Genomic DNA, 56,599 nt, shown 5'->3' on the forward strand with positions numbered 1-56,599 from the left:
CGGCGGCTTCCCAGGAGAGCGGCTTCTTTGCCGAAGAAATCGTGCCGGTGCGAATCGTCCACAAGAAAGGCGAGACGATCGTCGATAAGGACGAGCATCCACGCCCTGATACCACGCTGGAGATGCTGGCCAAGCTCAAGCCCGTCAATGGGCCCGACAAGACCGTCACGGCGGGTAATGCCTCGGGTGTGAATGACGGCGCTGCGGCCATGATCATCGCCTCGGCCGAGGCCGTGCAGAAGTATGGCCTCAAGCCTCGCGCCCGCATTCTCGGCATGGCAAGTGGCGGCGTTGCGCCACGTGTCATGGGAATCGGCCCAGTGCCAGCGGTGCAAAAGCTGCTGACTCGTCTGGGGAAAACCATTGAAGACTTCGATGTGGTTGAGCTGAACGAGGCCTTTGCCAGCCAGGCCCTGGCGGTAGTGCGCGGCTTGGGATTACCGGACGACAGTGAAAAAGTAAATCCGCAGGGCGGCGCCATTGCACTGGGTCATCCGCTGGGGATGAGTGGTGCACGCCTGGTCATGACTACCGTGCATTGGCTGGAAAAGACCAACAAGCAGCTGGGGCTCGCGACCATGTGTGTTGGGGTTGGACAAGGTCTGGCGCTGGCAGTCGAGCGCATTTGAGATCGACGTCTTGGGCGCCTCGTACAACGGGGCGTTGATGAGGAATAAGGGTGATCTGCGCCAGCGCGAAGGATTTGCGGCTTTGCAAAGGAGAGAATTGTAAAAGGACATGTCTCACCAAGGCCTGCGAATCCGTCACGCGTAGGCGGCACACCCTGCGACAGGGCAAAGGCTGCCCTCTGTAGGGTCATTCACCGGCACGTCAGGATCGATTGCGTGCCGGATTATTCCTATTTCAATGACAAGAGCGGATCGAATGACTACCAGTTCCTATACGTTGGAAGAGCGTCGTAAAAGAATCTTCGCCATTGTTGGCGCCTCGTCTGGCAACCTCGTCGAGTGGTTCGACTTTTACGTTTACTCCTTTTGCTCCATCTATTTTGCTCACGCGTTTTTCCCCTCAGACGACCCCACCGTTCAACTGCTTAACACTGCCGGTGTATTTGCCGCAGGCTTTCTGATGCGACCCATCGGTGGCTGGATCTTCGGTGGGGTGGCCGACCGTTATGGGCGGCGTACATCAATGATGATCTCCGTGCTCATGATGTGCGCCGGCTCACTGGTGATTGCCTGCCTGCCCACCTACGACAGCATTGGCTTCTGGGCGCCGCTTCTTCTGCTCATGGCGCGACTTTTCCAAGGCTTGTCGGTCGGCGGTGAATACGGCACTACTGCAACCTATATGAGTGAGGTGGCGCTGAAGGGTAAGCGCGGATTTTATGCCTCGTTCCAGTACGTGACGCTGATTGGCGGGCAGTTGCTGGCGGTGCTGGTGGTGGTCATCCTTCAGCAGGTCCTGTCCGAAGAGGAGCTGCGTGCCTGGGGCTGGCGTATTCCTTTTGTGGTGGGTGCGGTTGCTGCCGTGATTTCGCTGTTGCTGCGTCGCTCGCTTGAGGAAACCACGACGGCAGAAAGCCGTGCTGCCAAAGAGGCGGGTTCGCTGTCGGCTCTGTTCAAACATCACAAGGCGGCGTTTTTCACTGTGCTGGGATATACCGCCGGTGGCTCGCTGATTTTCTATACCTTTACAACTTACATGCAGAAGTACCTGGTCAACACCGTAGGCATGCATGCCAAGACGGCCAGCGGCATCATGACCGGTGCGCTGTTCCTGTACATGCTGATGCAGCCGCTATTCGGTGCCTTGTCTGACCGTATTGGCCGCCGCGCTTCCATGTTGTGGTTCGGTGCGCTCGGCGCACTGTGTACCTATCCCATCCTGCTAACTCTGAAAACCACGACCAGCCCAGTCATTGCCTTTGGCTTGATCATCCTCGCGCTGGCTATTGTAAGTTTCTACACCTCGATCAGTGGCCTGGTAAAAGCCGAGATGTTTCCGCCACAGGTGCGTGCGCTAGGGGTAGGGCTCTCCTATGCCGTAGCCAATGCCTTGTTTGGCGGTTCGGCCGAATTCGTTGCGCTGAACTTCAAAGCCATGGGGCATGAGAATCTCTTCTACATCTATGTGTCCTGCATGCTGGTAGTAGCCTTCCTGGTAAGCCTGCGCCTGCCGCGCAGAGCCAGCTATCTGCATGACGATCACTAACAAGGATAAATGCATATGAGTCAGCGTCCGACCCATCAGCTCTTCGATGCCTACTTTACCCAGGCTGCGATGCGTGATGTCTTCAGTGATAGCGGGCGCCTGCAGGGCATGCTGGATTTCGAAGCCGCCCTGGCGCGAGCCGAAGCCGCGGTCGGCCTGATTCCCAAGGATGCCGTCGCACCGATCGAGGCGGCTTGCCGCACCGAGGCCTATGACCTTGCCGAGTTGCAACAGGCCATCGTGAGCAGCGGCAACTCGGCCATTCCGCTGGTCAAGGCACTGGGACGTGAAATCAAGCGTACAAGCCCCGAGGCCGAGCGCTATGTGCACATGGGCGCCACCAGTCAGGACGTCATGGATACCGGGCTTGTGCTGCAGATCCGCTCAGCCCTCGCGCTGCTGGAAGACGGTCTGACTGCCTTGGCTGATACTTTGGCCAAACAGGCTCGGCGCTATGTGGATACGCCTCTGGCCGGACGAACATGGCTGCAGCATGCAACGCCCGTCACGCTGGGTATGAAGATTGCCGGCTGGCTAGGCGCAATTACCCGTCATCGCCAACGGCTGGCTGAGCTCAAGCCGCGTGTTCTGGTGCTGCAGTTCGGTGGGGCGTCGGGCACACTGGCGGCGCTCGGTGACAAGGCCATGCCGGTCGCCGAGGCGTTGGCTAAAGAACTTGACCTGACACTGCCTGATCAACCCTGGCATACCCAGCGGGACCGCTTGGTAGAGGCCGCCAGTGTGTGCGGCATGATTGCCGGAAGCCTGGGCAAGCTGGGACGTGACCTTTCCCTGTTGATGCAGACAGAAGCGGCGGAGGTTTTCGAGCCGGCCGGGCAGGGGCGGGGTGGTTCCTCGACCATGCCCCACAAGCGCAATCCGGTCAGCGCGGCAGTCCTGATCAGCGCTGCGACCCGCATTCCCAACCTTGTCGCCACCATGTTCGCGGCCATGCCTCAGGAACACGAGCGCAGCCTGGGGCTCTGGCATGCCGAATGGGACACCCTGCCTGATATCTTCTGCCTGACTTCGGGTGCGCTGGAACAGGCGTTGCTGGTAGCCGAAGGGCTGGAAGTTGATGCCGAACGCATGCGCACGAACCTGGAGCTGACCCACGGACTGGTACTGGCCGAGGCTGTCAGCATTACCCTTAGCCAACGTGTCGGCCGTGAGCAGGCGCATCAGCTGGTCGAGCAGTGCTGCCGCAGTGCAGTCGAGCAGAAATGCCACCTGCGTGAGGCGCTCGGGCAGAACGAGACCGTGACCGCCGAGCTGTCTGCCGATGAGCTGGATCATCTGCTCGATCCTGCGCACTACTTGGGACAGGCCCGCACCTGGGTAGAACGCGCCTGTGCCGAACACCATTCACTGACGTCTGCTCGCTAGGAGGATTCCTGTGCCAACTGTGCAACTCGCCGAGGGCGAACTGAATTACCGTTTCGATGGCCGCGAAGACGCGCCGGTTCTGGTGCTGTCCAACTCGCTGGGCACTGACCTGCATATGTGGGATGATCAGATTCCCGCCTTTACCGAACATTTTCGCGTACTGCGCTATGACACACGCGGCCATGGCGGCTCCACCGTCACGCCCGGTCCGTACACCATTGAGCAATTGGGCCATGACGTTCTGGCGCTGCTGGATGCGCTCAAGGTTCAGAAAGCCTTTTTCTGTGGACTGTCCATGGGTGGACTGACCGGGCAGTGGCTGGCAGTAAACGCCAGTGACCGTATCCAGCGTGTCGTTATCTGTAATACCGCCGCCAAGATCGGAACGGCAGACGGTTGGAACGACCGTATCGATACGGTACTCAAGGGCGGTCAGGCGGCCATGGTCAACCTGCGCGATGCCTCCATTAGCCGCTGGTTTACACCTGAGTTCTCTCAGGCAGAGCCAGCCAAAGTCAAGCGCATTACCGACATGCTCGCAGCTACCTCGCCAGAAGGGTATGCCGCCAATTGTGCTGCCGTGCGTGACGGTGATTTTCGTGAGCATCTCAAGGCCGTTACCGTTCCGGTGCTTATCGTGGCGGGTATGCACGATGCCGTCACCACACCGGCCGACGGTCACTACATGCAGGCTCAAATTCCGAATGCCGAGTATGCGGAATTCGATGCTGCGCATCTTTCCAATGTACAGGCCGGCGAAGCATTCAGTCGCCGTGTCCTGGCTTTCCTGACGGCTTAGGAGATCTCGAGATGGACGAACGCGAACGTTATGAAAAGGGCATGGAGGTCCGTCGCGCGGTATTGGGCGATGCCCATGTGAATCGCAGCCTGGAAAAGCTCACGCCATTCAACGAGGAGTTTCAGGAGATGATCACCCGGCATGCCTGGGGTGATATCTGGACCCGTCCGGGCCTGCCGCGGCATACCCGTAGCCTGATTACCATTTCCATGCTGATTGGGATGAACCGAAGCGAAGAACTCAAGCTGCATCTGCGCGCCGCTGCCAACAACGGTGTAACGCGCGATGAGATCAAGGAAGTGATCATGCAGAGCGCCATTTATTGCGGTATCCCGGCGGCCAACGCGACCTTCCATTTGGCCGAGTCAGTATGGGATGAGCTGGGCGTGGAGTCACGCCAAACTCAATATGAAGGGCAGTAGGCAAGGCGTTATAAAAAAGCCCGTCGAAAGACGGGCTTTTTGTATTGACCTGGCGCTTACAGAATCGAGATCGGGTAGCTGAAGATCAGGCGGTTCTCGTCGACATCGTTGTTGCTGCCATAGTCGCGGCGGACCATAGAGTTTCTCCAACGCATGTTCAGGTCCTTGAGCGGGCCGCTCTGGAAGGTATAGGCCACATCGAAGTTACGTTCCCATTCCGAGCCGTCATCATTGGCAGCGTTGACGTAGATGTTGTCACCATGGCCGTAACGCGCCATGAAGGCCAGACCCGGAATACCCATAGCAGCAAAGTTGTAGTCGTAACGCAGCTGCCACGAGCGTTCCTTGGCATTGTCAAAGCTCTGGGTAAACATGTCGTTTACGATACTGCCGCCGCTGGAACCGTTAACGCTCAGCCAGCCGTTATCACCGCTGACGCGCTGATAACCTACGGTAAACTTGTGGCCACCAATACCGGCGGACAACTGTCCAGTGAAGAGTTTGTTGTCCAGGTTGCCCGCGCGCGCTTGGCCTTCCTCTTCACCGGTGAAGTAACCCAGATTCGCGCCCAGGCTCCAGTCCCCGAACTTCTGGGTATGGGTCAGGTTGAAGAAGTTCTGCTTGTAGACATCTTCGAATTGCGCGTGCCATACGCCAACCATGGTGCGCTTCTCGTTGAAGGTGTATTCACCCCCTACATAATTGAAGCGATCCGAAGAGGCTGCACGAATCTGACGGGCACCGCCGGTCGTGATGGACAGATCCTCCATGTTAGAGGAGTTACGCAGGCTCACCTGGCGAATCTGCGCAGCATAGAACGTGAAGCCGTCCAGTTCCTTGGAGGTCAGTGTCGCACCGCGGAATGTCTGAGGAAGCAGGCGACCATCGTTGAAGCGAAGCACGGGTACGTTAGGCATCAATTCGCCTAACAACAGATCAGTCTTGGAAATGCGAGCCTTGAAGGTAGCGCCCAAACGACCGAAATCATCGGCGGCACGCCCGTCATCATGTACCGGCAGCAACTGTGTACCAGCACGACCCCGACCGCTGTCCAGCTTGATTCCGTAGAGCCCGGTCAGGTCCAGACCAAAACCTATGACGCCCGGTGTGTAACCCGAGGTTGCCGTCATAATGAAACCTTGGCCCCATTCTTCGACCTTGCTCTGTTGAGCGCTGGTACCGTTGCGGAAATCCCGGTTGAAGTAATAGTTGCGGGTCATCACGTTGACTTTGGCGTCTTCCAGAAAACCTTCAGCATGAGCAGCCATCGGTAATGCCAAGGCCAGCGCAAGCGGTGTGAGTCCAATAAACGCAGGAACAGAGAGATAGCGAAGGGTCATTATTGTTGTACTCCCATGAGTAATGGTGCCGCACCTGAGCGCAATCTCTTACGGATTGATTTATCAGAGGCGGAGAGGCCCTGATCCTCAGGGCATTTCATGTCCGGCCTGAATAGGCAGCCGAACCTAAGCGGACGCGCAAACGCCTCCGCGAAATCTGGAAGAGGAGGGAATATCGGGCGGGAAAATTAAGGCCGTACAGGGTGCAATCTTCAACATTCAGGTTATTCCATTATTGAATTTATTGTGGAATTCACCCTTGTGCCTTATGGCCAGGGTTGTACGATGACGTGCCGCGATAATGCTATCGATTCGCTACCTAAAGCAATAGCCATTTGTTCGTTTATCGCACTTGAAAGACCGTATGAGACAAATGGCTTAACTGTATGCCTGATAACACTTTTAAGTAGCACATAAGCGGCCGAGCCCTGAAACAGCGTGGCTCAGGGAAGAAGATCTGTCTTGTTCGAGACCCTGGAAAAGGCGTCTATTAGACCAAAGAATAATCTTTGCAGCCTACGCCGCCGTGGTGGGGCGGTACCGTCAGAGGAGCGATACCGCGGGAATGATCAAGCCTGTCCTGTCGCTTTGGGGGTATCTGAGCGCGAGCCCCATTCTGTCCAGGAGCCGTCGTACAGGGCCCCTTCCGGTAGGCCTGCCACTGCCAGTCCCAGGAGAAGAACGGCAGCTGTCACGCCGCTGCCGCAACTGGTAACCACTGATCGTGAGCCATCCGCACCCGCATGTGCAAAGCGCGCGCGGAGCGTCTCGACATCCTTGAACGTGCCGTCAGCATTGAGAAGATCGGTATAGGGCAGGCTGGCGCTACCTGGAATATGCCCGGAGGCCAGGCCTGCACGCGGCTCGGGCACCGACCCCTCGAAGCGATTGGCCGCGCGTGCATCCAGTACCTGCTCGAGGCGGCTGTCGAGGTTGGCCTGGATATCGCCCAGGCCCCGTAGCATTCTGGCGTGGAACGTGGCTTCGAACGTCTGGGCCGGTACGACAGGTGCCGGACCTTGTTCTACAGGTCGATGTTCGCTCTGCCACTTGGGAAGGCCTCCATCGAGCACTGCGACCTGATCATGGCCGAAGAGGCGAAACATCCACCAGGCACGCGCTGCTGAAAACAACCCTTTCTGGTCATAAACCACAACGCGGGACTGGTTTTTGACCCCCAGCTCACCTACCAGCCGGGCGAAACGACCTTGGGAGGGCACCATGTGCGGCAGCGTTGTGTCCTGATCTGAAATCTCTTCGATATCGAAGAAGCGAGCACCGGGTAAGTGAGCAGCCTCATACTCGGCGCGTGCATGTTTCGACTCATTGGGCAGGTAGACACTGGCATCGAATATCACCAGGTCTTTGTTGCCCAATGCGTTGGCAAGCCACTCGGTACTGACCAGAGGGCCAAACGTCATAAGAGTTCTCCTGTATGAATGTTTCACTCGTGGTTGCCTTGACGCCAGGCGGTGCGGCGTTGGCAGGTCTGTCCCCATCCTATCCGATCGGGCAGGCGATGCGGTAAGGTACGAGCAGGCGTTGGGGCGCGCTCGATCAGCCGCAACGTTTTATTGTCGAACCCAGGACCGGCCCGCGCCGGTTCTTTTTCCAGGAACGTGGTAATGAGCGATTCAAATGCGGTGCGGGGTAAAGCCCCGGGGATCAACTGGCAACTGGAACGAATCGTAGATGAGCTGCATGACGCTCGTAACGAATGGCGTAGCCAGCATGGCCGAACGCGAGAACTGAGCAGCCGTGAACTGCCGTCGCGAGCGGTAATGAGCGAGATCCTTGAGTCGCTCTGTAGCGCCTTGTTTCCGCTCCGTCTGGGACCAAATGACCTACGTGCGGAAAGCGAAGACTTTTTCGTAGGGCATGTGCTGGACCGTGCACTCAATGCTCTGTTAGGGCAGGTACGGCTGGAGCTATGTTATACCGCTCGGCAGCGGGGAACCTCTGAGTGCTCGGTCGAAGATCCGGCGCAGCGCATTGTGCAGGACTTTGCCTTGGCATTGCCTGATCTGCGGCGTCTTTTGGATACCGATGTGCTGGCAGCCTACCGGGGCGATCCGGCCGCGCGCAGTGTGGATGAAGTGCTGCTGTGCTATCCCGGTATCCTGGCTGTTATCTACCATCGTCTGGCGCATCAGCTCTATCGTTCGGACCTGCCGCTACTGGCGCGCATGATTGCAGAGCTGGCTCATTCAGCCACGGGTATCGATATCCATCCAGGGGCGCAGATCGGCCCCAGCTTCTTTATCGATCATGGTACCGGCGTGGTTATCGGCGAGACAGCTATCATTGGCGAGCGGGTCCGGATCTATCAGGCTGTGACTTTAGGCGCCAAGCGCTTTCCGGCCGATGAGTCCGGCAATCTGCAAAAAGGGCATCCACGCCATCCGATCGTCGAGGACGATGTGGTCATCTATGCCGGCGCGACCATTCTGGGACGCATTACCATCGGTAAAGGCTCCACCATTGGCGGTAATGTCTGGCTGACGCGCAGTGTTCCGGCGTTCAGCAACGTGACCCAGGCCAACTTGCAAGGATGCTCCAACAGCGATCAGTAAAGGTGTCGCTCGGCAGGCTAACGCTTCAATACGCAACATGCCCTGACTGCCACAGGCATGAGGGGCACAATTGCTATCCAGGAATGATTGCGCCGGATGTCGAAGGCGGCAGCCAGGCTTTCAACGCTGCTGCGTTCGGTGATCCTGATCCGCCCCTGACGGCCTACCCATTGGCGCACCCGTGATGGACAGGCGTTGGGAAACATCAGGCAAAAAAAGGGTTGAAGCTATAGATATAGTCTTCAACCCCAAGACCGAGTAGAAGAAATCCGATCGACTGATCAGATCATGGTGAAATCGGGTCGCTGGCAGGGAAAGTTTCCTCTACGGCCTGGTCTAGCTGGTCGTCATCGACGTCACGATTATCGAGGTCTTCGTTTTCAGCGTTCTGGTTTTCGGGGTGCTTGATGTCGCTCATGTTCGTCTCCCGTTCGGGCCTTGTGCAGGCGTTATAAGTTAGGCCGCAGGAGATACTGAAGGTTCTGACCACCCATCTATGAAGCCTTTGGTCTCACTTGGGAAGTGTTAAAGGGCTAGCATTTTCAATCTTTCGATTGATACCCGTCGCTGCGCTAAACGGCGAATATAGCCTCCCGATTCACAATGCCTGATCGCTAGGGTGCCCTTGCAGGTTCTTGCGCAATGGTAATGCGGTAAAGGTCTCCCAGACCTTGCTGTACCTCTGGTGGAATAAACATTCATGGAGAGAGCTATGTTTATCTTCAAACCGCTCGCCGCTGCCGTTCTCGCGGTGTTAGCCACGCAAGCCTTTGCTGAAAATAATACGGCCCGACAGGACCAGCACGGTGTGCTCAATACGGCTACGATCGAGCAGTCCGGCTCCGGTAATGCCGCCAAGCAGTCGCATAGCGGCTACGCCAATGAGGCTCGCCTGACTCAGGTCAATAGCCAGGCCGGTACTGCACAGCAGGCACAGGCGGGCAATTACAACGTCGCGACTGTCGAGCAGGCCGACTCGACCACTGCCTACTCCAACCAATACCAGTATGGCTGGAACAATCAGGCGTCGGTCTCCCAGCAAGCTTCCGAGTCGGCTTCAGTCAACCAGAGCCAGACAGGCACTGCCAACGAAGCTGAAACCGAGCAACTAAACACGACCCAGGCAACCTCCCGGATTACGCAAAACGGCAACACTCACTGGGCCCATACGCTGCAGGAAGGGGCCGTGGCCAGTGAAGTATCCGTTAATCAACAGGGCGACAATCACACCGCTCTGCTGTGGCAGCGGGACGGCTCCAATAACGTTGCGACGGTCATTCAGACAGGGAACGATACCTCCGCCAATATCTACCAGCTGGACAGCCAGGGTTCCGTGGCCACGCTTGAGGTCAGTGGTGTGAATACCTCGGCCTATGTCACCCAGCGCGGTACGCAGCAGCAAGCCGCTGTCCGTATCGACGGTCAGAATGGCGGCGCCCTGGTCACTCAGGAAGGCAGCAATAACGACGCAGACACTACCCAGAGTGGTGTCTCGAACAGTATCGATGCTTTCCAGGCAGGTGACTGGCAGGCCGCTCAGCTCAGCCAAGTGGGTGACTACAACATTGCGACCGCCAACCAGACCGGGACTGGTAACGAGTTCTATGCCGATCAGACCGGCAACAGTAACGTCCTGTACGGCACGCAAGAGGGTAGCGATAACATCCTGAGCGCTTCGACCGAAGGCTCGCTCAATGAAATCACCATCGGGCAGCAGGGCGATCGTAACGTGGCGTATCTCAGCCAGCTGAGCGGGTCGGATAACCACATCACGCTACAGCAGACCGGTGCTGATCTACGGGTCAACCTGAGCCAATCCGGCACAGGCAACCGCGTCAATCTTATTCAGCAGTAAAACTGATCCTCTTTCGCGCACCGCCTTCGCACAGGCGGTGCGCGCCTGAAGCCGCTTGGCAAACGGCTGCCTTCCGTGTCTTTTTCGCAACCGGCACTGGATTCCTGGCGTACTGTCCACATCTTTATCGAAGGGTGTTTGTGTCGTGCACTGACCTGTATCAGCGCCATACCGGGCTGATAGGGCTATGGTTATAGACAGGCACGATCACCGGGCAGCGGCAGGCCTGTCATGGCTGTCTGCTTTTGACTGTTGTCGATTGACGAGACGGTGAAGTTCGATGGAATTCAAAGATTATTATGCGCTGCTGGGCGTCGACCCGGGCGCAGACGAAAAAGCGATCAAGACCGCATACCGCAAGCTGGCGCGCAAATACCATCCAGACGTCAGCAAAGAGCCGAATGCGGAAAGCAAATTCAAGGAAGTCTCCGAGGCCTATGAAGTTCTCAGAGATCCGGAAAAACGAGCCGAATACGATCAATTACGCCAGTATGGCCGGGCCGGGCAGCAGTTCGAGCCGCCGCCAGGCTGGGAGTTCAACGGCAATTTTGGCGGAGGAGGAGACGGGCAGTACGAGCGGCATTTTTCCGATTTCTTCGAATCTGTTTTTGGTGCCCGACCCGGTAGTGGGCGCGGCCAGGAGCGTAGTGCCGGACGAAGAGGGCAGGATGTGGAAATGGAACTGCCGTTGTTTCTCGAAGACACGCTGTCAGACGAGCCGCGGACCATCAACTATCGGGTGCCTAGCTATAGTGCGAACGGGCTGCGTCACGAGAGCGTACCCAAGAGCCTGAACGTACGCATTCCGGCAGGCGTGACCGATGGCGAGCGAATCCGGTTGAAAGGGCGGGGCGCCCCAGGGCTCAATGGCGGACCCGACGGCGATCTTTATCTGGTTGTCCGGCTGGTTCCTCATCCACTCTTCGATGTCGACGGGCATGACCTGCTTCTGACCGTTCCGCTTGCACCCTGGGAAGCTGCACTGGGCGCCAAGGTAACTGTCCCCACCTTGAGCGGGAAACTGCAATTGACCGTTCCGGCCAACAGCCAGGCGGGGCAGCGTTTACGTCTCAAGGGCAAGGGGTTGCGAACACGGAAGGGCGGCGCAGGGGACCTGTACGCCGTGATCAAAATTGTCATGCCCAAGACTCATGATGAGGCTACTCGGAAACTATGGGAGCAATTGGCGAGCAAGGCCAGCTTCAACCCCAGAAGTGAGTGGAGGGACTGAGATGACCACCGTAATCGTGGAATTTGACATCGAAGAGATCAGCCAGCTGGTCGATACGCCAGTGACTCACATCGTTGAGCTTGTCGAGCATGGCATCGTCGAGCCACACGGGCCGCGGCCAGAGGTATGGGTATTCGATTTGCCAGCGTTGCATACGGTACGCCGTGCCGTACGGCTGCAACGAGAGCTTGAGCTGGACTGGGCGGGCATCGCACTGGCGCTCGACCTGCTGACCCAGGTAGAAACCCTGCGTATGGAAAACCGCATGCTCAGGCAGCGGCTTGCCCGCTTTGTGCTTGATGAATAAGAGGAGGGCTCCAGGCACACATGCTGTGCCGGAGCCTGCCCTTTAGAACCAGCGATCGTTGCGCTTTCTGCGACCCGCAAATGACGGCAGGATCAGACCTGCCAACAGGCCGGCTCCGGCAATGCTGCCTCCGTAAACGAGATAGCGCATCATGACATCTTTGTTCTCATCACCCAGGCGCGCCTTGACGCTGCGAAGTTCGGACTGTGCGTCGGTCAGCTCGGCATCCAGCTGGCGCCGGGTCTGCTCAAGTTCATCTATGCGTGCTTTGCGGGCGTCCATGGTTTCCTGCATGCCCTGAACGCGGGATTTCCAGCTGTCATCGATCGTCTTGAGCTTGCTGCTCAGCTCGTTTACCTGCTGTTCCAGTTGCGGTACACGCTCTACCGGGCCTGGTTGTTCCTGTAGTTCGCTGGAACGAATCCATACCAGATCACCGCTTTCGCCTCGGATCTGGCTGTAATCACCTTGGGTGTTGACCAGCTCGACTTTCTGGCCGGACTTGAGTGATCCAACGATACGATAGCCATCGGTCGGGCCGCTGCGAACATACGTAGACAGCGTATCGCTGACCCAACGGTCAGCCGCCTTGTTTTCCTGGGCCTGTACCTGACCCAGACCTGCTGTAAGGGCTGCTCCGAGCAAACAGGCGCTCCAGGTAGAGCCTTTGGAAAAAATGCGTGTGCCCTTGGCTAACGGGGTACGAGAAAAAAGGGCTGCGAGAAAAGTGGGCATAGGCATTAAATGGTCATGTAATAAAAGTATGAGAGCCTGGACAAAAGGCCATCTTTTGGAAAGGGCCGTACCGTAACAAGCCTGGCCTATGATCAGCAATCACCTCATGCAGAGTTTGTGCATGGAGCACGCCGCGCGGGGGCCGTCAAACAGGGTATATGCCAAATTCTGGCTAGAACCTGAACGATCCACACCTTTTCAGGCCAGTAAGCCGGAATATTATTTCCTGATGCGTCTATCCGGTGCTTGCATATCACGAGCTTGCCAGCATATTGGCTGGCCACTGATTCAACTGATAAGAGGTGTGCGACCTCTTGCAAACGCAGAGGTTTCTGCCTTTGCAAGAGAGGGGGCTAAAAGTGTGAAACGGCTTGAAAATCTGGTTAAAGCACGTCCTGGCCATGTTCAACGAAGAGCATGGTCGTAGGCCGCAAGGTCTGCAGCAGGATATTCGCTTTGAGAGGCGGATTAGCCATGTGTACGATGTCTAGCGCTTAGGGAACAAGTAGAGCGCTGCATAGTGCACCAGCATGATGGTCTTGGCGTCCAGAATGCGTCCGGCGCGAATCATGTCCAGCAACTCATCGAAGCCAAACTCCATTACTTCGATGTCCTCACCTTCATCAGCCAGCCCACCCCCTTCGCTTCTATGTGTATCGCTATCGTATTCTGCCGCGAAGAAGTAGAGTTTTTCCGTGACCGAGCCCGGGCTCATGTAGGCTTCGAACAGCTTGGTGACATGATGGAGGTGGTATCCCGTTTCCTCTTCGATTTCAGCGCGGATGCGCTCTTCAGGCGCGGCATTGTCGAGCAGGCCGGCCGGCGTTTCGATCAACATGCCATCAGGAATGCCATTGAGATAGGTCGGCAGGCGGAACTGTCGGATCAGCACAATGGTACGGCGATCCAGGTTGTACAACAGTACCGTCGCGCCGTTGCCGCGGTCGTAGGTCTCACGGGTGTGCTGCTGTCGTGATCCATCACGCCGCTGGTAATCCAGGGTGTACTTGGTCAGCACGCCCCAGTCATTGGCAAGAATCTGTGAGTCGAGGATACGGATGGGCGAGGAGTCGGTCATGAAGAGTTCTCGAAAGAGGGTATTCAGGCGGGCTGATGCCGGGCTCAGGTGCTGGGTATTGATGAGCATGCCAGTGCATCTTGGCAGCGGTGTGTCAGAAGGGAAACCGGCGCGGTAGCCGGTTTCCTGAGCCGTTATGGTTTGGCTATATGCCAGACACCACCCTTGCCATCGCCAGTCTTGTCACCAGCCTTTTTGTCCTGGACGAAGGTATACAGCGGCTTGCCCTTGTAGGTCCACTGCATGGCGCCATCTTCGCGCTCGATCACGGTCCAGGCATCCGAAGGCTTGCTGCCAGCCTCTACCTTGAGCGGCGGCCAGTTTTCCGCGCATTTGCCATTGCAACTGGAAACACCTTCAGTGTCCTTGTCGTAGGTATATAGCGTTCTGCCCTGGTCATCGACCAGAACACCATTTTTTTCCATCGCTGGGGAGGCTGCCAGCGCAGCGCTGGAGGCCAGAAGGGCAGTTACAGCAAACAGGGCTTTGACAGTCATGGTGGTCTCCATGGATAAACAACTTGTTATAAGCAGTTTCCTTGTCACCTACACACGGACCGGCGGTGCCGGGTAGTGTTCCTTACAGGTTCGGCTCCAGGGCTTTTTCGACATGCCTTGTATAATGCTTCTCATCTATAACGTGGCAACCAGTTTGCCAATGGCGTCCAGTGCCAGCGCAAGCAGGGCGGCAATCCCGACAGAGCCTATAACCAGAGCCTTACCCCACCATACGCCCCATTTCACAAGGCCGGCCACAATGCCAACAGCGCAAAGCAGCAGCCCGAGCTGAAGATAGTAAGTCGTCCAGGCCAAGGTCTGAATGAACAGCAGCCATAGCTCGTTGAGTTCCTGGTACATCAAGCGCTCCGGTATCCGATCAGCCCACACTATCGCACGTCTGGCTGAAAAGCCGTGTGCCCCTGTGGTTACTCTGTGACGATGCTGTCGACAGCATCGCTCAGAACCGATGGAAATACCCGCTTACACCCTTAAAAGGTGTCTGCTTAACGAAACGCTCACGAATGCAGTTTGGTTAAGCAAATCTTAAGGATGAGCCTGCTAGTCTCCTGGCACATTTTGGGTTCGGCATTACATTCGGGAGAAATCGAATGGGATGGGGTGACGAGCTGATGGCTGCGGGTCAGGCCCGCGTGCATTATGAAAAGACCCGGCAGAAAGTGGTGTTCGTGGATTGTGAGGGGCAGCCGCGCTGGTCGGAGATCTGGGAGAACAATCCCTATATTCTCAAACAGCCGGAGCCAGGGTGCGTCACGATATGCAACGCACCCAAGAGCCGTCCGTATATCTACCGCAAGAACAAGAAGGTCTGCGAGTGGCAGGTCTTTGAGCTGGTGCCTGGCGAGATATCTTTCTCTGCCCAGGAACTGGCGTTCGGTCGACAACATGCCCAGGGCTCGATTGTCATTGAGCCCCATACCAAGGTGACCGATTCCAACAAGGCCTGGCTCTGGGAGCGTTGGGAACAGCTGGCTCGGTGCGGCTTCGACTTCGTGCAGTTGGGGCCGGAGGGAACCCGGCTGCTTCCAGGGGTACGGCATGTCGTGACGGCCAGCTTTCGCGAAGCGGCGGCCGTACTGGCTCACGCCCGGGGTTTTGTTGGGGCTGAAGGCGGAATGCACCATGCTGCTGCAGCGGTTTCAACGCCAGCCGTTGTGCTGTTTTCAGAGTTTATTTCGCCACGGGTCACGGGTTACCTGGGTCATATCAATCTGTATCAAGGCAAGACGCCGTTGGGTAATGGCGCACGGCTGCCCTGCAAGAAGTGCCGGGCGTCCATGCAGGCGATCACTGTCGATCAGGTGGTGTCGGCATTGAATGAATTGATGTCAGTCGGCTCAGCCATAAGGCCCGGTGTTGCCATGGCGCACCGAGTGGCTGCCGAGGCGTAAGTCGAATGGGGGCCTCCAGAGAGGCCTCCTGACTACACGGTGACGCTGGCTGCCGTCTGGCCTGCCTTTTCCGCAGGGACTTCGATCAGGAAGCGGAACAGCGAGCCATGCTGCTCGACGCTACGGCACAGATAGCCATAGCGTTGGGTATCCTCTGGAATGCCATGTACCGACTGCGCACAGTCGGTAATGACTTCGAGCAATTGACCAGCCTGCATCGTTTCCAGGGTTTCCAGTGTAGCGATGGCGTTATAGGGGCAGTGTTCGCCCCTCAGGTCGAGAGACAGATCCGGTTGTGTGCTCATGGACTCTCCTGGAGGTGCCGAAACGGCGAGCGTTGAGTTGAACCAATAGCAGGGCGATGCCCAGGCCGATAAAGGTCAGTAGCAAACCATAGCCAGGGCCGACGGCTTTCAGTAAGTCGATCTTGGGATAGGGAAGCGCCAGTGCATTACCCAGCTCGTCCCAATACACTGCCACCAACGTACCGCCAATCACATTGCCCAGGCCCACTACCCAGAAGTGCACCTGTCCTTCTACGGCGCGGTACATCCAGCCGGTCTCGCAGCCACCGGCCAATACGATGCCGATACCAAAGAGCAGGCCGCCAATGATGGCGTTCGGGCCCATCCAGAAAATCTTGGGCGCAACGCCCAACTGAATCGCACCAAAAGTGCCGATGGACGCAGCCGCCATCCCCAACAGAATCCCTTGGGCAGCCCGAGTGCGGCCGGTCGTCCAGATGTCACGGGCGGCGCTGGTAAAGCAGATCTGGGCCCGCTCGATCAGGGTGCCGAACAAGAGCCCGAATATGCAGGCGATACCCAATACAAAGGAGGCCTCGAATCGCCAGGCGGCCAGCAGTGCCGTGGCACACAGTACGGCGATGCCCAGGCGGGATTGTGTTCTGACCCGGCGTGCAAGCGCATCCGGGGAGGGCAGGGATGAGCGGGTTTTGCCAACCTTGAGTGGCGCTCTCAGAAAGGGCAGCAGGCTGAGCTTCACCCCTATCCAGGCTCCTGCGACAGTCGCCAGCATGAAAGCCCAGGCATGCAGGGAAAACATAGGGATGCTGGTAAAAAAGGCTGCCAGATTGCATCCCATGGCCAGGCGAGCACCGAAGCCTGCAACGATCCCACCAATCAATCCCTGCAGCAGGCGCCTACGACTGGTAGGCCAGCGCCAGCCCACATTGCCTGCGAACAACGCCATGCTCAAGGCACCGAGAAACATGCCGGCGATCATGACACCGTCGATCCGGTCCAGCGGGGTACCCTGCAAACCGATGAGCTTGAAATAGCTCCATTCCTCAGGATGGAGGCCGAACCAGGACAGTACATGTCCTCCCCAACGGGTAAATTCTCCGATGACGGCCCAGAACGTATGGGTGAGCGTGAAGTAATACGCCGAAAGGACTCCCAAGGCGACCAGTGTCGGAAGGGGAGCCCAGAAGCGGACAAGGTACGTTTGACGAAAATGAGCGAGACCGGCGAATACGTAGCAAAGCCTCTGAAAGGGAAACGCGTAGTATAGAGCAACCCTTCATTTTGTAGTGTTTTTAGGCGTCATGCCGACGAATTTTGAAAGACCCGGACATGAACGGTATTTCCCGCGCGGGCCTTTAACAGGGCACAATAGAGGTTGCGCAAGAGCCGCAGTCACCTCTGTTTTACGATAATGATTGATGGAATGGATTGCCTCCTTGAGGCTGCCTTACAACGCATAGGACATCATGCCCGTATTTACGCCTCGTCAGATTCTTCTGGGTAGCTGGTTCGTTATTCTGGCCAGCCTCATGTTGGTTTTTCCGCTTGGATTGGTCCCCAGTCTGTTTGCCGGTCTGCTGGTCTTTGAACTGGCCAATATGCTGGAGCCTCGCCTGCAGGGGCTTATTTCCGGTGATCGTGCCCGTATCGTGGCGGTAGCCCTGCTGGTGACCCTGGTTGTCTGTGTACTGGCCGTGTTCTTTGCGGGCGCGATCAGTTTTGTACTGCATGAAGTCCGTAATCCGGGCAGTCTGATCGATAAATTCATGGCGCTCACCGAGCGTGCCCGTGGGCAACTTCCCATGGCGCTCGATAAATACCTGCCCGCCAGCGCCGAAGATTTTCGTCACTCGGTCAATGAGTGGCTAGGTGCTCACTTAGGTGAGCTGCAGACCATTGGCAAGGATGCCATACACACGTTTGTCACCCTCGTAATTGGCCTGATCCTGGGCGCTGCCGTTGCTTTGCAGCGCAAGCGCAGCAGAGCCCAGGAACGTCCGCTGTCCACTGCGCTGCTGGACCGTGTGGCGCTGCTGTCAGAGGCATTTCGCAACGTGGTATTTGCCCAGGTAAAGATCTCCTTTATCAATACCATTCTGACAGCCGTCTTTCTTGCGGGTGTGTTGCCGCTCTGTGGCATCCACTTACCCCTGATCAAGACAATGATCGTAGCGACCTTCATTCTGGGGCTGCTGCCCGTGATCGGGAATTTGCTCTCTAATACCCTGATTCTGATCGTAGGGCTGTCGGTTTCGCTGTGGGTGGCAGTATCCGTAGGGTGCTATCTGGTCGCTATCCACAAGCTTGAGTATTTCCTTAATGCGCGCATTGTCGGAGGGCAAATCAAGGCCCGCTCCTGGGAATTACTGTTAGCCATGCTGGTTTTTGAATCGGCTTTCGGCCTACCAGGACTTGTGGCTGCGCCTATTTATTACGCCTATCTCAAAAGTGAGCTGACACGAGCAGATCTGGTGTAAACGAGTCGTAGGATGTCATTGGTCGGCTACGGCAAATGACGTTGCGCTGGCCTCTTGTTATAGGTGCAGATGTACCCATATCAACAGGATGTCTCACAGCTAATGGGAGAGTCCTATGGCCAGTGGTTGGGCAAACGACGGGGCGGTTCAAGAGCAGATCGACAGCACCATTGAAGATGCTATCCAGCGCGCTCGAAGCCAGATGGCGCGTGGTGAAAGCCTGACGCATTGCGAAGAGTGCGATGCGGTTATTCCCGAAGCTCGACGCCAGGCAGTAAAAGGTGTGCGCTTGTGCGTTAACTGTCAGGCCGCGCACGACAAGGAGCAGGCCCGGTTCAGCGGCTATAACCGACGTGGCAGCAAGGATAGTCAGCTACGCTAGAGAGCAGTAGGGAGCAAGGTAATAGAGCCACCTTGCTGCTCATTAAAGCCTTATAAATACAGGGCTTGTCAACGCACGCTAGCATCTTTCTAAGGAATCATGACGTTGCCTTTTTAAAAGGCAACGCCTTATTGTCCGGTTTTTATTGTTGCCGTCAGTCACCCACTCTCCAAAAACCATTCTCTCCCCGTAAAGTTCTTCTTCTGTTCGTCGATACGCGTTGCACTATTTATTCGTTTACTCAAAGAACGTCTAGACGCTAGCTGTGCCCTTGCATTTAGGGTTACCGCTTAACTATCTCCAGATCTCTTTGCAGCATCTCTTCTAGTCGCGGAATTCGAGGCACGTTACGTTATGCGTCTTTGGCGAAACAGTATCCAGTGGCAGCTTATCTTGAGCATGGGCGCCGCCTTGGTCATTAGCAGTTTGGTTGTAATTGGTATCTATGCCTATGCCTTGAATCGGTTAACCGATCGTTATCTGCTTCAAGAGGCTATGCCGACCAGTGTCAAAGCGATTCGAAATGATCTTGAGCGAGTACTGACCGTCCCGCTGACCACGGCCAGTAATATGGCCAACAATACATTGATTGCCGACTGGTTGAGTGCTGGCGAAGCTGTCGAGCAACAGCCTCAGTTCGTACATTATTTATCGAATCTCCAACAGCATTACAACGCGCTCGTGTCCTTTATCATCTCCAAGGATTCCGGCCATTATTTTACGAACAAAGGCCTGGATATCACGCTCAAACCTGGCGAAGCGAACAGTAAGTGGTTTTATGACTTTCTGGCGAGCGGACAACAGCGTTTGATCGTGATCGACATTGATAACAATACTCATATGCCCACCTTATTTATTGATGAGCGTATCGAGCGCGACGGCCGCCTGTTGGGTGTAGTAGGGCTGGGCTTCAGCCTGACAGCATTGTCAGACATGATTCGTGACTTCCGTTTTGGCCAGCAGGGTCAGGTTTATTTAGTCAGTCCAGACGGCAAGGTGAAAATCCATCCCCAGGCCGAACTCAATGACAAGAAGATGCTTGAGCAGTTAGTAGGAACTGGGCCCGCCCAGCAACTGATTGCCAAGGCAAAAGGCGCTGACAGTCAGGCTGTGATGTTTGAGCGGGATGGCCAGGAATACGTAGCGGTAGCTGAGCCAGTCGAGTCGCTTGGATGGACGCTGGTTAGCGAGGTGCCGCTTTCGGAGGTTTATGGTCCTGCCCAAAAAGCTTTGTTTGTCATTTCTGGTATTAGTCTGGCCGTTGTTCTGGCGTTTCTGGGACTGGTTGTCTGGATGGCGCGCAGTATTGTTCGACCGATTCGCCAGGTAACAACCGCACTGATCGATATTGGTAGCGGTGATGGTGACCTAACGCGTCGGCTTGATGAAAGCCGTGCGAATGAACTAGGTGATCTAGCGCGTGGCTTTAACCGATTTGTTGAAAGTTTGCGCGAGCTGATCGGTAATGCCCTGCATACCAGCGAGCAGCTTCGGCAGAATGTGGTCCAGGTTGCCCAGGTAGTGGACAGCACATCGACGCGAGCGACCCAGCAGCAGCATATGACCGACATGGTGGCTACCGCTGTGCATGAAATGGGGCTGACCGTGCAAGAGATCGCACGCAATGCCGGCGCTGCAGCTGAGGTCTCTTGCAGCACTCAGGAAGAGGCGGTATCCGCTAAGCAGGTGGTTGGGCAATCTATCCAGTATGTCCAAGGGATGTCGGCCGATATTGAGGAGGCGGCAAGCGCTGTAGGTGCCCTGGCTCAACAGGTCGATACCATTGATGAGGTTTTGCTGGTAATTCGTAGTATTTCCGACCAGACGAATTTGCTGGCGCTCAATGCAGCCATTGAGGCAGCACGTGCAGGGGAAATGGGGCGTGGATTTGCCGTGGTGGCTGATGAGGTTCGTACCCTAGCTGGCCGTACCCAAAGCGCGACCTCTGAAATTCAGCGCATGATTGGTGAACTCAAAGGGCGTGCTGACGAGGCCGTTGCTTCCATACGTGCCGGACAGTCGGCTACTGAAACGGGCGTAGAGGCCAGCAGACAAACAGGCCGGTCATTAGATGCCATTGCTGCGCATGTCGAAGAGCTTACGGATAGAAACCATCAGGTGGCGACCGCTACTGAAGAGCAAAGCTCAGTAACGGAAGAGATCAACCGAAACGTTCAGGGTATCGCTGATCTTGCTCAAACAACGGTCAAGGATGTGAATGCCTGTCGTGCGGATTGTCAGGAACTGTCTCTTATGGCCGATCACTTGGCCACGCAAATGGCACGGTTCCGCCTGTAAGGAACCGCGTTCGGGCGAGTGGGCTTAGTAAGCTTACTCGCCCGAAAAATGGCTGACATTACGCTACAGGTTTATCGAATACGTGTAACGCTGCGTGATAGAGCAGGGTGATGGTCTTCATGTCTTTTATCTGCCCCTGCCTGACCAAACCTAGCGCTTCATCGAAAGGCATTTCTAATACCTCGATGTCCTCACCTTCTCCTTCCAGACCACCACCGTCTTCCTTGCGGTTACTTGACTCGTATTCAGCCGTGAAAAAAGAGAGCTTTTCCGTCACGGAACCGGGGGTTGAATAGGCTTCAAACAGTGGCGTGACATTCTGGATGTCATAGCCGGTCTCTTCACGAATCTCTTCCTTAATACGTTTCTCAGGAGACGCCTTATCAAGCTTGCCGGCTGGTGTTTCGAGCAACATGCCGTCCGCTACGCCATTGACGAAGGCAGGAAAGCGAAATTGCCGGGTGAGCACAACGGTCCGCTGCGACCGGTTATAGAGGAGCACGGTAGTGCTGTCGCCTGCATCGTAGGTCTCTCGGGTCAGCTGTTGCCATTGGCCGTTACGGCGGCGGTAGTCAAAGGTGTTTGTCTTGAGTACGGAGAAGCCTTCGGAGAGCACTTCGCTCTTCACTATCCGGATGAAGTCAGCTTGATCAGTCATTTACATTTACCTCGCTAAAACCATTCGGACTCTCATTCATGGCAAACGTCAGTTGAAGGCGACCAGCTGTCCCAAGGCATTCTGCTGGATTGCCTTCAGGTGTGCCGAATGCCTCAGGTTTGTGCCTGTTCCATTCAACCTGTTTTTGTAAAGGCCTCGGCATGCGGTACGATCATGAACTTTCCGCCCACCGGCGGAGTGCTATTTCCCCTCGTTCATAGCCAAGGAACCACAGATGCAGAATTTCAAAGGTCGGACGCTGCGTGCCAAATCAGCTCTTGCAGCATTGGTTCTGGCCTGCGCTCCCTTTGCCCATGCCGATAGCAGTGTTGGCGGTTTCAATACCAGCCAGCAGGATGCGATTGGCAAGATCGCCGCGGATTATCTGATCAAGCACCCTGAGGTGCTGGTTCAGGTCAGTCAGGCGTTGCAGCAGAAACAACAGGAAGAGCAGATCAGTCAGCTGACCGTGGGTGCCGTAGCTTCCGCCGATGCCTTGCTCAACGATGCCAAGACGCCTGCCGTAGGGCCGAAGGATGCCAAGGTGGCGATCGTCGAGTTTTTCGATTACCAGTGCATCTATTGCTATCACATGTCTGAGACGGTCGAAGTACTGATCAAGGCGAATCCTAATGTTCGCTTCGTCTTCAAGGAGTTCCCGGTCTTTGGTGCTCGCTGGCCGGCCTCCATCCTGGCGGCGGAAGCCGGTCAGTATGTGTATGCGAAGAAGGGTGGTGAGGCTTACCTGAAATACCATAACGGTCTGTTTGCAACCGGCAAGAACGAGGGCAAGCTGACCGAGCAGGACGTGGAGAAGGCTCTGAAAGCCGTTGATCTGAAGCTGGCCGATGTCAAGGCTGACGCGAAGACGCTAGAGTCCCAGATCCAGGCCAACATGGACCTGGGCAGCAAGATGCAGATCCAGGGTACGCCTACGTTCGTAGTCATGCCGACCAAGGGCGCAACTGCAGACAACGTGACCGTTATTCCCGGCGCGACCGATACGGAAAACCTGCAGAAGGCCATCGACGCCGCCAGCAAGTAATTCCGTTTATCCAAGGCAGCGTTATCGTTCAGAAGCGGTAACGCTGCCTTGGGCCTTCCGCAAGACCTTGATCAAAACAGGAAATACCGCTGTGCCATGGGCAATACTTCTGCCGGCTCGCACCACAACAGCTGTCCATCCGCTTTGACTTGATAATTCTGCGGATCGACTTCGATGGTGGGTAAATAGCCGTTATGGATCAGGTCGGTTTTCTTCACCGTACGGCAGCCCTTTACGACGCCAATCTGCTTCTTGAGGCCTAACTGGGCAGGCACACCTGCGTCAAAGGCCGCCTGACTGATAAAGGTCAGGCTTGTGGCGTGACGCGCACCGGCGTAGCTTGCGAACATAGGTCGATAGTGAACCGGTTGCGGCGTAGGGATGGACGCGTTGGCGTCACCCATTAGGCTCGCCGCAATGGCACCGCCTTTTAGGATCAATGAGGGTTTCACTCCAAAGAAGGCCGGGCGCCACAAGACCAGGTCCGCCCATTTACCCACTTCGATGGAGCCCACTTCATGGCTAACACCATGGGTGATGGCTGGGTTGATGGTGTACTTGGCAATATAGCGTTTGGCGCGGAAATTATCGTTGCCGGGGCCGTCTTCAGGCAAGGCGCCACGCTGCTTCTTCATCTTGTCGGCGGTTTGCCAGGTACGGGTTATGACCTCGCCTACCCGGCCCATGGCCTGGCTGTCAGAACTGATCATTGAAAACGCGCCCAGGTCATGGAGGATATCCTCGGCGGCAATGGTCTCACGACGGATACGGCTTTCGGCGAAGGCTACGTCTTCAGCAATGCTTGGGTCGAGATGATGGCAGACCATAAGCATGTCCAGGTGCTCATCAATGGTGTTCTTGGTAAACGGCCGGGTTGGATTGGTAGAGCTGGGCAGTATATTGGGGAAACCGCAGGCCTTGATGATATCCGGCGCGTGTCCACCACCTGCACCTTCGGTGTGATAAGTGTGAATGGTGCGGTCTTTGAATGCGCCCAGGGTTGTCTCGACAAAGCCAGACTCATTCAGCGTATCGGTATGGATTGCAACTTGGATATCGTACTGGTCAGCCACTGCAAGGCAGTTGTCGATAGCTGCCGGTGTCGTGCCCCAGTCCTCATGCAACTTAAGGCCAATAGCACCAGCCTTGATCTGCTCTATTAGCGGTTCGGGGACGCTCACATTGCCTTTGCCGGTAAAACCGATGTTCATCGGGAAGGCATCTGCCGCCTGCAGCATGCGCGCCATATGCCAGGGGCCGGGCGTTACGGTAGTCGCATTGGTGCCTGTCGCTGGGCCTGTGCCTCCGCCGATCATGGTAGTCACACCACTCATGAGGGCCTCTTCGATCTGCTGCGGACAGATGAAGTGAATGTGACTATCGATGCCGCCTGCTGTGAGGATCATGCCTTCCCCAGCGATGACCTCTGTTGCGCCACCAATAGCAATCGTTACTCCCGGCTGGATGTCCGGGTTGCCTGCCTTGCCGATGGCTGCAATACGACCATCCTTGAGGCCAACGTCCGCTTTCACAATCCCCCAATGGTCCAGAATCAGCGCATTGGTGATCACCGTGTCGGCCACGTCGGCTGCGCAGCGCTGACTTTGGCCCATGCCGTCACGAATCACCTTGCCGCCCCCGAACTTGACCTCTTCACCGTAAACGGTGTGATCGTGCTCGACCTCAATCCACAGGTCCGTATCCGCCAGACGCACCTTGTCGCCCGTAGTGGGACCGAACATGTCGGCATAGGCTTGGCGTGAAATCTTCATATCACTCATCCTGATCGTGTAGGGAAGGGGGGCGCAGCGCCGGTCCCGTTCTGTGTTTCGGGTGTGGGTTGGTAAGGGGTATTACTGCCTTCAGGCGGCGCGCCTTGACCATCCTGGCAATGGGATGGAAGGTGCGAAGCAATACCCATCATCAAGACTGATGTTCATTGCATCGGAGCTGCGCGTTATAAATGGCCCATCACACGGCCAGCAAAGCCATACACAATACGGTCGCCTGCCAGCTCCACTAGCTCTATATCGCGTGACTGACCCGGCTCGAAGCGTACTGCCGTACCCGCCGGAATGTTCAGGCGCATGCCACGGGCCTGCTCACGGTCAAAGGCGAGGGCATCGTTGGTTTCGAAGAAGTGATAGTGAGAGCCGACCTGGACAGGGCGATCCCCCGTGTTGGCTACCGTCAGGCTCAAGGTTCGACGACCGGCATTGAGTTCTATATCGCCGTCTTTGATCTGGTATTCGCCAGGGATCATGAGAGGCTCCTGAGCTGCTTGTAGTAAAGGGCGGTCGGGTGATAGATGCCGTCGGGGTTCGCGGCATAATCCGGGATTTCCCCGACACGCTGATATCCCAGGTATTGATAGAGCTGTTCGGCGCCTGAACCCGCCAGCGTATCGAGGTAGAGCAGGGTGCGGCCCATGTCCAATGCAGCGCTTTCCAGCGTGATCATCAGCCGATGTGCGATGCCGTGCCGCCGAGCGCCACGTAGTACCATCAACTTTTGTACTTCGGCGCGCTTGAGGCCATTGCGTTTGGTCGCTGGCGCCAGTTGCACGCTACCGGCCACCGTCCGGTCACCTAACAGCGCAACCCAGAGATGAAGGCCGCCATCTGCGATGTCCTGTTGAACGTTATCCAGATATGCGTCAACTTCGGCATCGCTCAGATCAGCCAGAAACCCGATCGAGGCGCCGCCTGCAACACAGTCACGCAAAAGGTCGCCTAAGCCCCGCCTGTAATGTTGAAATGCCTCTGCACCGACGCGTTCAAGGGTGACGTCAACCATGATGGGACTCCAGTTTGAGTTGCATGAATGTAAGGTCCAGCCACCGATCGAACTTGCGGCCCACTTCCGGCATCTGGCCGGTCGTTACGAAACCCAGTCGCTCATGTAGGCGGATCGACGCGGTATTACCGCTCTCGATAGCCGCTACCATCATGTGTAGATTGGCCTTGCGGGCATACTCGATCAGCGCTTTCATCAACATGGGCCCGATGCCCTGACCACGCTGATCGCTGCGGACGTATACCGAATGCTCGACGGTATGACGGAAACCCTCAATGGTTCGCCAGGTGCCATAACTGGCATAGCCGACTACCTCACCGGCAGCATCACGGGCAACCAGTACGGGAAACCCCTGGGCGGTGCGGTCTGCCAGCCAGGCGCGGCGGTTGGCCAGATCGACCAGGGTCTCGTTCCAGATCGCCGTGGTGTTTTCTACGGCGTCGTTGTAGATGGCCAGAATGCCAGGCAGATCGGATTCGTGGGCAGGAGCGATAGAGCACGTCATAACAGCCTCAGGCAATCGGTTGGTGTACGGTTACAAGCTTGGTCCCGTCGGGAAAGGTAGCTTCCACCTGGATGTCTGGAATCATTTCCGGAACCCCTTCCATGACCTGTTCGCGGGTAAGCAGCGTGGTGCCGTAGTGCATCAGCTCGGCTACCGTCTGGCCGTCCCGGGCGCCTTCGAGCAGGGCGGCCGATATAAAGGCCATGGCCTCGGGATAATTGAGCTTGAGGCCCCTGGCCAGACGCCGTTCAGCCACAAGACCGGCAGTGAAAATCAATAGTTTGTCTTTTTCGCGAGGTGTCAAATCCATTAGGTGCTCCAGATGCGAGGAGAGACGGCGCGGCGGCCTAGCAGGGCAGGGCGTAACAGCGTCCAGAGTTCGATCAGCCAGGCACGTGCCGCCAACGCCTCATGGGCAAGACAACGAGCTACCAGCAGGCCAGGGAGTTGTGAGAGATCGCCACGGCCCTGGCACGGCAGGGCGCGGCAGGCCTGTAGCAGGGATTCGTCAATATCGCCGGTCACGATCAGCGTGGCGAAGACAGGATATCCGGCGAGTCCAATAGGCGATTCCAGTAAACGGTCGCCTCCGGCAATGCGCTGACGCTCATGCCATAGCAGATGGCCGTCGCGGTAGATGTCCAGATGAGACTGGAAGTGTCCTGTAGCAAAGCGCTCTTGGCTGGCGGGGCGACCCAGGGCAACCATGTCCCAGTAAAAAAGGCGGGCGTCACCTTCAAGATTGATACGGGTAGCTAGCTCGGCCTGCGCACCCGAGAAGACAATGGTTTCCTGAGGTAGCCATTCCAGCGTGGCGCCGGACTCGACGGCGACTGTGAGACACTGATGAGCCGGGCCTGTCGCGCAATACCACTTGGCGGCACCCGGACTGGTCAGTTGCGCCCAGGCCTGCTCACCGACACGAGCACTGATTGCCAGGCGATCTCCGCCAGCAATACCGCCAGGTGGGTGAACAATGATGTGCTGGCACACCTCCGGCCCCTCCGCGTGCAAATGCTTCTGCACCCGCAGTGGACCGGCATGCCGCCGCATGACTGGACGCGTCCAGTCATCTTGGCGCGCATAGGCCAGCTCCAGCTCGGCCTGCCAGGCAGGGGTAAACAGGGCGGATGTAATTGGTGCGTTCATCGGTTCTTATCTGTTTTGGTTTACCGTCAGCATCATTACGCTGAACTGCGGGATCATGGCATGCCGCGTGGGTGCTCTGGCAAGCGGTTTTCAAATGGCGACCAGACCGCGTACGCCGTCGGCCTCCATCTGTGTACCCTGGCCGCGCTGGATGATTTCCCCACGAGACATCACAAGATAGTGATCGGCCAATTCGGCGGCAAAATCATAAAATTGCTCCACCAGCAGGATGGCCATGTCGCCCTTGGCCGCCAAACGCTTGATGACCGTACCGATCTCCTTGATAACGGACGGCTGAATCCCTTCGGTGGGCTCATCAAGAATCAGCAGGCGCGGTTGGCTGGCCAGGGCGCGGCCAATGGCGAGCTGTTGCTGCTGACCGCCAGACAGATCACCCCCTCGGCGATGCCTCATCTGCTTGAGAACAGGGAACAGCTCATAGATAAAATCAGGGACTTCCTTGGCTTGTCCGGCCGGAAAGCGAGACAGGCCTATCAGCAAATTTTCCTCTACGGTAAGCCTAGGGAAAATCTCACGACCCTGCGGTACATAGGCGACACCGGCATGAATCCGCTGGTGTGGCTTGAGCGAAGTAATCACATTGCCTTCCCAGGTCACGCTTCCCTGTTTTGAGGGGATGAGACCCATCAGACACTTGAGCAGCGTTGTCTTGCCAACGCCGTTTCGGCCCAGCAGACACGTGACTTCGCCAATTCTTGCCTCAAAGGACAGACCGCGCAGGATGTGGCTACCACCGTAATACTGATGAAGTTCGTTAACCTGAAGCATCGTTGTTCCTTATGGACGCATGAGCGAGAAGGGCGATACCTACTCATCAATTGCCAGCTGCACAACATTGCTGGGCTTAATCCACGCTATGGGGCGCTTTCATCGACCTAGATAGACCTCGATGACCTGCTCATTGGCCTGTACTTCGGCAAGCGAGCCCTCTGCCAGAACACGCCCTTGGTGCAGCACGGTGACATGGTCAGCGATGGTGTCGACAAAGCCCATGTCATGCTCCACCACCATGAGCGAATGCTTGCGAGCCAGCGACTTGAACAGCTCCGCTGTAAACTCGGTTTCGGCATCTGTCATACCGGCTACCGGCTCGTCCAGCAGGAGTAACTGGGGCTCCTGCGTCAGTAGCATGCCGATTTCCAGGAACTGCTTCTGCCCATGGGAGAGCAACCCGGCCGGTCGATGACGCGATTCGCTCAGGCGGATCGTGGTCAAGATGTCTTCGAGTCGCTCCTTCTGCTCACCACTAAGCGTTGCTCGCAAGCTGGCCCAGACAGACTTGTCGGCCTTTTGTGCCAACTCCAGGTTTTCATACACGGTAAGCGCTTCGAATACCGTAGGCTTCTGAAACTTCCGACCGATGCCTGCCTGAGCGATTTGCACCTCGCTCATCTGTGTCAGGTCCAGGGTTTCGCCAAAGTAGGCCTTGCCAGTATCGGGGCGGGTCTTGCCGGTGATGACGTCCATCAGGGTCGTCTTGCCGGCACCATTGGGCCCGATGATGCAGCGCAGTTCTCCCACGCCGATGTAAAGCGTCAGGTCATTTAGCGCCTTGAATCCATCGAAGCTGACACTGATGTCCTCTAGCGTAAGAATCGTGCCGTGGCGGGTGTCGAGACCGCCTGTAACACTGTGGCCCAGCCCGCTCGATTCGCTGCCTAGGGAGGCATCGAGCAGCTCAGGTACAGGAGCGGCTTTCATAGGTCTTTATCCTTACGGATCAGTCCGATCACGCCCTTGGGAAGATAGAGGGTTACTACGATGAACAGCAGGCCCAGAAAGAACTGCCAGTACTCGGGAAAGGCAACGGTGAACCAGCTCTTGGCACCATTGACGATGCCCGCACCAACAATCGGGCCAATCAGCGTACCTCGGCCGCCCAGAGCCACCCAGATGGCAGCCTCTATGGAATTGGTCGGAGCCATTTCGCTCGGGTTGATGATGCCCACCTGAGGTACGTACAGCGCACCCGCCAGACCACAAAGCACAGCCGACAGCGTCCAGACGAACAGTTTGAAGCCGCGTGGATCGTAGCCGCAGAACATGACGCGGTTCTCCGCATCGCGAATGGCGGTAAGAATGCGGCCGAATTTACTGCGCGCGAGTTGCCAGCCCAGGAGCAGACTGCCTACAAGCAGGGCGACTGTCAGCAGGAAAAGCATGGCACGCATGCCCGGTGAGGCGATCGGGAAGCCGAGTAGGGTAGTGAAGCCGGTGAACCCATTGTTGCCGCCAAAACCGGTCTCGTTGCGAAAAAACAGCAGCATGCCGGCAAAGGTCAACGCCTGGGTCATGATCGAAAAGTACACACCCTTGATGCGTGAGCGAAAGGCAAAAAAACCAAACACAAAGGCAAGCACACCAGGTGCAAGTACGACCAGGCACAGCGCCCACAGAAAGTGCTGCGTACCCGCCCAGAACCAAGGGATTTCCGTCCAGGACAGAAACGACATGAAGGCCGGGACGCCTTCTCCGGCAGACTGGCGTACCAGGTACATGCCCATCGCGTAGCCGCCCAGGGCGAAGAACAGGCCGTGGCCGAGCGACAACAGTCCGGCGTATCCCCAGACCAGGTCCAGAGCAAGCGCCACGATGGCATAGCAGAGAATCTTGCCTACCAGTGTCAGGGTATAAGCCGACACCTGTAATGGGTTGTCGGCCGGTAGCAAGGAGAGAAGCGGCAAGGCAAGCAGGCCAACCAGGGCTAATCCGCCAAGGGCCAGGGTCCAGCGCGGGCCGGCTTTTTGCGCAAGCGTAATGGTCAGGGGCTGGTTCAATCGATAACCCTCCCTTTGAGAGCGAAGAGGCCTTGGGGGCGCTTCTGGATAAACAGGATGATCAGCGCGAGGATCAGGATCTTGCCCAGTACTGCGCCGATCTGTGGTTCGAGAATCTTGTTGGCAATGCCCAGGCCGAACGCAGCCATGACGCTTCCAGCCAGCTGGCCAACCCCGCCAAGCACCACGACCAGAAAGGAGTCGATAATGTAGCCCTGACCCAGGTCAGGTCCGACGTTGCCAACCTGCGACAGCGCCACGCCACCCAGGCCGGCAATACCCGAGCCCAGGCCAAATGCCAGCATGTCGATGCGCCCGGTCGGCACGCCGCAGCAGGCTGCCATGTTGCGGTTCTGCGTCACGGCGCGGATATTCAAGCCTAGCCGGGTCATATTGAGCAGACTCCAGGTGAGAACCAGAACCGCAATTACAAAACCAATGATGATCAGCCGGTTATATGGCAGCAGCAGATTCGGCAAGACCTGGATACCGCCCGAGAGCCATGCCGGATTTGCCACTTCCACGTTTTGGGCCCCGAACACGACGCGCACTAGCTGGATCAACATCAGGCTGATGCCCCAGGTAGCCAGCAGGGTTTCAAGCGGGCGACCGTACAGATGGCGGATCACGGTACGTTCCAGTGCCATGCCAATGATCGCCGTGATAAGAAATGCCACAGGCAGAGCCAGCAGTGGATAAAACGCGAGCCAATCGGGCGCCAGACGCTGGAACAACAGTTGAACCACGTACGTGGAGTAGGCGCCCAGCATCAGCATCTCGCCATGGGCCATATTGATCACACCCAGCAGTCCGTACGTGATGGCAAGGCCCAGGGCTGCCAATAGCAGAATCGAGCCCAGGGAAAGGCCGGTAAAGGCCTGTCCAAGCAGATCACCGATCAGCAGGCGACGTTCCACCTGTTGCAGACTGGTTGCTGCGGCCTTGCGTACATTGGCGTCGGTCTCGTTGGCGGGATTGGTCAGCGCCTGCAGGCGAGTGCGTGCCTGGGGCTCACCGGTATCGCCCAGCAGGCGCACCGCAGCCAAACGCACGGCAGGATCAGGATCGGTCAACTGTAGGTTGGCCAGGGCAAGGCTCAACGCCTGTTTGACGTTTTCATCTGCCTCGATATGCAGGCGCTGTTCGAGCAGCATACGCTGTTCTGGCTTGGCTTCCTGCCGTAATGCCTGTGCGGCGTGCAGACGTGCCGAAGCATCGTCGGACAGGAGCTGGTGGCTCGCCAGGGCATTGCTGATCAAGACCCGGAGCCGGTTGTTCAAGCGGAAGCTTTTCGGCGTGCCGACAGGCGCTACTGTAGAGTCACCTTCTGCGGCATGCAGTGTATTGCCGCCCTTGTAGAACACGTGCTTTTCATCGTCGATGACTACGGTGTTGTCCTGCAGGGCTTGTAGAAAAGGTAAGCGGTCAGGGCTGGGCTCAGCCGACCAGGCTTGTAGTAGCTTGATCTGTTCGGCGCTGCTGGCGGCGGCGAAGTCACTGGCCGGGCCGGCGCAGGCCAAGCCGGTAGCGCTCAGCAGCAAGGCAGTCAATAAAAAGGAAACCAGGCGCATGTTTTCTCTCGTGTGTGCAGGGGCTGCACCCTCGGGCGCTTCGTGGCGAAGCAGACACTGGCAAGCGAAAGGCTCCCCAATGCCCGCGACGCGTTATCAACTCATGCGTTAAAACGTACCCTTGACTGGATGATCCGGCTTCTTGTCATTGCCGGTGATATAAGGGCTCCAGGGCTGTGCGCGGATGGGACCTTCGGTCTGCCAGACCACACTGAACTGACCGTCATCCTGGATCTCGCCGATCATGACCGGCTTATGGAGGTGATGATTGGTCTTGTCCATGGTCAGGGTGTAGCCGGAGGGAGCCTGGAAGCTCTGATCAGCCAGCGCATCACGGACCTTGTCCACATCGGTCGATTTGGCCTTCTCGACGGCCTGCGCCCACATGTGGATACCTACGTAGGTCGCTTCCATCGGGTCATTGGTGACAGCTGTAGCGGCGTTGGGAAGGTTATGGGCCTTGGCATAGGCCTTCCAGTCGGATACGAATTTCTCGTTGACCGGATTTTCGACGGACTGGAAGTAGTTCCAGGCTGCCAGATGACCGACCAGTGGCGCCGTATCAATACCACGCAGCTCTTCTTCACCCACCGAGAAAGCCACTACCGGTACGTCTGTTGCCTTCAACCCCTGGTTGGCCAGTTCCTTGTAAAAGGGCACGTTGGAATCGCCGTTGATGGTCGAGACCACAGCGGTCTTGCCGCCGGCAGAGAACTTTTTGATATTGGCAACGATGGTCTGGTAGTCGCTATGACCAAAGGGGGTATAGACCTCTTCGATATCCTTGTCGTCTATACCCTTGCTATGCAGGAAGGCGCGGAGGATCTTGTTCGTGGTACGAGGATAGACGTAATCGGTGCCCAGCAGGAAAAAGCGCTTGGCGGCACTACCATCCTCGCTCATCAGGTATTCCACTGCCGGAATGGCCTGCTGATTGGGCGCTGCGCCGGTATAGAACACGTTGGGCGACATTTCCTCGCCCTCATACTGAACGGGGTAGAACAACATGCCGTTCAGCTCTTCAAAAACCGGTAATACGGATTTGCGAGAGACGGAGGTCCAGCAGCCAAATACCACGGCTACCTTGTCCTGAGTCAGTAGTTGGCGTGCTTTTTCTGCAAACAATGGCCAGTTGGAAGCAGGGTCAACCACCACCGGCTCAAGCTTTTTACCGTTTACGCCGCCCTTGGCATTGATTTCATCGATGGTCATTAGCGCCATGTCTTTGAGCGATGTTTCGGAGATCGCCATGGTGCCGGACAGGGAGTGCAGAATACCGACCTTAATGGTGTCGGCGGCGTGCGCAGCGCTGAAAGGGAAAAGTCCGCTGAACAGCAGGGCGCTAGCGGCCAACGTTGTCTTGAGTAGGGGACGGCGCTTCATGCATGGCTCCTGGATGATCGTGCTCGATTGTGGGTAAGCCTTCTCGGCTTTAATCGATGCATTTCACTATCCATGCCAAACTGCCACAGCCTCTGATTTGACTGGACTTTCATACTCAAACGCTGGCGGCGTAGTAGACGTGCTGCCTTCTTTTGGTGCTCTGGGTGAATACGAAAAACCAGGCGGCCCTTTTTTGGGGCGCCTGGCTTGGGCCGCTATTTGGATGAATTATAAGCAGCCTATTGGACGAGTCAGGCAGCTACATGGTGAAGAAGTCACGTAGCTGCCACCTTACTTCTTTGTTTCGCCTCGCTCGCGTTCGCCAGCCCAGAACTGCACAAGGTCACGCAATTGAGACAACTCCACAGGCTTGGCCATATGACCATCCATTCCGGCTTCCTGGGCGCGTTCCTTGTGTTCGGAAAGGATATGCGCCGTCAGCGCCACAATCGGTGTTCGTGGGCGGTTCTCACGGGTCTCCCACGCACGCATGCGTTCGGTTGCTGTAAAGCCGTCCATTTCCGGCATCTCGCAGTCCATCAATACGAGGTCGTATTGGGTCTGTTGCATGGCTGCCAGGGCTTCGAGGCCATTTGTGGCTGTATCCGGCTCGATGTTGATCTTTTTCAACATGCCGCGAATAACCTTGGTTGAGATGATGTTGTCCTCGGCAACCAGAACCTTGAGGTCGTTTGGCAGAGGCGCCGACTGGGTCTCTCGAGGCGTCTCGCCCAGCGGCTGGCTGCGTCGGGAGAGTTCATCGGCCAGTGTGGCCTTCAGCGTGTAGCCTGCTACAGGCTTGGTCAGGACACGCTTGATACCCGCGTTGCGTGCAATGATCTTGCTGGGCGCGTTAGTGATACCGGTCAGCATGATCAGTAGCAGATCATGGCTCAGGTTGGGATCTTCGTTGATCCGTGCGGCCAGTTGCATGCCGGTCATGCCTGGCATCTCCTGATCCAGCAGCACGACATCGAAATATTCCTGCAGGTTCGCCTTGGTACGCAGGAGTGCCAAAGCTTCCCGCCCGGAAGCCGCCAGGGTGACATTCATGCCCCAGGCACTGCATTGCAGCTGGAGAACCTTGCGGCAGGTTTCGTTATCGTCGACCACCAGCAGGCGGACGCCATGCAGGGGACGGTCGAGATCAGCGCCGGGATTATCCAGAAGGCCTTGTGGAACGGGAAGGGTAAGCCAGACGGTCGAGCCAGTTTCAGCGCCGCTTTCGATACCCAGCTCACCCTTCATCAGCATGATCAGGCGCTGCGTGATGGCAAGACCCCGATGGGCACCCGATACACCAGCTGCCAGAAACTCCCGGCTGTCCAACGTGCTGGAAACCAGGCGGTTACGGGCCTCAGGCTCCAGGGGCGTACCGCTGTCCTGAACGGCGATACGCAGGCGAGGGTTTGGCATTCCTTGGCCTTCCAGAGCCACCACCAGCAGGATCTCGCCTATTTCAGTCCGCTGGAAGGCATTATCCAGCAGGCTTAGCAACACCTGGCGCAGACGCGTCGGGTCACCCGTCATCATGCGCGGCACCTGGGGCTGGATAAAGCTGATCAGTTCAACCTGTCGATGCTCGGCCTTGGCTCTGAAAATATCAAGGCTGTCCTCGATCAACGCATTGAAGTCGAATTGGACATCTTCCAGTTCGATCTGGCCAGACTCGAGCCTTGATATATCCAGAATTTCATTGATCAGGCTAAGCAGCTCATTACCTGCGCTGTGAATGGTCTGGACATAATCCCGCTGCTTGGGTGACATAGCGGTGCCTAAAAGCAGCTCGGTCATGCCCAATACACCGTTCATAGGGGTGCGTATTTCGTGGCTCATGCGTGCCAGGAAGTCTGCCTTGCCTTTGATTTCAGCCGTGTTGGCGGCTTGGTCACGGCTCATCAGGAAGTGCTTTTCAAGCAGATAACGCTGGCGCTCGCCTACGGCCACCGTAAACAGAAAGCCGGTAATCACGCTGACCATGACCAGTGCGCGTCCCAGCCATTCTGGTGAGGACCAGTAACCCATCATGCGGGGCAGGGCCAAACCACCCGCAATGATGGCCAGCAGATAGGCCAGCGCCAGCCAGCGTGCGGGCTTGAAGCCCTGTTGCCAGTATTTGACGCTGATGGCGAAAAGGGTGAAAACACTTAGGCCGATGAGGCTGTAAAGCACCTCGCCGATGTATACGTCCTTGGTCAGAATCAGGAACGCGGCCGCCAGCACAAGCGCGATGAACTCGACATAAAGCACCAGTTGCAGGCGTAATGGCAATTGCTGGCCGTTAAAGAAAGCGCTGGTAAAGTAGAGCGCACACGCCATCGTTGCTAGGGTAGAGAGATCCATCAGCAATGGCGTCAGGTACAGTTTTTCGACCAGGATCATGCTGGCCAGGCCGAAGATGTTAAAGGCGGCCACCATCTGCAGGCCGAGCAGAATGGTCAGGGCAATACCGGTACTGCTGCGCCGGTAGAAGAGCTGCATCATGTTGAAGATCATGAGCATGCACAGGCAGCCCAACAGCGTGCCGAACATCAGCAGCCGGAAGGCAATGGTGATTTCGGCATTGGGCGCAATCTTCAGAAAGGCACGAATCGGACTTCGGCTTTCCATGCGGACAAAAACGTCCAGCGGGCCGGCGGTACTCGGCAGGGTAAACAGAAAGTCGCGGCTGGGCTGCTCACGGTAGTTACCGGGGCGTGCGATGCCGGTTCGATTGAGGGACAGGGTCCTGCCATCACTCAGGGCATAAAAATCGATATATGCCACGTTTGGTGCAATGGCCCGTAGAACGCGTGAGGCATCCGAGGCGGGCAGGCGAGTATAGAGCCAGATTGCTCCTTCATCAGCCGGACGATGGGTTTCCTGGCCTGGGAGCGATCTGAACTCAGAAAGTCGCTCACGCACATCGCTCAGCTGCAGGCTACCCTCTGGATCATCCAGGCGTGACCATGCCGCCATTTCGTCGGCAGCTGCAGGAAACGAGGCATACAGGAAAGCCAGCATAACGCTGGCAAACAAACAGATGGCGGTCCTGAGCCGGCGCACGAAAATTCCCTTCGTAAGTTGAATTCAAAGTATAGCGAGCCGACCAGCAGGGATAAATGCTGCCGGACATCTTCGTGACGTCCGGCAGTGGTATTAGCTGCGTTCGCGAGCTATCGCACGATAACCGATATCGTTGCGGTAGAAGCAGCCGTTCCAGTTGATCTGTCTGGCTAGGGCATAGGCATTCTGCTGTGCTTGAGCCACGGAGTCACCTAGTGCCGTGGCGCACAGGACGCGGCCACCACTGGTCACGACCTGATCCTGGGCTAATGCTGTGCCAGCATGAAAGACCTTGCCGTCGGCAGTGACTGCCTGTTCCAGGCCGGAAATGACGTCTCCCTTGGCGTAATCTCCAGGGTAGCCACCTGCTGCCAGTACGACACCCAGGCTGGGTCGAGGATCCCACTGGGCATCAGCCGTATCCAGCTGCTCAGCCAGCGCTGCCTCGACCAGTGCTACCAGACTGGATTGCAGGCGCAGCATGATCGGCTGCGTTTCAGGATCGCCAAAGCGGCAGTTGAACTCGATGACCTTGGGAGCGCCGTTCTTGTCGATCATCAGGCCAGCGTACAGAAAACCGGTATAGACATGGCCTTCAGCAGCCATACCTTGTACGGTGGGATAGATCACTTCCTTCATGATGCGCTGATGGATATCAGCCGTGACCACCGGAGCGGGTGAGTACGCACCCATGCCGCCGGTATTCGGGCCGGTGTCTGCATCGCCTACACGCTTGTGATCCTGACTGGTCGCCATGGGCAGTACATTATGGCCGTCGACCATGACGATAAAGCTGGCCTCTTCGCCCTCCAGGAACTCTTCGATAACAACACGAGCACCCGCATCGCCAAAGGCATTGCCTGACAGCATGTCACGTACGGCAGCCTCAGCTTCTTCAAGCGTCATGGCGACGATTACACCCTTGCCTGCAGCAAGGCCGTCGGCCTTGACTACGATAGGTGCGCCCTTTTCACGCAGGTAGGCAAGGGCAGGCTCGATTTCAGTAAAGTTCTGGTATGCCGCTGTAGGAATCTGGTGGCGGGCCAGGAAATCCTTGGTGAAGGCCTTGGATCCTTCCAGCTGGGCAGCGCCTGCCGTAGGGCCGAAGCACTTCAGGCCACGTGAGCGAAACAGGTCTACGACGCCTTTTACCAGAGGGGCTTCTGGTCCGACGATTGTCAGGGCAACGTTTTTCTCGGCAAAGTCCGCCAGTTGTTCCAGAGCCAGGACATCAATAGCGACGTTTTCACATTTATCTTCGATGGCCGTACCCGCATTACCCGGTGCAACGAATACCTTTTCAACGCGAGGATCCTGTGCCGCCTTCCAGGCCAGCGCGTGTTCTCGTCCGCCGCTGCCAATGATCAATACATTCATGTTCGCTCCTTCTAGGGCTCATGCCGGCCAGGGCATGAGCCCGCAGTGATGCAAGATGTCTGGAGCCTCTCGTCTGCGCAGTGGCAGATCAAGGCTCCGGACAATACGGCAAAGCCGGTTTGATTAGTGACGGAAATGACGCATGCCGGTAAAGACCATGGCCATGCCTGCTTCATCGGCAGCCGCAATGACTTCCGCGTCACGCATCGAGCCGCCGGGTTGAATCACGGCGGTAATGCCGGCCTTGGCAGCATTGTCGATGCCGTCACGGAAGGGGAAGAAGGCATCGGATGCCATGACGGCTCCTTGTACGGCCAGTCCGGCATGTTCGGCCTTGATGGCAGCGATGCGGGCAGAGTTGACGCGGCTCATCTGGCCAGCTCCTACGCCTACGGTCTGACGATGCTTGGCATAAACGATGGCGTTGGACTTCACAAATTTGGCGACTTTCCAGGCGAACAGCAGGTCTTGGATTTCCTGCTCACTGGGCGCGCGCTGAGTAACGATTTTGAGATCGGCCTGAGTGATCATACCGATGTCGCGGCTCTGTACCAGCAGGCCACCGTTTACTCGCTTGAAGTCCCAGCCGCCCACGCGATCGGTGCTCCATTCGCCGCATTCCAGCAGTCGAACATTGGCTTTGGCTGCGATGACCTCGCGAGCGGCAGCTGATACCTTGGGTGCAATGATGACTTCGACGAACTGGCGCTCGACAATCGCCTTAGCCGTTTCGCCATCCAGCTCGCGGTTGAGAGCGATGATGCCGCCAAAGGCAGACTCGCTATCAGTGGCATATGCCAAGTCATAGGCCTTGCGAATGCCGCCATCCTCTTCAGAGGCTACCGCAACGCCACAGGGATTGGCATGTTTGACGATAACGCAGGCTGGAGCATCAAAGCTCTTTACGCACTCCAGGGCTGCATCGGTATCAGCCACGTTATTGAAGGAAAGCTCCTTGCCTTGAAGCTGGGTCGCCGTGGCGACACTGGCTTCCTGGGGTTTGCCTTCCACATAGAAAGCAGCGCTCTGATGCGGGTTTTCACCGTACCGCATCTCTTGCGCCTTGATGAACTGGGTATTGAAGGTACGGGGAAAGCTGCCGCGGCCCTGGGTGGATAATACTTCAGCCGTCTGGTCAATCGTGCCCAGGTAGTTGGCGATCATGCCGTCATAGGCTGATGTATGTTCGAAGGCTTTGAGGGCCAGATCGAAACGCTGTGCGTAGGTCATGCCGCCATGCTTGAGGCTTTCGATGACCTGAGCGTAATCGCCGGCATTGACGACGATAGCAACGTCCTTATGATTTTTCGCGGCTGAGCGAACCATGGTCGGACCGCCAATATCGATATTCTCGATGGCAGTCGGCAGGTCGCAGTCTGGCTTGGCTACAGTTGCCTCAAAGGGGTAGAGGTTAACGGCTACCAGATCAATCGGCTGGATGCCGTGCTGACCCATGACGCCATCATCCGTACCGCGGCGACCCAGGATGCCACCATGAATCTTGGGATGCAGCGTCTTGACGCGACCGTCCATCATTTCTGGAAAGCCGGTGTAATCCGCCACCTCCACTGCCGGGACATTATTGTCGCGCAGCAATTTATAGGTGCCGCCAGTCGAAAGAATCTCGACACCTAATGCTGCAAGCTCTCGGGCAAAATCAACGACGCCAGTCTTGTCGGAGACGCTGATCAGCGCACGGCGAACGGGAAGGCGGGCGGTTTGGTCTGTCATCACAAAGTCCATCGGTCAGGCGAGAGGAAGGGCTGTCCAGAACCGGCCCTTGCTCGACCGGCTCTGGACATCATGAGAATCAGAGCAGATCGTATTGCTTGAGCTTTTTGCGCAGGGTGCCGCGATTCAAGCCGAGCATCTCAGACGCCTTGGTCTGGTTGCCCTTGACGTAATTCATTACGCTTTCCAGCAAGGGGGCTTCGACTTCACACAACACCATGTTGTAGACATCGGTAACCGGCTGGCCGTCCAGGTGAGCGAAATAGTTGCGAAGCGCCTTTTCAACGCTGTCTCGCAGGGTCTGGCCTTCCTGCAGCGGTGCCGTCAGGTGCTGCTTCAGATTGGCATTGTCGCTCACAGGCGTGATTCCAGTCATAGAGTTATCGGTCAACGAAGTCATGCCACTTCCTTCCCATCAGATGGGCACTGCGCGAAAAAGGCGCAAATGCTGGCGTGTTGTGCGTCCATATCTTGGAGACGGTTGAACTGAGCGCGAAAGTCCTGGGCGCCAGGAAGAGCTGAAAGATACCAGCCTACGTGCTTGCGAGCGATCCGTACGCCCATTTCGGGGCCGTAGAAACCATGCAACTCGGACAAATGGCCCAGCAGGATCTGTTCCACTTCGCCAAGGGTCGGTGCCGGCAGATGCTGGCCTGTACGCAGGTAATGATCGATCTCTCGGAAGATCCAGGGTCTCCCTTGCGCCGCACGGCCAATCAACAGGGCATCGGCACCAGTATGGTCCAGCACGTAGCGAGCCTTTTCCGGTGAGTCGATGTCACCGTTGGCAAAAATCGGAATGGAAACCGCCTGCTTGATTTCAGCGATGGTGTCGTATTCCGCTGTCCCGGTATACAGATCGGCCCGAGTCCGTCCGTGCACAGAGAGTGCCGCAATACCGGCCTGCTCTGCAATGCGGGCAATCGTCACGCCATTGCGGTGTTCACGGTCCCAACCTGTACGGATCTTGAGCGTGACGGGCACGTCAACGGCGGCTACGACGGCATCCAGGATATCGGCTACCAGCGCTTCATCTTTCATCAGCGCCGAACCGGCTGCCTTGTTGCAGACCTTTTTAGCCGGGCAACCCATATTGATGTCGATGATCTGTGCACCCAGCTCGACATTGCGCTGTGCCGCTTCAGCCAGCATGGCTGGATCGCCGCCGGCAATCTGCACCGAGCGCGGCTCGGCCTCACCGTCGTGAATCAGGCGTAGCCGTGACTTGCGGCTGTTATACAGACGAACGTCGCTAGTTACCATTTCCGATACGACCAGACCTGCACCAAGCTGACGACACAGCTGGCGGAATGGGCGATCAGTCACCCCGGCCATTGGCGCGAGGATCAGTGGGTTGGGCAATGTATATGGGCCGATGCGTACCATCGACATGAGTTTCCCTGGCCGAAATTACCTTATCCAATAGCAACTGCAGGCGCTTTGGAGGTACGGGTGTACTGGAAAAGGGTCGGCAATGATACCCGCTCGCCGTGTCCGGATAAAGGCTGAATTGAACAAAAACTGAACAGTTCAGCCTGGCCCGGACACCTTTGCCATATTGGAGTGTTTTTTACTCGGGCGAATGAAAGCTGAGGCTGTAATTTACAGCTCGGCTGCCTGGATCAAGAATGTCCAGCGAGATATGGATAGGTGTCTGCGGTGGCATCTCGGTCTGTCCTTTCAATTCGCCGCCCAGGTATTCCCACGGCTTGAACCGACGGCTGGCAATGAGCTGCCCATTCAGGTCGGCAAAGCGCAGTTCCAGAAGCGGGAAGGGCTGTGAGAACGTTGCCCGGTTATACAGGATCGCATCGACCTGTAGCGCGCCTGAAAACTCTGGGTGACTGCGCACAACCAGGTTGCTGCTACGGATCTGTTTTACATCGACCTTGGACGGAACCTTGCAGTCCGCCCACGCGCAGAACTGAACAAACCAAGGACGATACTGGTCTTGACGCGCCAGCTCGTCGAAATGAAAGCCAACGTATTGAGCAAACAGACCAAACAGGGCAACCAGATTCAACAGCACCCAGCCGAGCCGCTTGGCCCACTGCTTCTTCGGCGGTTGCCAGTCGAGCTGCAATGGCTCGTCATGAAGGTCGAGCAACGTGTCGTTACGCAGAGCGGGCTCGGCACGTACAGGCGTGGCTTCCCGGTCAGAGGGCGCCGTGTCACCCACATGAGGTTCGGCCGCTTCGATCGGCTGATCGTGATTGTCCTTCTCGTCAGCCCTCAGGGATGATTCAAGCTCGGGCTCGTCTGCCTCATGCGAGGCATGTAGCCCTAGCGAGGGCTCTTCATGAGCATGATCTTCCTCGATGGTGTCGAGCGTTAAGGTCGGTTCCTGGCGCTGCTCGTTGTCAGATTCTGCACTTTCCTCGCGCAGCAGGGCCTCAGCCCAGCTTTCATCATAAACCGGTGTAGTTTTCGAGGCGGGTTTCTGCTGCCCAAATGTTGGCAGGGGAGGAAGGCGTTGCGCCGACTCCATGGCGTCCAGCTTGGCCAGCTCTTCATCCAGGTCAAGCCCGTCCAGATCCAGGTCATCATGGATCAATAGAGTGTCCGAAGGGTGCTTGGGCACTGCTTCGGCAGCATCTGAAACATGGCTGATAGACTGGGGCTGCGTCGAAGGTGACTGAGCCATAGGGGGCGCAGGCTGAATGACGACGGCTGTCGACTCGATGACGGGCTTGAGCGGTGTCGGCAATCCTTCGAGATGCTGAGTGGCATCGAAGATTTCAAGGCAGGCGCCGCAACGCACGTTGCCTTGGGCAATCGCCAAATGCTCCTGCTTGACTCGAAAGCGAGTACTGCAATGCGGGCATTGAGTGACGTAGGTTTCAGTCATTATGGCGATCTGGTCTGGTCCTGCGGAAAAGCCGACTAGTTTACTCTAACGCTCAAGGCTGAAAAGTGGCTCGTTGAAGCCACTTTTTGCCGCACGTCGTTCATCTTAGCGTTTTATGCCCGTAATTCTGATCCAGCCTTCGCGCTCGGCCGTAGGATCCAGCTCGAAATCGGCACTGTAAGCAGCGCGTACCTCTTCCGCCTGCTCCGCCAGAATGCCGGACAAGGCCAGTCGGCCGCCCGATTTTACCAGGCGGCTCAATTGTGGCGCGAGGCTTACAAGCGGGCCGGCCAGGATATTGGCAACAACGACATCAGCCGGTTCGTCCGGCATATCGGCTGGCAGGTAGACCGGGAAGCGGGCTGGGTCAATGCCGTTTCGATTGGCATTGTCGCGAGAGGCTTCAAGCGCCTGTACGTCAATATCCGTTCCTACGGCACGCGTTGCGCCCAGCAGCAGTGCCGCGATGGCCAGAATGCCCGAGCCGCAGCCAAAATCGATAATCTGATAGCCTTCAAGTGGCTGTCCATCCAGCCATTCGAGGCACAGTGCAGTGGTGGGGTGCGTCCCCGTACCGAAAGCAAGCCCGGGATCCAGATGCAGGTTGACTGCACCCGGCTCGGGCGCTTCATGCCAGCTGGGTACGATCCAGAGGCGCTGACCAAAGCGCATGGGGTGGAAGTTATCCATCCAGCTGCGTTCCCAGTCCTGATCCTCGATATGCTCGATATGAAAATCAGCGTCGGTGCCTGCAATAAGTGTCAGGTGTTTCGCCAGGTCCTGCTCATTGATATCTGACTCGAACAGGGCCAGCAGATGCGTCTTGCTCCAAAGAGGCGTTGTGCCCAGGTCCGGCTCGAAAATGGGCTGGTCTTCTGCATCCATGAATGTCACGGAAACAGCACCCAGGCCGAGCAGGGCGTCTTCATAGGGCTCTGCCTGATCAGGGGTAATGGCGAGTCGGACTTGCAGCCACGGCATGGCGAAACCTTTCAAATACGTAAATGGGTAGTTTAAAAAGCAACGGGCCGCATGTGCGGCCCGGGCTTCAAGCAAGGCTATCAGTGTTTCAAGCCTAGCTTCTTCTCCAGATAATGGATGTTCACACCGCCTTTGCTAAAGGCTTCATCGCGTGTAAGCATGCGATGCAGGTCGGCATTGGTTTTGATGCCATCGACAATCAGTTCATCCAGCGCGTTACGCATGCGGGCCATGGCCTCGTCACGGTCACGTCCCCAGGTGATCAGCTTGGCGATCAGCGAGTCGTAGTTCGGCGGAACCTTGTAACCGCTGTACAGGTGCGAATCGACCCGTACGCCATTGCCGCCCGGCGCGTGGAAGTGCTTGACCAGGCCAGGCGAGGGCATGAAGGTCTTGGGGTCTTCCGCGTTGATCCGGCACTCGATAGCGTGCCCGGTGATCTTGATGTCTTCCTGTTTGATCGACAGCTTGTTGCCAGCGGCGATGCTCAGCATCTCCTTGACGATGTCGACTCCGGTGATCATCTCGGTAACCGGGTGCTCTACCTGAACGCGTGTGTTCATCTCGATGAAGTAGAAACGGCCGTCCTCATAGAGGAACTCGAACGTACCGGCACCACGGTAACCGATCTCAACGCAGGCCTGAACGCAGCGGACAAGTACTTCGGCACGTGCCTTTTCATCGATCTGCGGGGCAGGTGCTTCTTCAATGACTTTCTGGTGACGACGTTGCAGCGAGCAGTCGCGGTCGAACAGGTGAACGGCATTGCCCTGGCCATCGGACAGAACCTGAACTTCCACGTGACGCGGGTTGCCCAGAAACTTTTCCAAATAAACCGTAGAGTTGCCAAACGCAGCGCCTGCTTCGGTCTGAGTCATGCTGATGGACTTGATCAGCTCGGACTCTTCGTAAACAACGCGCATGCCACGGCCACCGCCGCCGCCAGCCGCCTTGATGATGACCGGGTAGCCCACTTCGCGTGCAATACGCAGGCACTCGGCTTCGTCGGTTGGCATTGCGCCATCGGAGCCGGGAACCGTGGGTACGCCTGCCTTTTTCATCGCATCCTTCGCGGAGACCTTGTCGCCCATGAGGCGGATCACGTCTGCAGTCGGACCGACAAAGGTAAAGCCGGAGCGCTCGACCTGCTCGGCAAAGTCGGCATTTTCTGCCAGGAAGCCGTAGCCAGGGTGAATAGCGGTGGCGCCGGTAACTTCAGCTGCGCTGATGATGGCCGGGATGTTCAGGTAAGACTGAGGAGACGGGGCGGGGCCGATGCAGACCGATTCGTCGGCCAGGGACAAGTGCATCAACTCACGATCAGCGGTGGAGTGTACGGCCACCGTCTTGATGCCCAACTCCTTGCAGGCACGAACCACACGCAGGGCAATTTCCCCACGGTTGGCGATCAGGACTTTTTCCAGCATCGCGGACTCCTGTCGATCAGACAATGGTGAACAGCGGCTGGTCAAACTCAACCGGCTGGCCGTTTTCGACCAGGACAGCGCCGATGGTACCGCTGGTTTCGGCTTCGATGTGGTTCATCATTTTCATGGCTTCAACGATGCAGACGATGTCGCCTTTCTTCACGGCCTGGCCCACTTCGGCGAAGGGCGCAGAGGTAGGAGAGGAGGCGCGATAGAAAGTGCCTACCATGGGCGAGCGAACCACATTGCCCGTCAGTTGTTGCGCAGCGGGTGCTTCGGCAGCCGGGGCAGCAACCGGAGCGGGTGCAGCAGCCGGGGCAGCGACGGGCGGAGCAGCGTAGACAGCAGTCTGTACAGCACGCTGGCTCTGACGGCTGATGCGAACGGATTCTTCGCCTTCACGGATCTCCAGTTCGTCGATTCCGGATTCTTCCAGCAGTTCGATCAGCTTCTTGACTTTACGAATGTCCATTAACGTTGGCACTCCCCTAAGGTCTGTTACGTTTAAGTTTTTGTCGGGCACATCGAGGTGTCGATTCAATGCCCGGTTATGCAGCGGCTAGGCGTTCTGTGCCTTGCCTGTCATTTCGATTGCAGCGTCAAGCGCCATGCGATAACCGCTGGCACCGAGACCGCAGATCACCCCTACGGCAACGTCTGAAAAGTAGGAGTGATGACGAAAGGGTTCTCGCTTGTGCACGTTTGAAAGATGCACCTCGATGAATGGGATGCTCACAGCCAGCAATGCGTCACGTAGCGCAACGCTGGTGTGAGTGAAGGCAGCAGGATTGATCAAAATAAAATCCACGCCTTCATGACGAGCGGCATGGATTCGTTCGATCAATTGGTGCTCGGCATTGCTCTGGAAATAGTCCAGTGTATGTCCGGCCGCTTCCGCGCGACGCTTGAGATCCTGGTTGATTTCATCCAGCGTGACCGCGCCGTAGACGCCCGGCTCGCGGGTGCCCAGCAGATTCAGGTTAGGTCCATGCAGGACCAGCAGCGTAGCCATGACGACATCCCTCAACAGGCAAAGCGATGGCCGCGGACTATGCCGCATTGCTCGCTGACTGTCCAGTCGCCCGATGTTTGCTGTAAATGCCAGCACGTTGGGCGAAATTTTATCTAATTGGGGGTTATAAGGTTTCTTGAGCGCGTTCGAGGTGTTTGGCAAACGCATCCGCGCCGATTTCACCAATGATCCTCAGGTCTTGGGCTTCCTGTCCCTTGCGATCAAAAAACTGGACCGCGGGCGGGCCAAAGAGGTGATAACGATCCAGAAGCGCACGCTGTTGTGCGTTGCTGGCCGTAATATCGAAGCGTATCAGACGAAAGGCAGTCAGTTGGGCCATGATGGCAGGATCGTTGAACACTTCACGCTCGATTACCTTGCAGCTGATGCACCAGTCGGCATACCAGTCGAGTAGAAGGGGTTGCCCTACATCCTTTGCGGCCTTCAAGGCGGCATCCAGTTCGGCGGGCGTACTGACCGTCTGCCAATTCGAGGCGCTGGCACTGCTAGACAGGGTGGCGGGAGATGAGGTCACTGTAAGCGGGCGAAGCGGATCTGAGCGGCCTTGCAGCGCACCAATCCATGCCGCTACGGCATAGACCAGCAAGGCCAGTCCCAGAAGCTGAGCCAGCTTTTGACGGGGAGTCTTGGGTGTCAACTCTAAGGCTCCAAGGAACAGCCCGGTTCCGCCGGCCAGCAAGCCCCATAGGGCCAATGCCACAGGGCCGGGCAGCAGGCGTTCCAGCATCCAGACGGCTACTCCAAGGAGCAGAACGCCAAAGGCGTTTCGTACACCCACCATCCAGGCACCGGATTTGGGTAGGAGAGCTCCACCGCCTGTAGCGAAGAGAATAAGTGGAGTACCCATCCCCAAGCCCAGAGCAAACAGCTTGAGTCCACCGCCTAACGCATCACCACTGCTGCTGATGTAGAGCAATGCACCCGCCAGTGGCGCCGAGACACACGGCGATACCAACAGGCTGGAAAGAATGCCCAGCGTGGCTGCACCTAGTACGGAGCCGCCCTTCGCGCCACTGGCCAGGCGGTCGACTGGGTTTCGGATAAAGGCGGGCAGGCGAAGCTCGAACAGTCCAAACATGGCCAGTGCAAAGGCTACGAAGAATGCAGCAAAGGGAACGAGCACCCAGGCCGATTGCAGACGCGCCTGCAGATTGAGGCTTGCGCCAAAAAGCCCCATCAGCGAGCCCAGGAGCGCAAAGCACCCTGCCATGTGCACGACATACACCAGAGAAAGAAATAACCCGCGGCCTGCTGTATGAGAGCTTCTGTCCCGACCGTGAAGCAGGACTGAAGACATGATAGGCAGCATGGGCAGTACGCAAGGGGTAAAGGTCAACCCCAGGCCTGCCAGGAAAAACAGGAGCATGTCACGCCAGTGCCATGCGGTTTCGACTGTCGTTGAAGAGGGCACGGTAGCGGGTAAGGCAGAGGCATCACCCAATGCGATCTGCTTGGTTTCCGGTGGATAGCACAGACCTTTGTCAGCGCAGCCCTGGTAGGTAATGGACAATTGTCCGGATACGCCTGCCTGCGCCAGCGGGACCTCGATATCCACTACATGATGATAAACCTGTACATCACCGAACCACTCATCATGCTTGGGTTCTCCAGCCGGCAAGGCAATATCCTGTGTCAGGCCTTCAGGTTGCGTGCTGAATTGAAAGCGATGCCGATACAGGTAATAGCCGTCCGCAATAATGAAACGCAGCACCTGTTTATCAGGAGTGGATTCGAGCTGCTCCAGCCGGAACGCCTGGTCAACAGGTAGAAAGTCGCTGGCGTTACTTGAAGCGCCAAGAGTCGATGCAGGACGGTTACCGTCAAACAGGCCGGCAGAGACGGGCAGGGCGATAATCAGCAAAAGCAGAAATAACAGGCGGCGCATGACACTCTCGGCAGGTGAAACTCCCATCCATGATACCGAAAGCGTTCGCCGCTAGCCCTCAGGAATTGTCTCCATATGCGTGATGGATTGTCAGGCTGACGGCTGGGGCTGATAGATTTCCACGCAGTTACGCCCACCGCGCTTGGCCTGATAAAGCGCCTCATCAGCCTGCCTGGCTAGGCTCTTGATGTCCTGGTCGGGCTGCAACTGTGCAATCCCTGCGCTGAACGTGCAGAAGAGGCTTTCCTGCTGGGCTGGATAGCAAATTTCTGAAAACCGTTTGCGGATTTCATCGATCAGTCGCAGGGCATTCTGGCTATCGGTGTCCTGCAGCACCACGGCGAATTCCTCGCCACCGTAACGGCCGATATGATCGGTCTTGCGCAGGCGCTGTTTCAGAAACAGGGCCAGGCTCTTGATGACGCGATCCCCCATAGGATGGCCATATTGATCGTTCACTTTTTTGAAGTGATCGATATCGAGCATGACAAACGACAGGCTTTTGCTGCGTCGGCGAGCCAGAAAACTCGCGTCCTCCAGGAGCTGCAAAATGTGGGTATGGTTATACAGGCCCGTCAGACTGTCCTGAACGATGCGCGCTTTGAGGTTACGTGCCCTGGCGGCGCGTGTACGCACGGTGGCGATCAAGTGGCGGGGTTTGATCGGCTTGGTCAAAAAATCATCGCCGCCTTCGCTCATGGCATCCAGCTGCTTGTCCAGATCACCTTCAGCCGAAAGGTAGATAATCGGGACGCTTACATAGCGCTCATGCTGACGGATGACCTTGGCCAGCTCCGTCCCCATGCATTCCGGCATATACATGTCCAGAATGATCAGGTCCGGGTTGAACTCGGCAAGATGCGGCATCACGGCAGTCGGGTTGAGCAGGGTGCGCGTCACAATACCAGCGCTATTCAGGGACATTTCCGTGTGCATCGCCTGAGCGCGCGAGTCGTCGACGATCAGGGCGCGGATCGGATCGTAGTAGGCAACGCGGGTCAGTGTTTCGACCTTTTCAAGCAGGTGCGAAGCATCCAGGGTGCCGGTATAGAACTCATGACCACCTGCGCGTACGGCCGCCAGACGCATGGCGGTATCGGCTTCCTCATGGCTGAAGAACAGTACTGGCAGTTTGATAGTCAGGTTTGCCTGGATTTCGGTTGTTAACTGAAGACCTGCGCCCGGGCCGTTGAAATCGACTTCCATGATGAGCACTGCCGGGTGGCGCTCGGAAATAGCCTGGCGGAATGTGACTGCGTCTTCGAAGATATGAATCGTGACGCCAAAGTACTCCATTTGCAGGGCCAGGCGCTCAGAGCGCTCCCGATCCTGCAGGGCAATATAAATAGGCTTGCGCAACGGGGGCAGGTTGGTGCTTTCCAGCTGATCGCCATGGCGTAAGCCAGTGCGAGACAAGCTTTGCATGAGCTGGCTCAGTTCTGAAATCGTTGTACTGGTCAGGCGTCCCCGGTTGGCCTCGACGGCCAAAAGACAGCCAGCAATCCGTTCTGCCAGCTGGCTGTGCTCCTGCTGATCGAATCGCTGGGCATAGCGCAGGAGGCGATTGTTGGCCTCAGTCAGCTCTTCCAGGCTTGCCGTACTCCACTCCACACGATGCAGGCGTTGCCAGATTTCCAGAACATGTCTGGCCTGGGTGATGACCCTTTGGGCAAAATGGTTCTTGATACGGTCCAGTGAAGGATCGTCATGCTCGCTCATGGTAGTCCGGCTCGTCCTGAGTAAAGATCGGTGGCGATAGGCCATCACTAAAGCCTACCAGCATCGCCTTGCTAGGTCATCGGCTCAGGATCGAGCAACATTAGGACCAAGAGCTGAACGGCTTATGTACACTACCGAGCGTACTTAATCGGCAACCCCTTGTCATAGACGTGGTCGAACGCTGGAGTCGACTATAAGGAATAACATCATGCTGGACTGGAAGAATCGTACAAGCAGTTGGAGGCGGCGGACAGACGGCGCTTCGGCTGTTGGCGGCCGCCCCTGGCTGCGCGCCGTGGCTATCATCATCGGCCTTTATCTGCTCGTGATGTTTATCCTGGGTTGGTACTGGAGCCGCGAGCCGGACCGCTTTCCTGTCCAGCAGCATGCCCAGGAAGCGGCGGCTGCCGCTCAACGCAAACTGGCCCTGGGTTATACCACGGTAGAGACACTCAAGATGGTGGCGGGCACTTTGCTCGACAAGCCAGGCGGCTATCTGTCCAACGATGTTGCGCCTCCTGGTCTCTGGCTCGACAACATGCCTTCCTGGGAGTACGGCGTCCTGGTGCAGGTACGTGATCTTTCCCGTGCGCTGCGCAAGGACTTTGCCCGCTCTCAGTCTCAGTCAACGGAAGATGTTGATTTGGCCAAGGCCGAGCCACACTTCAACTTTGACAACCGTAGCTGGGCGATGCCGTCTTCGGAGTCTGAATATCGTGCGGGTATTCGCTCCCTTGACCTTTACTTGGCGCGTCTGGGTGGGCAGGAGCAGCAGCGTGCGCTCTTTTACGCGCGTGCCGATAACCTGCGTAACTGGCTGGGCGACGTAGAGACTCGCCTGGGGTCCCTGTCACAACGGCTCTCCGCCAGTGTGGGCCGTTCTCGTCTGGATGCTGACATCAATCCCAATCAGGATCTGCTCCCCGGACAGGTGCCTGAAGTTCACGAGCGTATCGTCAAGACGCCCTGGCTTCAGATAGATAACGTTTTCTACGAGGCACGCGGGCAGGCCTGGGCGCTATCTCATATCCTGCGCGCCATCGAAGTAGATTTTGCCGATGTGCTGGCCAAGAAGAACGCAACGGTAAACGTGCGCGAAATCATTCGTGAGCTGGAGGCCGCTCAGCAGCCGGTCTGGAGCCCGATGATTCTCAATGGCAGTGGTTTCGGTATTCTGGCTAACCATTCCCTGGTGATTGCCAATTACATCTCCCGCGCCAATGCGGCAATTATCGACTTGCGCCAGCTGATGGAGCAGGGTTGATACCTCGCCTGGCTGCAGTGTTGCGCTGCAGCCAGGCAACTTTCATTGAACGGCCTGTTCAATACCTCTCCATACACATGTCTTGCGCTTATCAGGCGTTATCAGCCTATCCACCCCTGAGCCATACAGGAGGTCTCATGTCAGTTGAAACATTGACTATTCAAGGTATATCCCGTCCCGTCAGCCGCATCGCCCTGGGTACCTGGGCGATTGGCGGCTGGATGTGGGGCGGTAGTGATGAATCCAAGGCCATCGCCACGATCCGCAGTGCAGTAGAGCGTGGTATCAATCTGATTGATACTGCGCCCGTCTATGGTTTCGGCAATTCCGAAGAGATCGTGGGCAAGGCGCTGGAAGGAATACGCGATAAAGCAGTGATTGCTACCAAGGTTGCACTGGACTGGAATGATGACGGCCCATTCCGTAACGCTACTCCGGCCCGTATCCGTCAGGAAATCGAAGATTCCCTGCGTCGCCTCAAGACCGATCACATCGACCTTTACCAGGTACATTGGCCAGACCCCTTGACGCCCATTGACGAGACTGCCCGCGAGTTGGAAAAGCTGCGCCAGGAAGGAAAAGTGCTGGCCCTGGGCGTCAGCAACTTCTCGCCTGAGCAGATGGATGCCTTTCGTGATGTAGCCCCTCTGGGAGCGGTACAGCCTCCCTATAACCTGTTCGAGCGCGATATCGAAAAGGACGTACTGCCTTATGCCAAGGATCACGGGCTGGCGGTGTTGGCTTACGGGGCACTGTGCCGCGGCCTGCTGGCCGGTAAAATGTCACCCTCGACACGGTTTGATGGGGACGATTTGCGCAAGGTCGATCCAAAGTTTCAGTCACCGCGTTTTGAGCAGTACCTTGCAGCAGTGGCCGCACTGGAGGATTACGCCCGTGCTCGCCATGACAAGACGGTCCTGGCGCTGGCTATCCGCTGGATTCTTGATAAGGGCCCAACTATTGCGCTGTGGGGCGCACGAAAGCCCGAGCAGATCGAGGGAGTAGACGAGGCATTCGGCTGGTCCCTGAGCCAGGAGGAGCTAGACGAAATCGATAAAATTCTGACCCGACATGTGACTGATCCGGTAGGGCCGGAATTCATGGCGCCACCGACACGAAAAGGGTAATGAGCCCAGCAGCAGGTTTTCTGTGAGCCTGTCATGAAAATATCCAGCATTGACGCAAATTTGTACTTAGCATTTGCGTTCAATGCTGGTAAATTGCGCGACCTTTTGATGCGCAGCCCCTGCCAGAGTGGGGCGCTCTTGGTTGGTTCTCCAGCCTGTCGCTATCCTGACCCTGTGAGGAATGCCCGGTGGTCAAGAAAGCCTCTTCCTTTGCCGGTCTCGGCGGCCTGGTGTATTCCACCGATAGTGGTCGTCATTGCCCGGCTTGTAACAAACCTCTCGCTGACTGCCTCTGTAAGCAGGCCCCCGTGCAGGCTGGAGACGGTATTGCACGTGTTCGCCGCGAAACCAAAGGTCGTGGCGGCAAGACCGTGACCACGGTCAGTGGTGTGCCTGTGACGGCCGATGAATTGAAAGAATTGGCGAGCACACTGAAGCGGCGGTGCGGTACTGGTGGTGCGTTGAAGGATGGCGTCATCGAGATTCAGGGCGATCATGTCGACCTGCTGATTGACGAGCTGACCAAACGCGGTTTCAAAGCCAAGAAGTCCGGCGGTTAAACGAACGGTTCCACGTTCAGGCCATATCTATCCAAACTTACCGCAGCGATCTGCGGTCAACACCTTATTACCTTTCAACAGGAGAATCTGGCGGATGTCCCCACGACGTACGCGCAAAGATGACGGCAGCCAATGGACCGTAGCCGATAGCCGTAGTGTGTACGGCATTCGCCACTGGGGCGCTGGCTACTTCGCTATCAATGACATCGGCAATGTCGAAGTCCGTCCTCATGGTCCCGATGGAGAGCCCATCGACCTTCATCTACTGGTGGGGCAACTGTGCGAGGCGGGTCTTTCGCTGCCTCTATTGGTGCGCTTCCCTGACATTCTGCAAGGTCGCGTGCGGGCACTGACCGGTGCGTTCGATGCCAATATCGAGCGAATGGAATATGGTGGTCAGTACACGGCCCTGTATCCGATCAAGGTCAATCAGCAGGAAGCGGTCGTCGAGAACATTATTGCCACGCGTAATGTGTCGATCGGGCTCGAGGCTGGCTCCAAACCTGAGCTGATGGCTGTGCTGGCGCTGGCGCCCAAGGGGGGCACCATCGTTTGCAACGGTTACAAGGATCGCGAATTCATACGCCTGGCCTTGATGGGGCTCAAGCTTGGTCACAACGTCTTCATCGTGATCGAGAAGGAGTCCGAAGTCCCGCTGGTGATTGAAGAGGCGGCCGATCTCAAGGTGACTCCGCAGGTAGGTCTCCGCGTTCGCCTGTCATCGCTGGCTTCCAGCAAATGGGCCGATACCGGGGGCGAAAAGTCCAAGTTTGGCCTGTCGGCGGCACAGCTGCTGTCCGTGATCGAGCGTTTCCGCAAGGCAGGACTCGAGCAGGGGGTTCGCCTGCTACATTTCCATATGGGTTCGCAGATTGCCAATCTGGCTGACTATCGTCAGGGTTTCCGTGAGGCCATTCGGTATTACGCCGAACTGCGCGCGCTTGGATTGCCGGTCGATCATGTCGATGTGGGCGGTGGCCTGGGTGTGGACTACGATGGTACGCACTCGCGTAACGCCAGTTCCATCAATTACGACATGGATGACTATGCCGCGACGGTCGTAGGGATGCTCAAGGAGTTCTGCGATCGTCAGGGCCTTCCACATCCAAACATCTTCTCGGAAAGTGGCCGTGCCATGACTGCGCACCATGCCGTGCTGGTCATGCAGGTAACCGATGTCGAGCGCAACAACGACGCCATGCCTGATATCGAGAATTTCTCCGACAAGCCTGAAGTCGTGCAGTGGCTGGTTGAGCTGCTGGGTGATACCGATCCGGAAATGGTGACCGAGACCTATTGGCGTGCAACCCAGTACGTGAGCGAAGCCTCTGCGCAGTATGCGTCAGGTCGCCTGAGCCTGAGTGACAAGGCGCTTGCAGAGCAATGCTACTTTGCGATCTGCCGTCGACTCTACAATCAGCTCAAGGCACGCCAGCGTTCGCATCGCCAGGTGCTGGACGAGCTGAACGACAAGCTGGCCGACAAGTACATCTGTAACTTCTCGGTTTTCCAGAGCTTGCCGGATACCTGGGCGATAGGGCAGATCCTGCCTATCGTACCGCTGACGCGTCTGGATGAAGAGCCGATGCGCCGCGCGGTGTTACAGGATCTGACCTGTGACTCGGACGGCAAAATCAACCATTACGTAGATGAGCAGAGTATCGAGACCAGTTTGCCGGTTCACGATGTGCGTCCGAATGAAGATTACATGTTGGGTGTATTCCTGGTAGGTGCCTATCAGGAAATCCTGGGCGATATGCATAACCTGTTTGGCGATACGGACTCGGTCAACGTCTATCAGGATGCGGATGGCACTGTGCGTCATGGTGGCATCGAGACTCATGACACCATTGAAGACATGCTTCGCTATGTGCACCTCTCGCCAGAGGAGCTGATGACCTACTACCGCGACAAGGTAGCCGGAGCAAAGCTGACTGCACGCGAGCGTACGCAGTATCTGGATGCCTTGCGTCTGGGATTGACCCGCTCGTCCTATCTCGCAGGTTGATCAAAAAAAGGCCCTGGTTATTACCAGGGCCTTTTTTATTTCATGTGCAACAGGTAGTCACTACCGCCCAACTGCCGGACCTGCTGCCGTATCCAGTTGGCACGACGGCTGACGTAAGCGCTAGGATGACTTGGACTCCATTCCCTAGGGTTGGGCAGAATGGCAGCCAGCAGGCTGGCCTGTCGATCCGACAAGTACGGTGCGCCAATACCGAAATGGTGCTGCGCAGCGGCTTCAGCGCCGAAGACGCCAGAATCCCATTCAACGCTGTTGAGATAAACCTCTAGAATGCGTTGCTTGGGCCAAAGGGTTTCAATCAGCACGGTAAACCAGGCTTCCAGGCCTTTACGTACCCAGCTACGGCCCGTCCAGAGAAATAGATTCTTGGCAACCTGCTGACTGATCGTGCTAGCTCCACGTACGGAACCACCGGCTTCGTTATGGCTGAAGGCCTGACGAATGGCGTCCATGTCGAAGCCCCAGTGCTCACTAAAGTGTTGATCCTCTCCTGCCACCACCGACATCTTCAGGTTGTCCGGTAGTTCACGCCATGGCCGCCATTCCCGATGCAGATCGATGGGCTTGCCATCGATCCAGGATTCTATCTTTCGTTCGACCATGACCATCGAGCCGGGTGGGGGCACCCAGCGAAAGAGCAACACGAGCAGTACGCTCGCAGCCATGAAGATGAGTGTGTAGCGAAATAGACGGCGTAGAAGAGAGCGCACCATGCGACTTGGTCTTTAGTTATGAGCGGTCCATTATAACGATCGCTTCGATTCTGTCTGGGAGTTATCCATGCTTCGTACGTTTCTCATGCTGGCCGCCGTGTTTGGCTTTACTGGCGTCGGCCTTGGTGCATTCGCCGCCCATGGTTTAAAAGGGCGACTGTCGCCGGAGCACCTGGCTGTATTTCAGACCGGCGTGTTATATCAGCTCATACATGCCCTGGCATTGCTGGGCGTTGCCCTGCTGGCGACGCATCTGCAGGGACGTTTGGTCAGCTTGGCCGGCGCCTTCTTCGCCATAGGGATTATTCTGTTCTCTGGCAGCCTTTATGTTCTGACATTGTCCGGTATCAGCAAGCTGGGCATCGTCACGCCTTTTGGCGGGCTCGCCTTCCTGGCAGGGTGGGTTTGTCTTGGATTGGTGGCTTGGCGTCTGGCCTAGATGACGATACAACGTTGGTCATCGTGGCAGAAGGGGCTAGAATGCAGCCCTTCATACATTTCAGACCGCTTCTGCCATGCGCATTCAATTGAACGGCGAATCTTTCGAACTTCCTGATGGTGCCACCGTGGCGGACTTGCTCGTCCGGCTTGAACTGACCGGGAAACGGGTGGCCGTGGAGCGAAACCTCGATATCGTACCCCGCAGCCAGCACGCCGATACCACGCTTGTGGACGGCGATCAGCTGGAAGTGGTTCATGCTATTGGTGGCGGCTAGACCGCCGGAGAATCTGCCATGAACAGCAATCGTCAAGATACACCGCTTACCCTGGCCGGACGCACTTACCAGTCGCGTCTGCTGGTGGGCACCGGTAAATACAAGGACCTGGAAGAAACCCGTCTGGCCATCGAGGCGTCGGGGGCCGAAATCGTGACCGTTGCGGTTCGCCGGACCAATATCGGTCAGAATCCCGGTGAGCCTAATCTGTTGGACGTTATTCCACCGGATCGCTATACCATTCTGCCCAATACGGCTGGCTGCTATGACGCTGTTGAAGCTGTGCGTACCTGCCGTCTGGCGCGCGAGCTTCTTGATGGGCACTCACTGGTCAAGCTTGAGGTACTGGCGGATCAGAAAACGTTGTTCCCAAACGTCATCGAAACCTTGAAGGCCGCCGAAACCTTGGTAAAGGATGGGTTCGATGTCATGGTGTATACCAGTGATGACCCTATCATTGCCCGTCAGTTGGCGGAGATTGGCTGTATTGCGGTTATGCCGCTGGCCGGTCTGATCGGTTCCGGTCTGGGTATCTGCAATCCGTACAACCTGCGCATCATTCTGGAAGAGGCCAAGGTGCCGGTTCTGGTCGATGCCGGTGTAGGTACTGCTTCGGATGCCACCATTGCAATGGAGCTGGGATGTGATGCCGTCCTGATGAACACCGCCATTGCCCACGCCAAGGATCCTGTCCTGATGGGCGAAGCCATGAAGCACGCCATCCTGGCAGGGCGCATGGCTTATCTGGCAGGTCGGATGCCACGCAAGCTATATGCCTCCGCCTCGTCACCTCTGGAAGGTCTGATCAGCTGATCTCGACGTTTCATTCCACCTTAACCTTAACGACCCGGCCTCCAGGCCGGGTCGTGCTGTCTTTGTGAATAGCCATGAGCGATCAGGAATTCGATAACGCACCCGCACGCCCAATGCGTACCATCAAAAGTTTTGTCATGCGTGCGGGACGTATGACGGAAGGTCAAAAAAAGGGGCTTGACCAAGGCTGGCCCCG

Annotated in this window: 55 protein-coding genes and 1 pseudogene (2 of these 56 only partly in view); 22 read left to right on the forward strand and 34 right to left on the reverse strand. The window is 56.9% G+C overall.

The genetic code is table 11. The annotated features are described in order from the left end of the window. The 5 genes from pcaF to pcaC all read left to right on the forward strand — a co-directional run. Positions 1-629: the 3' portion of a 3-oxoadipyl-CoA thiolase gene (gene pcaF / locus JQR86_RS04410; RefSeq protein WP_312271425.1), read on the forward strand. It extends 577 nt beyond the left edge of the window; only the last 629 of its 1,206 coding nucleotides appear in the window; its start codon lies beyond the left edge, outside the window; it ends in the stop codon at positions 627-629. 256 nt (positions 630-885) lie between these two features. Next, positions 886-2,175 (forward strand): MFS family transporter, encoded by a 1,290-nt coding sequence (locus JQR86_RS04415; protein WP_010795467.1) that lies wholly within the window; start codon positions 886-888, stop codon positions 2,173-2,175. A gap of 15 nt (positions 2,176-2,190) precedes the next feature. Then, positions 2,191-3,561, forward strand: a complete 1,371-nt coding sequence (locus JQR86_RS04420; RefSeq protein WP_434154401.1) for a 3-carboxy-cis,cis-muconate cycloisomerase — start codon at positions 2,191-2,193, stop codon at positions 3,559-3,561. 10 nt (positions 3,562-3,571) lie between these two features. Then, positions 3,572-4,360 (forward strand): 3-oxoadipate enol-lactonase, encoded by a 789-nt coding sequence (pcaD, locus tag JQR86_RS04425; protein ID WP_434154402.1) that lies wholly within the window; start codon positions 3,572-3,574, stop codon positions 4,358-4,360. A gap of 11 nt (positions 4,361-4,371) precedes the next feature. Then, positions 4,372-4,782, forward strand: a complete 411-nt coding sequence (pcaC, locus tag JQR86_RS04430) for a 4-carboxymuconolactone decarboxylase (RefSeq protein ID WP_010795464.1) — start codon at positions 4,372-4,374, stop codon at positions 4,780-4,782. 56 nt (positions 4,783-4,838) lie between these two features. Here pcaC and JQR86_RS04435 read toward each other — a convergent pair whose 3' ends face one another. Both JQR86_RS04435 and sseA read right to left on the reverse strand, forming a co-directional pair. Beyond that, positions 4,839-6,122 (reverse strand): OprD family porin, encoded by a 1,284-nt coding sequence (locus JQR86_RS04435; protein WP_074825059.1) that lies wholly within the window; start codon positions 6,120-6,122, stop codon positions 4,839-4,841. 569 nt (positions 6,123-6,691) lie between these two features. After that, positions 6,692-7,543, reverse strand: coding sequence for a 3-mercaptopyruvate sulfurtransferase (gene sseA / locus JQR86_RS04440; protein WP_312271428.1), 852 nt, complete (start codon positions 7,541-7,543; stop codon positions 6,692-6,694). 204 nt (positions 7,544-7,747) lie between these two features. Here sseA and epsC point away from each other — a divergent pair, with 204 nt between their 5' ends. Next, complete coding sequence (gene epsC / locus JQR86_RS04445; protein WP_010795461.1) at positions 7,748-8,695, forward strand: serine O-acetyltransferase EpsC; 948 nt, start codon at positions 7,748-7,750, stop codon at positions 8,693-8,695. Between the two features lie 286 nt (positions 8,696-8,981). Here epsC and JQR86_RS04450 read toward each other — a convergent pair whose 3' ends face one another. Then, on the reverse strand, positions 8,982-9,113 hold the full coding sequence (locus JQR86_RS04450; protein WP_010795460.1) for a hypothetical protein: 132 nt from the start codon (positions 9,111-9,113) through the stop codon (positions 8,982-8,984). A gap of 294 nt (positions 9,114-9,407) precedes the next feature. Here JQR86_RS04450 and JQR86_RS04455 point away from each other — a divergent pair, with 294 nt between their 5' ends. The 3 genes from JQR86_RS04455 (at position 9,408) to JQR86_RS04465 (ending at position 12,088) form a co-directional block, all read left to right on the forward strand. Then, positions 9,408-10,550, forward strand: a complete 1,143-nt coding sequence (locus tag JQR86_RS04455) for a hypothetical protein (RefSeq protein WP_074825049.1) — start codon at positions 9,408-9,410, stop codon at positions 10,548-10,550. 280 nt (positions 10,551-10,830) lie between these two features. After that, the gene (gene cbpA, locus JQR86_RS04460) at positions 10,831-11,781 is read left to right on the forward strand and encodes a curved DNA-binding protein (RefSeq protein WP_434154403.1); all 951 of its coding nucleotides are present in this window, start codon (positions 10,831-10,833) and stop codon (positions 11,779-11,781) included. A 1-nt stretch (position 11,782) separates the two neighbouring features. Beyond that, a complete protein-coding gene (locus tag JQR86_RS04465; RefSeq protein ID WP_074825044.1) occupies positions 11,783-12,088 on the forward strand; it encodes a chaperone modulator CbpM in 306 nt (101 codons plus the stop codon). A 42-nt stretch (positions 12,089-12,130) separates the two neighbouring features. On the opposite strand, the gene JQR86_RS04470 is transcribed toward JQR86_RS04465, so the two are convergent. From JQR86_RS04470 to JQR86_RS04485, 4 genes are all read right to left on the reverse strand, one after another. Beyond that, positions 12,131-12,823: a TIGR04211 family SH3 domain-containing protein gene (locus JQR86_RS04470; protein WP_374940334.1), complete on the reverse strand. Its 693-nt coding sequence runs from the start codon at positions 12,821-12,823 to the stop codon at positions 12,131-12,133. A gap of 487 nt (positions 12,824-13,310) precedes the next feature. Further along, on the reverse strand, positions 13,311-13,901 hold the full coding sequence (locus tag JQR86_RS04475) for an NUDIX domain-containing protein (RefSeq protein ID WP_434154838.1): 591 nt from the start codon (positions 13,899-13,901) through the stop codon (positions 13,311-13,313). Between the two features lie 134 nt (positions 13,902-14,035). Beyond that, positions 14,036-14,398, reverse strand: coding sequence for a COG4315 family predicted lipoprotein (locus JQR86_RS04480; protein WP_074825039.1), 363 nt, complete (start codon positions 14,396-14,398; stop codon positions 14,036-14,038). 135 nt (positions 14,399-14,533) lie between these two features. Continuing rightward, the gene (locus tag JQR86_RS04485) at positions 14,534-14,758 is read right to left on the reverse strand and encodes a hypothetical protein (protein ID WP_010795453.1); all 225 of its coding nucleotides are present in this window, start codon (positions 14,756-14,758) and stop codon (positions 14,534-14,536) included. 251 nt (positions 14,759-15,009) lie between these two features. Between JQR86_RS04485 and JQR86_RS04490 the strand changes: the two genes are divergently transcribed. Then, positions 15,010-15,810, forward strand: a complete 801-nt coding sequence (locus tag JQR86_RS04490; protein ID WP_434154404.1) for a glycosyltransferase family 9 protein — start codon at positions 15,010-15,012, stop codon at positions 15,808-15,810. Between the two features lie 32 nt (positions 15,811-15,842). On the opposite strand, the gene yedF is transcribed toward JQR86_RS04490, so the two are convergent. Together yedF and yedE are read right to left on the reverse strand one after the other, a co-directional pair. Beyond that, positions 15,843-16,115: a sulfurtransferase-like selenium metabolism protein YedF gene (yedF, locus tag JQR86_RS04495; RefSeq protein WP_074825034.1), complete on the reverse strand. Its 273-nt coding sequence runs from the start codon at positions 16,113-16,115 to the stop codon at positions 15,843-15,845. Then, positions 16,060-17,286: pseudogene (yedE, locus tag JQR86_RS04500) on the reverse strand (selenium metabolism membrane protein YedE/FdhT); the annotation flags it as partial. The gene yedF and the pseudogene yedE, both read right to left, overlap by 56 nt. Positions 17,287-17,542: 256 nt before the next feature. Between yedE and JQR86_RS04505 the strand changes: the two are divergent. The 3 genes from JQR86_RS04505 to JQR86_RS04515 all read left to right on the forward strand — a co-directional run bounded on the left by JQR86_RS04505 (position 17,543) and on the right by JQR86_RS04515 (position 21,233). Next, entirely contained in the window at positions 17,543-18,553 is a 1,011-nt protein-coding gene (locus JQR86_RS04505; RefSeq protein ID WP_219653256.1) for an AI-2E family transporter, read from the forward strand. A 115-nt stretch (positions 18,554-18,668) separates the two neighbouring features. Then, positions 18,669-18,935 (forward strand): DksA/TraR family C4-type zinc finger protein, encoded by a 267-nt coding sequence (locus tag JQR86_RS04510; protein WP_019364310.1) that lies wholly within the window; start codon positions 18,669-18,671, stop codon positions 18,933-18,935. Between the two features lie 354 nt (positions 18,936-19,289). Beyond that, complete coding sequence (locus JQR86_RS04515) at positions 19,290-21,233, forward strand: methyl-accepting chemotaxis protein (protein WP_010795446.1); 1,944 nt, start codon at positions 19,290-19,292, stop codon at positions 21,231-21,233. Positions 21,234-21,291: 58 nt separating this feature from the next. On the opposite strand, the gene JQR86_RS04520 is transcribed toward JQR86_RS04515, so the two are convergent. Beyond that, positions 21,292-21,891, reverse strand: coding sequence for an NUDIX domain-containing protein (locus tag JQR86_RS04520; protein WP_434154406.1), 600 nt, complete (start codon positions 21,889-21,891; stop codon positions 21,292-21,294). Positions 21,892-22,126: 235 nt separating this feature from the next. On the opposite strand from JQR86_RS04520, the gene JQR86_RS04525 reads away from it, so the two are divergent. Beyond that, entirely contained in the window at positions 22,127-22,936 is an 810-nt protein-coding gene (locus JQR86_RS04525) for a DsbA family protein (protein WP_434154407.1), read from the forward strand. Positions 22,937-23,007: 71 nt separating this feature from the next. Here the strand turns inward: JQR86_RS04525 and ureC are convergent, their stop codons facing one another. The 23 genes from ureC to JQR86_RS04640 form a co-directional block, all read right to left on the reverse strand. Continuing rightward, positions 23,008-24,708, reverse strand: coding sequence for an urease subunit alpha (gene ureC, locus JQR86_RS04530; RefSeq protein WP_434154408.1), 1,701 nt, complete (start codon positions 24,706-24,708; stop codon positions 23,008-23,010). A gap of 185 nt (positions 24,709-24,893) precedes the next feature. Continuing rightward, entirely contained in the window at positions 24,894-25,199 is a 306-nt protein-coding gene (locus JQR86_RS04535; RefSeq protein ID WP_010795442.1) for an urease subunit beta, read from the reverse strand. Further along, on the reverse strand, positions 25,196-25,732 hold the full coding sequence (locus tag JQR86_RS04540) for a GNAT family N-acetyltransferase (RefSeq protein WP_407362199.1): 537 nt from the start codon (positions 25,730-25,732) through the stop codon (positions 25,196-25,198). Before JQR86_RS04540 ends, JQR86_RS04535 begins: the two co-directional genes overlap by 4 nt. After that, positions 25,725-26,237 carry a GNAT family N-acetyltransferase gene (locus JQR86_RS04545; RefSeq protein WP_286787401.1) on the reverse strand — a complete coding sequence of 171 codons (513 nt, stop codon included), beginning with the start codon at positions 26,235-26,237 and terminating at the stop codon, positions 25,725-25,727. Before JQR86_RS04545 ends, JQR86_RS04540 begins: the two co-directional genes overlap by 8 nt. Positions 26,238-26,244: 7 nt before the next feature. Then, the gene (locus JQR86_RS04550; protein WP_010795439.1) at positions 26,245-26,547 is read right to left on the reverse strand and encodes an urease subunit gamma; all 303 of its coding nucleotides are present in this window, start codon (positions 26,545-26,547) and stop codon (positions 26,245-26,247) included. Beyond that, complete coding sequence (locus tag JQR86_RS04555) at positions 26,547-27,386, reverse strand: urease accessory protein UreD (protein WP_434154410.1); 840 nt, start codon at positions 27,384-27,386, stop codon at positions 26,547-26,549. The genes JQR86_RS04550 and JQR86_RS04555 overlap by 1 nt, the downstream gene beginning before the upstream one ends. Before the next feature lie 90 nt (positions 27,387-27,476). Further along, entirely contained in the window at positions 27,477-28,175 is a 699-nt protein-coding gene (urtE, locus tag JQR86_RS04560; protein WP_434154411.1) for an urea ABC transporter ATP-binding subunit UrtE, read from the reverse strand. Between the two features lie 99 nt (positions 28,176-28,274). After that, positions 28,275-29,108: an urea ABC transporter ATP-binding protein UrtD gene (urtD, locus tag JQR86_RS04565; protein WP_434154412.1), complete on the reverse strand. Its 834-nt coding sequence runs from the start codon at positions 29,106-29,108 to the stop codon at positions 28,275-28,277. Then, the gene (gene urtC / locus JQR86_RS04570; RefSeq protein ID WP_125887781.1) at positions 29,105-30,184 is read right to left on the reverse strand and encodes an urea ABC transporter permease subunit UrtC; all 1,080 of its coding nucleotides are present in this window, start codon (positions 30,182-30,184) and stop codon (positions 29,105-29,107) included. The genes urtD and urtC overlap by 4 nt, the downstream gene beginning before the upstream one ends. Next, entirely contained in the window at positions 30,181-31,755 is a 1,575-nt protein-coding gene (urtB, locus tag JQR86_RS04575; protein ID WP_434154413.1) for an urea ABC transporter permease subunit UrtB, read from the reverse strand. The genes urtC and urtB overlap by 4 nt, the downstream gene beginning before the upstream one ends. A 108-nt stretch (positions 31,756-31,863) precedes the next feature. After that, positions 31,864-33,138 carry an urea ABC transporter substrate-binding protein gene (gene urtA, locus JQR86_RS04580; protein WP_434154414.1) on the reverse strand — a complete coding sequence of 425 codons (1,275 nt, stop codon included), beginning with the start codon at positions 33,136-33,138 and terminating at the stop codon, positions 31,864-31,866. 291 nt (positions 33,139-33,429) lie between these two features. Then, positions 33,430-36,183 (reverse strand): hybrid sensor histidine kinase/response regulator, encoded by a 2,754-nt coding sequence (locus tag JQR86_RS04585; RefSeq protein WP_407362194.1) that lies wholly within the window; start codon positions 36,181-36,183, stop codon positions 33,430-33,432. Positions 36,184-36,276: 93 nt separating this feature from the next. After that, positions 36,277-37,560 carry a phosphoribosylamine--glycine ligase gene (purD, locus tag JQR86_RS04590; protein WP_019364322.1) on the reverse strand — a complete coding sequence of 428 codons (1,284 nt, stop codon included), beginning with the start codon at positions 37,558-37,560 and terminating at the stop codon, positions 36,277-36,279. Positions 37,561-37,683: 123 nt separating this feature from the next. Next, positions 37,684-39,291, reverse strand: coding sequence for a bifunctional phosphoribosylaminoimidazolecarboxamide formyltransferase/IMP cyclohydrolase (purH, locus tag JQR86_RS04595; protein WP_407362193.1), 1,608 nt, complete (start codon positions 39,289-39,291; stop codon positions 37,684-37,686). Positions 39,292-39,370: 79 nt separating this feature from the next. Further along, entirely contained in the window at positions 39,371-39,691 is a 321-nt protein-coding gene (gene fis, locus JQR86_RS04600) for a DNA-binding transcriptional regulator Fis (RefSeq protein ID WP_010795429.1), read from the reverse strand. Then, positions 39,688-40,683: a tRNA dihydrouridine synthase DusB gene (gene dusB, locus JQR86_RS04605; protein WP_122041869.1), complete on the reverse strand. Its 996-nt coding sequence runs from the start codon at positions 40,681-40,683 to the stop codon at positions 39,688-39,690. The genes fis and dusB overlap by 4 nt, the downstream gene beginning before the upstream one ends. A gap of 178 nt (positions 40,684-40,861) precedes the next feature. After that, positions 40,862-42,139 (reverse strand): DUF3426 domain-containing protein, encoded by a 1,278-nt coding sequence (locus tag JQR86_RS04610; RefSeq protein ID WP_313551268.1) that lies wholly within the window; start codon positions 42,137-42,139, stop codon positions 40,862-40,864. A gap of 105 nt (positions 42,140-42,244) precedes the next feature. Next, positions 42,245-43,120 (reverse strand): 50S ribosomal protein L11 methyltransferase, encoded by an 876-nt coding sequence (gene prmA, locus JQR86_RS04615; RefSeq protein ID WP_150346802.1) that lies wholly within the window; start codon positions 43,118-43,120, stop codon positions 42,245-42,247. Positions 43,121-43,200: 80 nt separating this feature from the next. After that, positions 43,201-44,547 (reverse strand): acetyl-CoA carboxylase biotin carboxylase subunit, encoded by a 1,347-nt coding sequence (gene accC / locus JQR86_RS04620; RefSeq protein ID WP_434154415.1) that lies wholly within the window; start codon positions 44,545-44,547, stop codon positions 43,201-43,203. Positions 44,548-44,563: 16 nt separating this feature from the next. Continuing rightward, positions 44,564-45,019, reverse strand: coding sequence for an acetyl-CoA carboxylase biotin carboxyl carrier protein (gene accB / locus JQR86_RS04625; protein WP_010795424.1), 456 nt, complete (start codon positions 45,017-45,019; stop codon positions 44,564-44,566). Between the two features lie 87 nt (positions 45,020-45,106). After that, on the reverse strand, positions 45,107-45,559 hold the full coding sequence (gene aroQ / locus JQR86_RS04630; RefSeq protein ID WP_197870855.1) for a type II 3-dehydroquinate dehydratase: 453 nt from the start codon (positions 45,557-45,559) through the stop codon (positions 45,107-45,109). Positions 45,560-45,683: 124 nt separating this feature from the next. Continuing rightward, a complete protein-coding gene (locus JQR86_RS04635; protein ID WP_407362192.1) occupies positions 45,684-47,465 on the reverse strand; it encodes a protein-disulfide reductase DsbD in 1,782 nt (593 codons plus the stop codon). Positions 47,466-47,555: 90 nt separating this feature from the next. Further along, positions 47,556-49,184: a diguanylate cyclase gene (locus JQR86_RS04640; protein ID WP_407362191.1), complete on the reverse strand. Its 1,629-nt coding sequence runs from the start codon at positions 49,182-49,184 to the stop codon at positions 47,556-47,558. 208 nt (positions 49,185-49,392) lie between these two features. Between JQR86_RS04640 and JQR86_RS04645 the strand changes: the two genes are divergently transcribed. From JQR86_RS04645 to speA, 4 genes are all read left to right on the forward strand, one after another. Next, on the forward strand, positions 49,393-50,448 hold the full coding sequence (locus JQR86_RS04645; protein WP_074824968.1) for a DUF2333 family protein: 1,056 nt from the start codon (positions 49,393-49,395) through the stop codon (positions 50,446-50,448). Between the two features lie 137 nt (positions 50,449-50,585). Then, positions 50,586-51,575 (forward strand): aldo/keto reductase, encoded by a 990-nt coding sequence (locus JQR86_RS04650; protein ID WP_407362190.1) that lies wholly within the window; start codon positions 50,586-50,588, stop codon positions 51,573-51,575. 188 nt (positions 51,576-51,763) lie between these two features. Next, on the forward strand, positions 51,764-52,135 hold the full coding sequence (locus JQR86_RS04655) for a translation initiation factor Sui1 (RefSeq protein ID WP_010795418.1): 372 nt from the start codon (positions 51,764-51,766) through the stop codon (positions 52,133-52,135). A gap of 94 nt (positions 52,136-52,229) precedes the next feature. After that, positions 52,230-54,143: an arginine decarboxylase gene (gene speA / locus JQR86_RS04660; protein WP_010795417.1), complete on the forward strand. Its 1,914-nt coding sequence runs from the start codon at positions 52,230-52,232 to the stop codon at positions 54,141-54,143. A 35-nt stretch (positions 54,144-54,178) separates the two neighbouring features. Here speA and mtgA read toward each other — a convergent pair whose 3' ends face one another. Then, positions 54,179-54,874 carry a monofunctional biosynthetic peptidoglycan transglycosylase gene (gene mtgA / locus JQR86_RS04665; RefSeq protein WP_434154416.1) on the reverse strand — a complete coding sequence of 232 codons (696 nt, stop codon included), beginning with the start codon at positions 54,872-54,874 and terminating at the stop codon, positions 54,179-54,181. Positions 54,875-54,941: 67 nt separating this feature from the next. Between mtgA and JQR86_RS04670 the strand changes: the two genes are divergently transcribed. From JQR86_RS04670 to trmB, 4 genes are all read left to right on the forward strand, one after another. Next, positions 54,942-55,313: a DUF423 domain-containing protein gene (locus tag JQR86_RS04670; RefSeq protein ID WP_074824961.1), complete on the forward strand. Its 372-nt coding sequence runs from the start codon at positions 54,942-54,944 to the stop codon at positions 55,311-55,313. Positions 55,314-55,389: 76 nt separating this feature from the next. Beyond that, positions 55,390-55,590 carry a sulfur carrier protein ThiS gene (thiS, locus tag JQR86_RS04675; protein WP_010795414.1) on the forward strand — a complete coding sequence of 67 codons (201 nt, stop codon included), beginning with the start codon at positions 55,390-55,392 and terminating at the stop codon, positions 55,588-55,590. 18 nt (positions 55,591-55,608) lie between these two features. Continuing rightward, the gene (locus JQR86_RS04680; RefSeq protein WP_074824958.1) at positions 55,609-56,403 is read left to right on the forward strand and encodes a thiazole synthase; all 795 of its coding nucleotides are present in this window, start codon (positions 55,609-55,611) and stop codon (positions 56,401-56,403) included. Between the two features lie 113 nt (positions 56,404-56,516). After that, positions 56,517-56,599 carry the 5' portion of a tRNA (guanosine(46)-N7)-methyltransferase TrmB gene (gene trmB / locus JQR86_RS04685; protein ID WP_219653295.1) on the forward strand. The gene runs 589 nt beyond the window's last position, so the window shows 83 of its 672 coding nt (coding positions 1-83); it begins with the start codon at positions 56,517-56,519; its stop codon lies off the right edge, out of view.

This window comes from Pseudomonas sp. JZ134 (genome assembly GCF_051027695.1).
Lineage (GTDB): Bacteria > Pseudomonadota > Gammaproteobacteria > Pseudomonadales > Pseudomonadaceae > Chryseomonas > Chryseomonas luteola.

Excerpts from the sequence above, each read along its gene's own strand:
- JQR86_RS04545 (WP_286787401.1), bottom strand. The coding sequence starts at position 26,237 with ATGACGTGCTCTATCGCTCCTGCCCACGAATCCGATCTGCCTGGCATT.
- aroQ (WP_197870855.1), bottom strand. The coding sequence starts at position 45,559 with ATGGCTACGCTGCTGGTCCTGCATGGACCTAACCTGAATCTGCTGGGC.
- JQR86_RS04420 (WP_434154401.1), top strand. The coding sequence starts at position 2,191 with ATGAGTCAGCGTCCGACCCATCAGCTCTTCGATGCCTACTTTACCCAG.
- JQR86_RS04490 (WP_434154404.1), top strand. The coding sequence starts at position 15,010 with ATGGGATGGGGTGACGAGCTGATGGCTGCGGGTCAGGCCCGCGTGCAT.
- JQR86_RS04470 (WP_374940334.1), bottom strand. The coding sequence starts at position 12,823 with ATGCCCACTTTTCTCGCAGCCCTTTTTTCTCGTACCCCGTTAGCCAAG.
- JQR86_RS04505 (WP_219653256.1), top strand. The coding sequence starts at position 17,543 with ATGCCCGTATTTACGCCTCGTCAGATTCTTCTGGGTAGCTGGTTCGTT.
- JQR86_RS04520 (WP_434154406.1), bottom strand. The coding sequence starts at position 21,891 with ATGACTGATCAAGCTGACTTCATCCGGATAGTGAAGAGCGAAGTGCTC.
- accB (WP_010795424.1), bottom strand. The coding sequence starts at position 45,019 with ATGGACATTCGTAAAGTCAAGAAGCTGATCGAACTGCTGGAAGAATCC.
- JQR86_RS04645 (WP_074824968.1), top strand. The coding sequence starts at position 49,393 with ATGCTGGACTGGAAGAATCGTACAAGCAGTTGGAGGCGGCGGACAGAC.
- JQR86_RS04450 (WP_010795460.1), bottom strand. The coding sequence starts at position 9,113 with ATGAGCGACATCAAGCACCCCGAAAACCAGAACGCTGAAAACGAAGAC.
- JQR86_RS04515 (WP_010795446.1), top strand. The coding sequence starts at position 19,290 with ATGCGTCTTTGGCGAAACAGTATCCAGTGGCAGCTTATCTTGAGCATG.
- JQR86_RS04415 (WP_010795467.1), top strand. The coding sequence starts at position 886 with ATGACTACCAGTTCCTATACGTTGGAAGAGCGTCGTAAAAGAATCTTC.
- JQR86_RS04610 (WP_313551268.1), bottom strand. The coding sequence starts at position 42,139 with ATGACTGAAACCTACGTCACTCAATGCCCGCATTGCAGTACTCGCTTT.
- sseA (WP_312271428.1), bottom strand. The coding sequence starts at position 7,543 with ATGACGTTTGGCCCTCTGGTCAGTACCGAGTGGCTTGCCAACGCATTG.
- purD (WP_019364322.1), bottom strand. The coding sequence starts at position 37,560 with ATGAATGTATTGATCATTGGCAGCGGCGGACGAGAACACGCGCTGGCC.
- JQR86_RS04510 (WP_019364310.1), top strand. The coding sequence starts at position 18,669 with ATGGCCAGTGGTTGGGCAAACGACGGGGCGGTTCAAGAGCAGATCGAC.
- JQR86_RS04475 (WP_434154838.1), bottom strand. The coding sequence starts at position 13,901 with ATGACCGACTCCTCGCCCATCCGTATCCTCGACTCACAGATTCTTGCC.
- JQR86_RS04485 (WP_010795453.1), bottom strand. The coding sequence starts at position 14,758 with ATGTACCAGGAACTCAACGAGCTATGGCTGCTGTTCATTCAGACCTTG.
- urtD (WP_434154412.1), bottom strand. The coding sequence starts at position 29,108 with ATGAAAGCCGCTCCTGTACCTGAGCTGCTCGATGCCTCCCTAGGCAGC.
- JQR86_RS04465 (WP_074825044.1), top strand. The coding sequence starts at position 11,783 with ATGACCACCGTAATCGTGGAATTTGACATCGAAGAGATCAGCCAGCTG.
- urtE (WP_434154411.1), bottom strand. The coding sequence starts at position 28,175 with ATGCTTCAGGTTAACGAACTTCATCAGTATTACGGTGGTAGCCACATC.
- JQR86_RS04535 (WP_010795442.1), bottom strand. The coding sequence starts at position 25,199 with ATGATCCCTGGCGAATACCAGATCAAAGACGGCGATATAGAACTCAAT.
- JQR86_RS04435 (WP_074825059.1), bottom strand. The coding sequence starts at position 6,122 with ATGACCCTTCGCTATCTCTCTGTTCCTGCGTTTATTGGACTCACACCG.
- JQR86_RS04555 (WP_434154410.1), bottom strand. The coding sequence starts at position 27,386 with ATGAACGCACCAATTACATCCGCCCTGTTTACCCCTGCCTGGCAGGCC.
- JQR86_RS04670 (WP_074824961.1), top strand. The coding sequence starts at position 54,942 with ATGCTTCGTACGTTTCTCATGCTGGCCGCCGTGTTTGGCTTTACTGGC.
- JQR86_RS04525 (WP_434154407.1), top strand. The coding sequence starts at position 22,127 with ATGCAGAATTTCAAAGGTCGGACGCTGCGTGCCAAATCAGCTCTTGCA.
- mtgA (WP_434154416.1), bottom strand. The coding sequence starts at position 54,874 with ATGGTGCGCTCTCTTCTACGCCGTCTATTTCGCTACACACTCATCTTC.
- thiS (WP_010795414.1), top strand. The coding sequence starts at position 55,390 with ATGCGCATTCAATTGAACGGCGAATCTTTCGAACTTCCTGATGGTGCC.
- cbpA (WP_434154403.1), top strand. The coding sequence starts at position 10,831 with ATGGAATTCAAAGATTATTATGCGCTGCTGGGCGTCGACCCGGGCGCA.
- JQR86_RS04480 (WP_074825039.1), bottom strand. The coding sequence starts at position 14,398 with ATGACTGTCAAAGCCCTGTTTGCTGTAACTGCCCTTCTGGCCTCCAGC.
- JQR86_RS04455 (WP_074825049.1), top strand. The coding sequence starts at position 9,408 with ATGTTTATCTTCAAACCGCTCGCCGCTGCCGTTCTCGCGGTGTTAGCC.
- JQR86_RS04650 (WP_407362190.1), top strand. The coding sequence starts at position 50,586 with ATGTCAGTTGAAACATTGACTATTCAAGGTATATCCCGTCCCGTCAGC.
- JQR86_RS04540 (WP_407362199.1), bottom strand. The coding sequence starts at position 25,732 with ATGGTTGACGTCACCCTTGAACGCGTCGGTGCAGAGGCATTTCAACAT.
- dusB (WP_122041869.1), bottom strand. The coding sequence starts at position 40,683 with ATGTCGATGGTACGCATCGGCCCATATACATTGCCCAACCCACTGATC.
- fis (WP_010795429.1), bottom strand. The coding sequence starts at position 39,691 with ATGACTTCGTTGACCGATAACTCTATGACTGGAATCACGCCTGTGAGC.
- pcaC (WP_010795464.1), top strand. The coding sequence starts at position 4,372 with ATGGACGAACGCGAACGTTATGAAAAGGGCATGGAGGTCCGTCGCGCG.
- JQR86_RS04680 (WP_074824958.1), top strand. The coding sequence starts at position 55,609 with ATGAACAGCAATCGTCAAGATACACCGCTTACCCTGGCCGGACGCACT.
- urtA (WP_434154414.1), bottom strand. The coding sequence starts at position 33,138 with ATGAAGCGCCGTCCCCTACTCAAGACAACGTTGGCCGCTAGCGCCCTG.
- JQR86_RS04635 (WP_407362192.1), bottom strand. The coding sequence starts at position 47,465 with ATGCGCCGCCTGTTATTTCTGCTTTTGCTGATTATCGCCCTGCCCGTC.
- JQR86_RS04640 (WP_407362191.1), bottom strand. The coding sequence starts at position 49,184 with ATGAGCGAGCATGACGATCCTTCACTGGACCGTATCAAGAACCATTTT.
- purH (WP_407362193.1), bottom strand. The coding sequence starts at position 39,291 with ATGACAGACCAAACCGCCCGCCTTCCCGTTCGCCGTGCGCTGATCAGC.
- yedF (WP_074825034.1), bottom strand. The coding sequence starts at position 16,115 with ATGAGCACACAACCGGATCTGTCTCTCGACCTGAGGGGCGAACACTGC.
- JQR86_RS04550 (WP_010795439.1), bottom strand. The coding sequence starts at position 26,547 with ATGGATTTGACACCTCGCGAAAAAGACAAACTATTGATTTTCACTGCC.
- epsC (WP_010795461.1), top strand. The coding sequence starts at position 7,748 with ATGAGCGATTCAAATGCGGTGCGGGGTAAAGCCCCGGGGATCAACTGG.
- urtB (WP_434154413.1), bottom strand. The coding sequence starts at position 31,755 with ATGCGCCTGGTTTCCTTTTTATTGACTGCCTTGCTGCTGAGCGCTACC.
- accC (WP_434154415.1), bottom strand. The coding sequence starts at position 44,547 with ATGCTGGAAAAAGTCCTGATCGCCAACCGTGGGGAAATTGCCCTGCGT.
- ureC (WP_434154408.1), bottom strand. The coding sequence starts at position 24,708 with ATGAAGATTTCACGCCAAGCCTATGCCGACATGTTCGGTCCCACTACG.
- prmA (WP_150346802.1), bottom strand. The coding sequence starts at position 43,120 with ATGCCGTGGCTGCAAGTCCGACTCGCCATTACCCCTGATCAGGCAGAG.
- speA (WP_010795417.1), top strand. The coding sequence starts at position 52,230 with ATGTCCCCACGACGTACGCGCAAAGATGACGGCAGCCAATGGACCGTA.